The sequence below is a fragment of the Roseomonas gilardii subsp. gilardii genome (assembly GCF_023078375.1).
GTDB classification, from domain to species: Bacteria; Pseudomonadota; Alphaproteobacteria; order Acetobacterales; family Acetobacteraceae; genus Roseomonas; species Roseomonas gilardii.
On sequence record NZ_CP095554.1, the window covers coordinates 2690001 to 2745594 of the forward strand.

52 protein-coding genes, 2 tRNA genes, 2 rRNA genes and 4 pseudogenes (2 of these 60 only partly in view) are annotated in these 55594 nt (G+C 69.5%); 30 read left to right on the forward strand and 30 right to left on the reverse strand.

Annotated features, from left to right (window positions below; genetic code table 11):
* From MVG78_RS12210 to MVG78_RS12220, 3 genes are all read left to right on the forward strand, one after another.
* Window positions 1–1662, forward strand: a 23S ribosomal RNA gene (locus tag MVG78_RS12210) (it extends 1081 nt beyond the left edge of the window).
* Between the two features lie 196 nt (window positions 1663–1858).
* Window positions 1859–1973 (forward strand): 5S ribosomal RNA (gene rrf, locus MVG78_RS12215).
* A 56-nt stretch (window positions 1974–2029) separates the two neighbouring features.
* Window positions 2030–2106, forward strand: a tRNA-Met gene (locus tag MVG78_RS12220).
* 102 nt (window positions 2107–2208) lie between these two features.
* Here MVG78_RS12220 and MVG78_RS12225 read toward each other — a convergent pair.
* A complete protein-coding gene (locus tag MVG78_RS12225; protein ID WP_247551830.1) occupies window positions 2209–3003 on the reverse strand; it encodes a phytanoyl-CoA dioxygenase family protein in 795 nt (264 codons plus the stop codon).
* On the reverse strand, window positions 3000–3779 hold the full coding sequence (locus tag MVG78_RS12230) for a phosphocholine cytidylyltransferase family protein (protein WP_247551832.1): 780 nt from the start codon (window positions 3777–3779) through the stop codon (window positions 3000–3002). Before MVG78_RS12230 ends, MVG78_RS12225 begins: the two co-directional genes overlap by 4 nt.
* Window positions 3780–3909: 130 nt before the next feature.
* Here MVG78_RS12230 and aepX point away from each other — a divergent pair, with 130 nt between their 5' ends.
* The 4 genes from aepX to MVG78_RS12250 are packed head-to-tail and all read left to right on the forward strand — an operon-like array spanning window position 3910 to window position 8818.
* Window positions 3910–5562 carry a phosphoenolpyruvate mutase gene (aepX, locus tag MVG78_RS12235; protein ID WP_247551834.1) on the forward strand — a complete coding sequence of 551 codons (1653 nt, stop codon included), beginning with the start codon at window positions 3910–3912 and terminating at the stop codon, window positions 5560–5562.
* Between the two features lie 4 nt (window positions 5563–5566).
* Window positions 5567–6727 (forward strand): phosphonopyruvate decarboxylase, encoded by a 1161-nt coding sequence (aepY, locus tag MVG78_RS12240; RefSeq protein WP_247551836.1) that lies wholly within the window; start codon window positions 5567–5569, stop codon window positions 6725–6727.
* Complete coding sequence (locus MVG78_RS12245; protein ID WP_247551838.1) at window positions 6724–7725, forward strand: lysylphosphatidylglycerol synthase domain-containing protein; 1002 nt, start codon at window positions 6724–6726, stop codon at window positions 7723–7725. The genes aepY and MVG78_RS12245 overlap by 4 nt, the downstream gene beginning before the upstream one ends.
* A gap of 1 nt (window position 7726) precedes the next feature.
* Window positions 7727–8818, forward strand: a complete 1092-nt coding sequence (locus tag MVG78_RS12250; protein ID WP_247551840.1) for a 2-aminoethylphosphonate--pyruvate transaminase — start codon at window positions 7727–7729, stop codon at window positions 8816–8818.
* A gap of 127 nt (window positions 8819–8945) precedes the next feature.
* On the opposite strand, the gene MVG78_RS12255 is transcribed toward MVG78_RS12250, so the two are convergent.
* The 4 genes from MVG78_RS12255 to MVG78_RS12270 are packed head-to-tail and all read right to left on the reverse strand — an operon-like array spanning window position 8946 to window position 11491.
* Entirely contained in the window at window positions 8946–9275 is a 330-nt protein-coding gene (locus MVG78_RS12255; protein WP_247551842.1) for a hypothetical protein, read from the reverse strand.
* A 47-nt stretch (window positions 9276–9322) separates the two neighbouring features.
* On the reverse strand, window positions 9323–9856 hold the full coding sequence (locus MVG78_RS12260; protein WP_247551844.1) for a hypothetical protein: 534 nt from the start codon (window positions 9854–9856) through the stop codon (window positions 9323–9325).
* A 44-nt stretch (window positions 9857–9900) separates the two neighbouring features.
* A complete protein-coding gene (locus MVG78_RS12265) occupies window positions 9901–10494 on the reverse strand; it encodes a CDP-alcohol phosphatidyltransferase family protein (RefSeq protein WP_247551846.1) in 594 nt (197 codons plus the stop codon).
* 10 nt (window positions 10495–10504) lie between these two features.
* Window positions 10505–11491 carry a ferritin-like domain-containing protein gene (locus MVG78_RS12270; RefSeq protein ID WP_247551848.1) on the reverse strand — a complete coding sequence of 329 codons (987 nt, stop codon included), beginning with the start codon at window positions 11489–11491 and terminating at the stop codon, window positions 10505–10507.
* Between the two features lie 183 nt (window positions 11492–11674).
* Between MVG78_RS12270 and MVG78_RS12275 the strand changes: the two genes are divergently transcribed.
* Complete coding sequence (locus MVG78_RS12275; RefSeq protein WP_247551850.1) at window positions 11675–13363, forward strand: MMPL family transporter; 1689 nt, start codon at window positions 11675–11677, stop codon at window positions 13361–13363.
* Between the two features lie 274 nt (window positions 13364–13637).
* Window positions 13638–14339, forward strand: a complete 702-nt coding sequence (locus MVG78_RS12280; protein ID WP_247560423.1) for an MMPL family transporter — start codon at window positions 13638–13640, stop codon at window positions 14337–14339.
* 7 nt (window positions 14340–14346) lie between these two features.
* Here the strand turns inward: MVG78_RS12280 and MVG78_RS12285 are convergent, their stop codons facing one another.
* A complete protein-coding gene (locus tag MVG78_RS12285) occupies window positions 14347–14970 on the reverse strand; it encodes an ABC transporter substrate-binding protein (protein ID WP_247551852.1) in 624 nt (207 codons plus the stop codon).
* A gap of 493 nt (window positions 14971–15463) precedes the next feature.
* Between MVG78_RS12285 and hpnH the strand changes: the two genes are divergently transcribed.
* A complete protein-coding gene (gene hpnH, locus MVG78_RS12290; protein ID WP_247551854.1) occupies window positions 15464–16639 on the forward strand; it encodes an adenosyl-hopene transferase HpnH in 1176 nt (391 codons plus the stop codon).
* Here the strand turns inward: hpnH and MVG78_RS12295 are convergent.
* The 7 genes from MVG78_RS12295 to hpnA form a co-directional block, all read right to left on the reverse strand.
* The gene (locus tag MVG78_RS12295; RefSeq protein WP_247551856.1) at window positions 16556–17263 is read right to left on the reverse strand and encodes a phosphorylase family protein; all 708 of its coding nucleotides are present in this window, start codon (window positions 17261–17263) and stop codon (window positions 16556–16558) included. The two genes, hpnH and MVG78_RS12295, sit on opposite strands and share 84 nt — an antisense overlap.
* A gap of 7 nt (window positions 17264–17270) precedes the next feature.
* A complete protein-coding gene (shc, locus tag MVG78_RS12300; RefSeq protein ID WP_428480649.1) occupies window positions 17271–19226 on the reverse strand; it encodes a squalene--hopene cyclase in 1956 nt (651 codons plus the stop codon).
* Between the two features lie 72 nt (window positions 19227–19298).
* The gene (hpnE, locus tag MVG78_RS12305) at window positions 19299–20564 is read right to left on the reverse strand and encodes a hydroxysqualene dehydroxylase HpnE (RefSeq protein ID WP_247551860.1); all 1266 of its coding nucleotides are present in this window, start codon (window positions 20562–20564) and stop codon (window positions 19299–19301) included.
* Entirely contained in the window at window positions 20561–21409 is an 849-nt protein-coding gene (gene hpnD / locus MVG78_RS12310) for a presqualene diphosphate synthase HpnD (RefSeq protein ID WP_247551862.1), read from the reverse strand. The genes hpnE and hpnD overlap by 4 nt, the downstream gene beginning before the upstream one ends.
* A 16-nt stretch (window positions 21410–21425) precedes the next feature.
* A complete protein-coding gene (hpnC, locus tag MVG78_RS12315; RefSeq protein WP_247551864.1) occupies window positions 21426–22382 on the reverse strand; it encodes a squalene synthase HpnC in 957 nt (318 codons plus the stop codon).
* Entirely contained in the window at window positions 22379–23590 is a 1212-nt protein-coding gene (locus tag MVG78_RS12320) for a glycosyltransferase (protein WP_247551866.1), read from the reverse strand. Before MVG78_RS12320 ends, hpnC begins: the two co-directional genes overlap by 4 nt.
* Entirely contained in the window at window positions 23591–24598 is a 1008-nt protein-coding gene (hpnA, locus tag MVG78_RS12325) for a hopanoid-associated sugar epimerase (protein WP_247551868.1), read from the reverse strand.
* A 395-nt stretch (window positions 24599–24993) separates the two neighbouring features.
* On the opposite strand from hpnA, the gene MVG78_RS12330 reads away from it, so the two are divergent.
* The gene (locus MVG78_RS12330; RefSeq protein WP_247551870.1) at window positions 24994–25326 is read left to right on the forward strand and encodes a hypothetical protein; all 333 of its coding nucleotides are present in this window, start codon (window positions 24994–24996) and stop codon (window positions 25324–25326) included.
* Between the two features lie 31 nt (window positions 25327–25357).
* On the opposite strand, the gene MVG78_RS12335 is transcribed toward MVG78_RS12330, so the two are convergent.
* Together MVG78_RS12335 and MVG78_RS12340 are read right to left on the reverse strand one after the other, a co-directional pair.
* Window positions 25358–25777, reverse strand: coding sequence for a hypothetical protein (locus MVG78_RS12335; RefSeq protein ID WP_247551872.1), 420 nt, complete (start codon window positions 25775–25777; stop codon window positions 25358–25360).
* Window positions 25778–25943: 166 nt separating this feature from the next.
* A tRNA-Gln gene (locus MVG78_RS12340) sits at window positions 25944–26017 on the reverse strand.
* A gap of 126 nt (window positions 26018–26143) precedes the next feature.
* Between MVG78_RS12340 and MVG78_RS12345 the strand changes: the two genes are divergently transcribed.
* The 8 genes from MVG78_RS12345 (at window position 26144) to MVG78_RS12380 (ending at window position 34927) form a co-directional block, all read left to right on the forward strand.
* Window positions 26144–27133: a Ppx/GppA phosphatase family protein gene (locus MVG78_RS12345; protein WP_247551874.1), complete on the forward strand. Its 990-nt coding sequence runs from the start codon at window positions 26144–26146 to the stop codon at window positions 27131–27133.
* Window positions 27109–27507 carry a Ppx/GppA phosphatase family protein gene (locus tag MVG78_RS12350; RefSeq protein ID WP_247551875.1) on the forward strand — a complete coding sequence of 133 codons (399 nt, stop codon included), beginning with the start codon at window positions 27109–27111 and terminating at the stop codon, window positions 27505–27507. The genes MVG78_RS12345 and MVG78_RS12350 overlap by 25 nt, the downstream gene beginning before the upstream one ends.
* 233 nt (window positions 27508–27740) lie before the next feature.
* Window positions 27741–28415 carry an RlmE family RNA methyltransferase gene (locus tag MVG78_RS12355; protein ID WP_247551877.1) on the forward strand — a complete coding sequence of 225 codons (675 nt, stop codon included), beginning with the start codon at window positions 27741–27743 and terminating at the stop codon, window positions 28413–28415.
* Window positions 28416–28600: 185 nt separating this feature from the next.
* Entirely contained in the window at window positions 28601–30100 is a 1500-nt protein-coding gene (guaB, locus tag MVG78_RS12360) for an IMP dehydrogenase (protein WP_247551878.1), read from the forward strand.
* A 126-nt stretch (window positions 30101–30226) separates the two neighbouring features.
* A complete protein-coding gene (locus MVG78_RS12365) occupies window positions 30227–31576 on the forward strand; it encodes an RsmB/NOP family class I SAM-dependent RNA methyltransferase (RefSeq protein ID WP_247551880.1) in 1350 nt (449 codons plus the stop codon).
* On the forward strand, window positions 31573–32136 hold the full coding sequence (locus tag MVG78_RS12370) for a GNAT family N-acetyltransferase (protein ID WP_247551883.1): 564 nt from the start codon (window positions 31573–31575) through the stop codon (window positions 32134–32136). Before MVG78_RS12365 ends, MVG78_RS12370 begins: the two co-directional genes overlap by 4 nt.
* A gap of 41 nt (window positions 32137–32177) precedes the next feature.
* Window positions 32178–33806 (forward strand): glutamine-hydrolyzing GMP synthase, encoded by a 1629-nt coding sequence (gene guaA / locus MVG78_RS12375; RefSeq protein WP_247551885.1) that lies wholly within the window; start codon window positions 32178–32180, stop codon window positions 33804–33806.
* 89 nt (window positions 33807–33895) lie between these two features.
* Window positions 33896–34927 carry an amino acid ABC transporter substrate-binding protein gene (locus tag MVG78_RS12380; protein ID WP_247551887.1) on the forward strand — a complete coding sequence of 344 codons (1032 nt, stop codon included), beginning with the start codon at window positions 33896–33898 and terminating at the stop codon, window positions 34925–34927.
* Between the two features lie 44 nt (window positions 34928–34971).
* Here the strand turns inward: MVG78_RS12380 and MVG78_RS12385 are convergent, their stop codons facing one another.
* Window positions 34972–35955, reverse strand: a complete 984-nt coding sequence (locus MVG78_RS12385) for an endonuclease/exonuclease/phosphatase family protein (protein ID WP_247551889.1) — start codon at window positions 35953–35955, stop codon at window positions 34972–34974.
* Window positions 35956–36313: 358 nt separating this feature from the next.
* On the opposite strand from MVG78_RS12385, the pseudogene MVG78_RS12390 reads away from it, so the two are divergent.
* The 3 genes and pseudogenes from MVG78_RS12390 (at window position 36314) to MVG78_RS12400 (ending at window position 39882) form a co-directional block, all read left to right on the forward strand.
* A pseudogene (locus MVG78_RS12390) lies at window positions 36314–38184 on the forward strand (ribonucleoside-diphosphate reductase subunit alpha).
* Window positions 38185–38351: 167 nt separating this feature from the next.
* Window positions 38352–39419, forward strand: a complete 1068-nt coding sequence (locus MVG78_RS12395; RefSeq protein ID WP_247551891.1) for a ribonucleotide-diphosphate reductase subunit beta — start codon at window positions 38352–38354, stop codon at window positions 39417–39419.
* A 184-nt stretch (window positions 39420–39603) separates the two neighbouring features.
* Window positions 39604–39882 (forward strand): hypothetical protein, encoded by a 279-nt coding sequence (locus MVG78_RS12400; protein ID WP_027281462.1) that lies wholly within the window; start codon window positions 39604–39606, stop codon window positions 39880–39882.
* Between the two features lie 14 nt (window positions 39883–39896).
* Here MVG78_RS12400 and MVG78_RS12405 read toward each other — a convergent pair whose 3' ends face one another.
* Both MVG78_RS12405 and MVG78_RS12410 read right to left on the reverse strand, forming a co-directional pair.
* A complete protein-coding gene (locus tag MVG78_RS12405) occupies window positions 39897–40658 on the reverse strand; it encodes a tRNA1(Val) (adenine(37)-N6)-methyltransferase (protein WP_247551893.1) in 762 nt (253 codons plus the stop codon).
* Window positions 40655–40867, reverse strand: coding sequence for a putative signal transducing protein (locus tag MVG78_RS12410; protein WP_247551895.1), 213 nt, complete (start codon window positions 40865–40867; stop codon window positions 40655–40657). The genes MVG78_RS12405 and MVG78_RS12410 overlap by 4 nt, the downstream gene beginning before the upstream one ends.
* A 91-nt stretch (window positions 40868–40958) precedes the next feature.
* Between MVG78_RS12410 and MVG78_RS12415 the strand changes: the two genes are divergently transcribed.
* A complete protein-coding gene (locus MVG78_RS12415; RefSeq protein ID WP_428480650.1) occupies window positions 40959–41978 on the forward strand; it encodes a polyprenyl synthetase family protein in 1020 nt (339 codons plus the stop codon).
* A 48-nt stretch (window positions 41979–42026) separates the two neighbouring features.
* On the opposite strand, the gene MVG78_RS12420 is transcribed toward MVG78_RS12415, so the two are convergent.
* The 5 genes and pseudogenes from MVG78_RS12420 to MVG78_RS12430 all read right to left on the reverse strand — a co-directional run bounded on the left by MVG78_RS12420 (window position 42027) and on the right by MVG78_RS12430 (window position 46191).
* Complete coding sequence (locus MVG78_RS12420; RefSeq protein ID WP_247551897.1) at window positions 42027–42782, reverse strand: SDR family oxidoreductase; 756 nt, start codon at window positions 42780–42782, stop codon at window positions 42027–42029.
* A gap of 88 nt (window positions 42783–42870) precedes the next feature.
* Window positions 42871–43323 (reverse strand): transglutaminase-like domain-containing protein, encoded by a 453-nt coding sequence (locus MVG78_RS21755; RefSeq protein WP_345892825.1) that lies wholly within the window; start codon window positions 43321–43323, stop codon window positions 42871–42873.
* The gene (locus tag MVG78_RS21760) at window positions 43299–43433 is read right to left on the reverse strand and encodes a hypothetical protein (RefSeq protein ID WP_345892826.1); all 135 of its coding nucleotides are present in this window, start codon (window positions 43431–43433) and stop codon (window positions 43299–43301) included. Before MVG78_RS21760 ends, MVG78_RS21755 begins: the two co-directional genes overlap by 25 nt.
* A gap of 119 nt (window positions 43434–43552) precedes the next feature.
* Window positions 43553–43738 (reverse strand): annotated as a pseudogene (locus MVG78_RS21765) (transglutaminase N-terminal domain-containing protein); the annotation flags it as partial.
* Entirely contained in the window at window positions 43735–46191 is a 2457-nt protein-coding gene (locus MVG78_RS12430) for a circularly permuted type 2 ATP-grasp protein (protein WP_247551899.1), read from the reverse strand. The pseudogene MVG78_RS21765 and the gene MVG78_RS12430, both read right to left, overlap by 4 nt.
* Before the next feature lie 195 nt (window positions 46192–46386).
* On the opposite strand from MVG78_RS12430, the gene MVG78_RS12435 reads away from it, so the two are divergent.
* The gene (locus tag MVG78_RS12435; protein WP_247551901.1) at window positions 46387–47019 is read left to right on the forward strand and encodes an HAD family hydrolase; all 633 of its coding nucleotides are present in this window, start codon (window positions 46387–46389) and stop codon (window positions 47017–47019) included.
* A gap of 36 nt (window positions 47020–47055) precedes the next feature.
* Here MVG78_RS12435 and MVG78_RS12440 read toward each other — a convergent pair whose 3' ends face one another.
* The 3 genes from MVG78_RS12440 to MVG78_RS12450 all read right to left on the reverse strand — a co-directional run bounded on the left by MVG78_RS12440 (window position 47056) and on the right by MVG78_RS12450 (window position 51341).
* Window positions 47056–47868: a creatininase family protein gene (locus tag MVG78_RS12440; protein ID WP_247551903.1), complete on the reverse strand. Its 813-nt coding sequence runs from the start codon at window positions 47866–47868 to the stop codon at window positions 47056–47058.
* 66 nt (window positions 47869–47934) lie between these two features.
* Complete coding sequence (locus tag MVG78_RS12445; RefSeq protein ID WP_247551905.1) at window positions 47935–49746, reverse strand: adenine deaminase; 1812 nt, start codon at window positions 49744–49746, stop codon at window positions 47935–47937.
* The gene (locus MVG78_RS12450; protein WP_247551907.1) at window positions 49743–51341 is read right to left on the reverse strand and encodes an ABC transporter substrate-binding protein; all 1599 of its coding nucleotides are present in this window, start codon (window positions 51339–51341) and stop codon (window positions 49743–49745) included. The genes MVG78_RS12445 and MVG78_RS12450 overlap by 4 nt, the downstream gene beginning before the upstream one ends.
* Window positions 51342–51435: 94 nt before the next feature.
* On the opposite strand from MVG78_RS12450, the gene MVG78_RS21770 reads away from it, so the two are divergent.
* The 4 genes and pseudogenes from MVG78_RS21770 (at window position 51436) to MVG78_RS12460 (ending at window position 53562) form a co-directional block, all read left to right on the forward strand.
* Window positions 51436–51702: a hypothetical protein gene (locus tag MVG78_RS21770; RefSeq protein ID WP_345892827.1), complete on the forward strand. Its 267-nt coding sequence runs from the start codon at window positions 51436–51438 to the stop codon at window positions 51700–51702.
* Window positions 51690–51995: pseudogene (locus tag MVG78_RS21775) on the forward strand (M20/M25/M40 family metallo-hydrolase); the annotation flags it as partial. The gene MVG78_RS21770 and the pseudogene MVG78_RS21775, both read left to right, overlap by 13 nt.
* A gap of 74 nt (window positions 51996–52069) precedes the next feature.
* Window positions 52070–52621, forward strand: a complete 552-nt coding sequence (locus MVG78_RS21780) for a M20/M25/M40 family metallo-hydrolase (protein ID WP_345892886.1) — start codon at window positions 52070–52072, stop codon at window positions 52619–52621.
* Complete coding sequence (locus tag MVG78_RS12460; RefSeq protein WP_247551909.1) at window positions 52618–53562, forward strand: nucleoside hydrolase; 945 nt, start codon at window positions 52618–52620, stop codon at window positions 53560–53562. The genes MVG78_RS21780 and MVG78_RS12460 overlap by 4 nt, the downstream gene beginning before the upstream one ends.
* 41 nt (window positions 53563–53603) lie before the next feature.
* Here the strand turns inward: MVG78_RS12460 and MVG78_RS12465 are convergent, their stop codons facing one another.
* Window positions 53604–53912, reverse strand: coding sequence for a hypothetical protein (locus MVG78_RS12465; protein WP_247551911.1), 309 nt, complete (start codon window positions 53910–53912; stop codon window positions 53604–53606).
* A gap of 97 nt (window positions 53913–54009) precedes the next feature.
* Here MVG78_RS12465 and MVG78_RS12470 point away from each other — a divergent pair.
* Both MVG78_RS12470 and MVG78_RS12475 read left to right on the forward strand, forming a co-directional pair.
* Window positions 54010–54264 (forward strand): annotated as a pseudogene (locus tag MVG78_RS12470) (glycerophosphodiester phosphodiesterase); the annotation flags it as partial.
* A gap of 130 nt (window positions 54265–54394) precedes the next feature.
* A complete protein-coding gene (locus MVG78_RS12475; protein ID WP_247551912.1) occupies window positions 54395–54745 on the forward strand; it encodes a glycerophosphodiester phosphodiesterase family protein in 351 nt (116 codons plus the stop codon).
* Window positions 54746–54810: 65 nt separating this feature from the next.
* Here MVG78_RS12475 and MVG78_RS12480 read toward each other — a convergent pair whose 3' ends face one another.
* Together MVG78_RS12480 and MVG78_RS12485 are read right to left on the reverse strand one after the other, a co-directional pair.
* Entirely contained in the window at window positions 54811–55122 is a 312-nt protein-coding gene (locus MVG78_RS12480; RefSeq protein WP_247551914.1) for a hypothetical protein, read from the reverse strand.
* On the reverse strand, window positions 55112–55594 hold the final stretch of the coding sequence (locus MVG78_RS12485; RefSeq protein ID WP_247551916.1) for an HlyD family type I secretion periplasmic adaptor subunit. Its footprint extends 777 nt past the window's final position; the window shows 483 of its 1260 coding nt (coding positions 778–1260); its start codon lies beyond the right edge, outside the window; it ends in the stop codon at window positions 55112–55114. The genes MVG78_RS12480 and MVG78_RS12485 overlap by 11 nt, the downstream gene beginning before the upstream one ends.

Sequence of the window (55594 nt, forward strand, 5' to 3'; positions counted from 1 at the left end):
GCTCACTGGTCTAATAGCTGTCTTGCGGCGAAAATGTAACGGGGCTCAAGCCACGTGCCGAAGCTGTGGATGCATGCGCAAGCATGCGTGGTAGCGGAGCGTTCCGTAGGCCTGCGAAGGCAGACCCGTGAGGGCTGCTGGAGGTATCGGAAGTGCGAATGCGGACATGAGTAGCGATAAACAGGGTGAGAACCCCTGTCGCCGAAAGTCCAAGGGTTCCTGCGCAAGGTCAATCCGCGCAGGGTGAGCCGGCCCCTAAGGCGAGGGCGAAAGCCGTAGTCGATGGGAACCAGGTGAATAGTCCTGGGCCTGACAGACGTGACGGCTGCGAAATTCCGTCATCCCTTATCGGATTGGGATGGCGGCTGGAGCAGCCCAGGAAATAGCGCTGTCGATAAGACCGTACCCGAAACCGACACAGGTGGACTGGTTGAGAATACCGAGGCGCTTGAGAGAACCATGCTGAAGGAACTAGGCAAATTACTCGCGTAACTTCGGGATAAGCGAGACCCGCCGCTGGGCAACCAGAGGCGGGTGGCACAGACCAGGGGGTAGCGACTGTTTAGTAAAAACACAGGGCTCTGCGAAATCGAGAGATGACGTATAGGGTCTGACACCTGCCCGGTGCCGGAAGGTCAAGGGGAGATGTGCAAGCATCGAACCGAAGCCCCGGTAAACGGCGGCCGTAACTATAACGGTCCTAAGGTAGCGAAATTCCTTGTCGGGTAAGTTCCGACCTGCACGAATGGTGTAACGACTTCCCCACTGTCTCCAGCATGGACTCAGCGAAATTGAATTCCCCGTGAAGATGCGGGGTACCCGTGGTCAGACGGAAAGACCCTATGAACCTTTACTGCAGCTTCGCAGTGGTGCCAGGAAGGAACTGTGTAGGATAGGTGGGAGCCATCGAAACCCGGGCGCCAGCTCAGGTGGAGGCAACCTTGAAATACCACCCTGTTTCTTTCTGGCATCTCACTGAGCCCGGTCAGCCCGGGCCAGGACCCTGCGTGGTGGGCAGTTTGACTGGGGCGGTCGCCTCCCAAAGTGTAACGGAGGCGCGCGATGGTGGGCTCAGGCCGGTCGGACATCGGCTGTTGAGTGCAAAGGCATAAGCCCGCCTGACTGCGAGCGCGACAGCGCGAGCAGAGACGAAAGTCGGCCTTAGTGATCCGGTGGTCCCGCGTGGAAGGGCCATCGCTCAACGGATAAAAGGTACTCTAGGGATAACAGGCTGATCTCCCCCAAGAGTCCACATCGACGGGGAGGTTTGGCACCTCGATGTCGGCTCATCGCATCCCGGGGCTGGAGCAGGTCCCAAGGGTTCGGCTGTTCGCCGATTAAAGCGGTACGTGAGCTGGGTTTAGAACGTCGTGAGACAGTTCGGTCCCTATCTGCCATGGGTGTTGGAGACTTGCGAGGATCTGTCCCTAGTACGAGAGGACCGGGATGGACGCACCTCTGGTGCACCGGTTGTGGCGCCAGCCGCATCGCCGGGTAGCTAAGTGCGGAACGGATAACCGCTGAAGGCATCTAAGCGGGAAACCAGCCTCAAAACCAGGTCTCCCCAAGGGCCGTGGAAGACCACCACGTCGATAGGTCGCAGGTGGAAGTGCAGCAATGCATGCAGCCGAGCGATCCTAATCGCCCGATCGAACTCCATCTCCCCCACACCGCAGCCCCCCTCAACAAGGGGACACCGCGCGCAGCACCAAAGCGCACCCGCTCACCACACACACTCACACACCCACCCAACACGCCCCCTCAGAGCAGCCCGCACGCCACAACAGCAGCCTGCCCCAGATCCCCCCATCACCCCAGCATCTGGTCGTACACACTACACCCGGTTCCCATCCGGTGGCCTGGTGGCCCTAGCGAGGCTGCCACACCCGATCCCATCCCGAACTCGGCCGTGAAACGCCTCAGCGCCCATGGTACTGCGTCTCAAGACGCGGGAGAGTCGGTCGCCGCCAGGCCGCCCGATGGGAACCCAATCACAACTTACGACCAGTTCAGCACACTCAGATCCCAACGCGGGGTGGAGCAGCCCGGTAGCTCGTCAGGCTCATAACCTGAAGGTCACAGGTTCAAATCCTGTCCCCGCATCCAAAATCATTTCCCAAAAAATATGCGTCGCACCAGAATCTGCTCGTAAACCGATGCCGATGTTCGTGGTTCCGAAGCGTTTCTCCAGAACCACGAACCCGCCCATCAGACCCGGAACTTGTAGTCCTTGCCCGGCTTCCGCTCGACATCCGGCGGAAAGCTCGCGCGCTTGTCCGCGAAATACTGCGCGCAATGGTCGCCGTCCGAGAGCAGGTTGTACGTCAGGTACAGGATCCGCCTCGCCGCATCCGTCATGTTCGCTTCCGAGGCGTGAGGGGCGTAGCTGTCGAAGAACAGCACGTCACCCGGCTCCGTCGGCACGGCAATAAGCTTGAATTTCGCCATCTGCTCGGTGCTCAACGGCTTCCATTCATCGCCGATCAATCCGGCCAGACGCGGCGCATCGGTCATCTGCAGGCAACCATTCTCTTCCGTGGCACGATCGATGCAGACCAGCGCCGTGACGAAGATCGGCGCATAGACGGACCAGCCGGCCTGCTGATCCTGATGCGGCTCGAAGCCTGCGCCGCCGGGCATCTTGAAGTTGATCTTGTCCTTGAAGAGCGTCACGGGTCCGCCCATCAGCTGCGCCACGGCCGCTTCCAGCCGGCTGTCGCGAACGAGATCCTTGAAGCCCTGATGAAAGGGGCAGAAGTTCTCGATGCGCTGGATCACACGCTCGCCGCTGCGCAGCAGGCTGTCCTCGCGATAGACCATGTGGCGCCCTGGCACCTCAGGAGCGGCCACCAGCTCATCTGTCCAGCGCGAGATCGCCCGCGCTTCCTCCGGACTGTAGAAGCCGCGCGCCGCGACCCATCCGGTCCTCGCGTAATGCGCCACGTCATCAGCGGAGAGGGGGGCTGCCTTTGTCGGGACGGAAAGCTTCAGAGTCTCGTTCATGCCGGGCTCGCAACCTGAAGATGTGGAAGGATGACGTTCTCCGCACGGAGAACGTCCTCGGGAAAGTCGATCTCGGTCCAGGGCAGGTCGCTGATATCCACGGCCTGGAAACGGGCCGGCTCGGCCAGGATCAGGTCGCGGATCGCCTCCTCGTATTCGACCTTCTTTTCGCCGCGCTGGACATAATCCTCGCACCGCGCCGCCAGAAGCCCCGCCATCTCTGGCGAGAAGCGGAAGAAGCCCACAGATTCGCCATGCCAGTCATGCATACGCTCCGGCCTCTTCCGGAAATCCACGATCAGCCCATCCCGGAAACAGATCTTCACCGGTTCGTCCCCCGGCTCGATTTCCAGGTCCACCAGCAGGAGATTCTCGCCCGGCGCATGCAGGAGCCGGCCCAGCATGGCAGGATCGTAGAGAACATCGCCGTCCATCAGGAGCACCGGCCCACCCCACCGCAGCGTGTCCGCCTGCACGGCCAGTGACACGAGGCTACCCTGGCGGAAATCCGGGTTCTCCACGAAATGCACGCGATCCTGCCAGCCAAGACGCTCGACCTCTGCCCGGATCAGTTCTCCGTGATAGCCGATGGTGATGGCCACCTGGCGGATGCCATGCGCCTCCAGCGCGGCGAGGTGCCGGGCCAGGAGCGTGTGGCCGCCGAATTCCAGCAGGATCTTGGGCCTGTCATCGGAACGGCCCAGGCGCTGTCCGACGCCAGCGGCCAGGATGATCGCGACCGCCTCACATTGCGGCACGGCAAGATATGACGACAAATCAAGGTTTCCGTTTCTGGCTTCCGGCCCATTGAACGATAAGGATGACAGTTCGATGTAGGCAAGACCGGCCGACGGTGTCCTCGTGCACCTGTCCCGGTTGTTGGGGAACCAAGCTTTGAGAAGTGATGTGGATCAGCTCGCCGCGCCGCGCCCGGACCAGTCGCGGCGGAAGGAGAGCCGCTTTGCCGCTCTGCGCCGGGAAATCACCTCGCCGACCCTTTCCTTCCTGATGGAGGCTCATGACGGCCTCTCCGCGAAGATCGTGGAAGAGGCGGGCTTCCGTGGTGTCTGGGCCTCCGGACTCACGACCTCCGCCGCGCTGGGCCTGCGTGACAGCAACGAGGCATCCTGGACCCAGGTGCTGGACGTGCTGGAATACATGTCCGATGCGACGACGCTGCCGATCCTGGTGGATGGCGATACGGGCCACGGCAACTTCAACAATGTCCGCCGCTTCGTGCGCAAGCTCTGCGAACGTGGCATTGCTGGCGTGTGCATCGAGGACAAGCTCTTCCCAAAGACCAACTCCTTCATCGGGGAGGCGCAGCCGCTCGCCGACATCGATGAGTTCTGCGGCCGCATCAAGGCCGGCAAGGACAGCCAGACGGATGATGACTTTGTCCTTGTCGCGCGTGTCGAGGCGCTGATCTCCGGTCACAGCATGGAGGAGGCGCTGCACCGGGCCGAGCGCTATCACGCGGCTGGCGCCGACGCGATCCTGATCCACTCCAAGAAGTCGAAGGCCGACGAGATCTTCACCTTCGCGGAACGCTGGGGCCATCGCTGCCCGCTCGTGATCGTGCCGACGATGTACTATGCGACGCCGACGGATCTGTTCCGCCAGGCGGGCATTTCCACCATCATCTGGGCCAACCACCTGCTGCGCGCCTCGATCACGGCGATGCGCGAGACGGCGGCGCGCATCCACGAGGATGAGTCGCTGATGCGCGTGGAAGGCAGCGTCGCCTCGGTGAAGGACATCTTCCGCCTTGCCGGCAATGCCGAGCTGGAGGAGGCCGAGAAGCGCTACCTCCCGGCCCGCGCCGCGGCAGGGGCGGTGGTCCTGGCCGCTTCCGCCGGCGAACTTGGCGGCCTCACCGCGGACCAGCCGAAATGCATGGTCGATGTGCGCGGCCAGTCGCTGCTGCAGCGCCTGGTCGGCACGCTGCGCGAGAGTGGTGTCCGCGACGTGTCGGTGGTGCGTGGCTACCGCAAGGAAGCGGTCGCCATGTCCGGCGTGCGGATGATCGACAACGACCGGTACGCGGAAACGGGCGAGATCTGGTCGCTGGCCCAGGCCCGCGAGGCGATCAAGGGCGAGACGGTGATCGCCTATGGCGATGTGCTGTTCCGTCGCTACATCCTGGACAGCCTGCTCTCCTCCTCCGCCGACATTGTCGTGGCGGTGGATGCGCTGGACAAGACGCAGGACGGCACCCGCCCGAACAAGCGCGATGGTGTGGTGGCCGACAAGCGCTTCTCCGGCGACTATCTCGACGACGCGCCGGCGCATCTCGTCTCCATGACGCATGGCGGCTCGGCCTCCGAGGAAAGCTGCGGCGAATGGATCGGCCTTGCCCGCTTCAGCGCCCGCGGGGCCCTGTGGCTGCAGGAGGAACTCGACGCCATGGCGGCCGAGGGTCTATTGGAGGGCGGTGACATGCCGCTGCTGCTGACGCGCCTCGCCGCGAAGCATCCGGTGCGGGTGAAGTACTTCACTGGGCACTGGCTCGACGTGGACACGCTGACCGACCTCGCCGAGGCCCGAAAATTCACCTGAGACCATGATCACAGCATTGGAGTTTCTCCACGAAGCCGGCAAAGCCGGCTTCGACTTCTATACGGGCGTGCCCTGTTCCTTCCTGACCCCGCTGATCAACGGCGTCCTGTCCGCGCCGGGCCTCGCCTATGTCGGCGCAGCCAGCGAGGGGGAGGCCGTGGCCATCGCCGCCGGCGCCTGGCTGGCGGGGCGGCGGACCGTGGTGATGTGCCAGAATTCGGGGCTGGGGAATGCGGTGAACCCGCTGACCTCGTTGAGCCACCCCTTCCGCATCCCGACCCTCTTCGTCACCACCTGGCGGGGAGAGCCGGGCATTCCGGACGAGCCGCAACACGAGCTGATGGGGGAGATCACCCAGGACCTGATCGCCCTGATGCGGCTGGAACAGGCGCCTTTCCCGGCCGGGCCCGCAGCCCTGGCACCGGCCCTGGCGCAGGCCGTCACCCGGATGGAGGCGACCGGGCTTCCCTATGCCTTCGTCATGCGCAAGGGCGACGTGGCCGACAGTCCGCTGGACCAGGCGTCGCGGCCCCTGCCGCCGCCAGGCCGGCGTTCGGATCACCCGGGGGAGGGCGAGCGCCCCACCCGTGCCGCCGTGCTGGAGCGCTTCCTCTCCATCGTGCCGGAGGAGGCGGCGGTGGTCGCCACCACCGGCAAATGCGGGCGGGAACTCTTCACCCTCGCGGACCGGGAGCAGCATCTCTATCAGGTCGGCTCCATGGGCGGGGCCAGTGGCATGGGTCTGGGCATCGCCCTGAACAGCTCGCGCCTCGTGGTGGTGCTGGATGGTGACGGGGCGGCGCTGATGAAGCTCGGCAGCCTCGCCACGATCGGCGCCCATGCGCCGGAGCGGCTGGTCCATGTGATCCTGGACAATGGCGTGCACGACTCGACGGGCGGGCAGGCGACGGTCTCCGCCTCGGTGGATTTCGCCGGTGTCGCGCTGGCCTGCGGCTATCGCACCGCCGCCTCCTGCGCTTCCCTGGGCGGGTTCGAGGCCGCGTTCCGGCAGGCTCTGGCCACGGGCGGCCCGGCGCTGATCCATGCCCGGATCGCCCCCGGCTCCATGGCGAAGCTCGGCCGCCCGACCGTCAAGCCGCCGGAGGTGGCGCGGCGTTTCCGGGCCTTCCTCGCCCGGCCGCTCGCGGAGGCGGCTTCCGCGTGATCTGGTCCACCGCCCTCAGCCTCGTCATCGGCCTCGCCGCCTTCCTCACGCTGATCCTCACCAGCGACCCGGCCCAGATCCTGGCGCTGCTGCTCCAGACGGGCTGGGGCCTGCTGCTGGTGGCGGCGCTGCATGTGCCGCAGATCTTCTGCTCCGCCCTGGGCTGGCAGCCGCTGATCGAGGACCCGCGCAAGCCGGGGCTGCTGGCGCTCACCAAGCTGCGCTGGGTGCGGGAATCCGCCAATGCCATGCTGCCCTTCGTGCAGGTGGCAGGAGAGCTGGCGCGGGCGCAGCTCCTGCTCCGCCGCGGGGTCGGACGCATCCGCGTGGTGGCCAGCATCGCCGTCGATCTCGCCACGGAGATGGCCTCGCAGATCGTCTTCTCCCTGATGGGCGTGGCCGTGCTGCTGCTGATCCCGCATGAGGGCGGCGACACGGTGACGCACTGGCTGATCGCGGCCACGCTGCTCGGCGGTGGGCTGACTGTGGCCTTCATGCTGGCGCAGCGCTTCGGCCTGTTCCGGCTGGTTGAGAAGATGCTGCCGCGCTTCGCCGCCCGGGCGGGCTGGGCCTCGCTGGGGGACATGACCGGGCTGAACGAGGCCGTGCTGCGCCTCTACCGCCAGCCGTCGCATCTCTGGCGCAGCGGCGCGGGGCACCTGGCCTCCTGGCTGATCGGCGTCGTGGAAACCTGGGCGGCGATGTGGCTGCTGGGCATCGAGGCCGGCTTCGCCGAGGCCATGGTGATCGAGAGCCTGGGCCAGGCGGTGCGCAGCGCCGGCTTCTTCATCCCTGGCGCGCTGGGGGTGCAGGAGGGCGGCTATGTCCTGCTTTGCGGCCTGTTCGGCATTCCGGCCGACCAGGCCCTGGCCCTGGCGCTGATCCGGCGGCTGCGCGACATGGCCCTGGGCCTGCCGGGGCTGATCGTCTGGCGCTGGGATGCCTCGGGGCCGGGCTTCGGCGGCCCCGCTTTGGCCGGTGGAATGGGAAAGCACTGAGATGACGGCCGAACCGACCCCCATCCTCCTGACGCCGGGCCCGCTGACCACGCGGATCGAGACGCGGCGGGCCATGCTGCGCGACTGGGGCTCGCGCGATCCGGGCTTCATCGCCCTGACCGCGGAGCTGCGGCAGCGGCTGCTGGATGTCGCGAAGGGGCAGGGGAGCCATGTGGCGGTGCCCCTCCAGGGCTCCGGCACCTTCATCGTCGAGGCCGCGATCGCCACGCTGATCGCGCCGGAGGACAAGCTGCTGGTCCTCTGCAACGGCGCCTATGGCGAGCGCATGGTGACCATCGCCCGCCGCCTGGGGCGGCAGGTGGAGGCGCTGCGCTGGCCGGAGGACCGGGTGGCGGAGCCCGCCCGCGTCGCCGGGGCGCTGCGGGCCGACCCCGCCATCACCCATGTCGCCCTGGTCCATTGCGAGACGACCACCGGCATCCTGAACCCTCTGCCGGAGATCGCCGCCGCCGTGGCGGAGGCGGGGCGGCACCTGCTGCTGGATGCGATGAGCAGCTTCGGCGCCCTGCCGATCGACCTTTCCGCCCAGCCGGTGGCGGCGGTGCTGGCCTCCTCGAACAAATGCCTGGAGGGCGTGCCGGGGATCGGTTTCGCCCTGGTGCGCGAGGAGGTCCTGGCGGCGCGCAAGGGCAACAGCCCTTCCGTCAGCCTTGACCTGGAGGCGCAGTGGCGCGGTTTCGAGGGCAATGGCCAGTGGCGCTTCACCCCGCCGGTGCAGGTGGTGGCCGCGCTGGTCGAGGCGCTGCGCCTGCTGGAGGCCGAGGGCGGGCCGGAGGCGCGCCGGGCGCGCTACGGCAACAATCTCCGCACCCTGCTGGCGGGGATGCGGCGCCTGGGCTTCGAACTCTACCTCGATGAGGCAGTGCAGGCGCCCATCATCGCCACCTTCCGCTCACCGGAGGGATTCGACTTCCGGCGCTTCTACGACGCGCTGGCGGAGCGGGGCTTCCTGATCTACCCGGGCAAGCTGACCCAGGCGGAGAGCTTCCGCATCGGCTGCATCGGCGCGCTGGGGCAGGGGGAGTTCGAGCGGCTCCTCATCGCCGTGGAAGAGGTCCGGGCCTCCGCCTGAAGCGGAGGCACCGGGGGTTATTGCAGGGCACCCCAGCGCGCCGTCGCGGGCTCCGCATTGGCCCATTTCCAGCCCGTTGCCTGCCGGCAGATCATGCCCAGGAAGGTCTGCGTCTCTCCTTCCACGGTCAGTGCCAGCTCACGGCAATGCGCCAGGGGGAGTCGATCTCCCGCACCACCTCGACCTGTCCCTTGGCGTCGCTATAGCCGAAGGGCAGGTCGTGCTCGATCTTCCAGTCCACCCGCGTGCCGGGCGGCGCCGCTCCGGCCGCCGCGCTGATCGCGTCCTGCTCGCCCTGGTGCAGCTTGCGGGTCACGTATTTCACGGTCGCGTTGGTACCGGCCTCGACCCCCACCGCCACGGCATAGCCCACCGCCGGGTTCGTGGTCGCCGCCCCGGTCGCGATGCCGGCGATGCCGCCGACGACACCACCCGCGGAACTGCATCCCGCGAGCATCCCAGCGGACAGCAGAGCCAGCCAGCCCCCGGCTCTCCCTCCAGCCCTCACTGCAGCGCGCCCCAGCGCTCGGTGGCGGGTTCGGCGCTGGCCCAGGACCAGCCCTCCTTGTTGCGGCAGATCGCGGCGGTGAAGAATTCCTGCTTCACGCCCTGCTTCGCCTCCTCCTCCACGGAGAAGATGATCTCGCGGCATTGCAGGTCCTTGCCGCCGATTTCGCGGACCACGGTGACCTTGCCGTGCTGGTCGGGGAGGATGGCGGTGTCGTGGACGACCTTCCAGCTCGCCACCTGGCCCAGGGGCACAGGGCCGGCGGCATCGGCGATGGCCTGCTGCTCGGTGTGCTGGGCCTTGCGGAAGGCGTATTGCAGCCCGGCCTGGGCGACCGCGCGGACGCCGAAGCCGATGCCGGTCGCCACGGCGCCGTTATCCGTCACCGCCGTCGCCAGGGCAGCGCCGCCGATACCGGCGACATCCGCCGTGCCTTCCTGCAGCAGGGACTGGCAGGCGCCGAGACCCAGCAGGGGCGTGAGAAGAAGCAGCCGGACAAGCCGGGGGTGGGAGCGACCGGAGGCTTCCATGCCGTGCCTGGGTATCCTTGGAGAAAGAAGAAGGTATGTGCTGGTCAGGAGGCGATCCGGTTCCGCCGCCGCCCGGTCAGCCCCAGCCAGAGCGCGGCCAGCGGCGTGATGACCGCGGCGGCCCAGAGCATCGGCACGGAGAGGCCGAGCCAGACCAGGACGGGCACGAAGACCATGGCATCGTCGGGATCGACGGTCAGGCCCGGCGCGATCTGGTAGCCGCGCAGCTCGCCCAGCTTCAGCACGTTGAGCTGCCAGAACAGCGCCCCGATGCCGAGGCCGGCGACCACGCCCAGGAGTGGTCCGGTGAGGTTCAGGATGGGGATCAGCCCCACGCCGATGCCGATGAAGGCGATGATGTTCGAGGAGCAGTCGCTGATCAGGTCGTAGCGGTGCCCCATCGCGCTGAACTGCCGGGTCTGCCGCGCCAGTTCGCCATCCGCCCGGTCGAGCAGCATGGAGAACAGGAAGATCCCGCCTCCGATGGCGGGCCAGGGGGCCGGGCCGGCGAAGGCCAGGGCGGCGGCGATGCCGCCCAGCAGGCGTAGGGTGGTGATCTGATTGGGAGTCACGCCGGTCGGCGCAACCCGCCGCACCGCCGGCCGGACGATGCGATGAATGATGGTGTCGTGACTCACGGGGAGGGTCTCAGGCGGCCTGGGCCGCTTCCCTGGGCTTCGGATCGCGCATGAAGCGGCGCGCGATCCGGATGAAGAAGGGCACCGTCACCGGCCGCAGCAGGCGCGGATCGTAGCCGCCCAGCCGCCGGTCGTTCTCGGCGAGGCAGATGTCGATCAGCTCCGCCGCGCTCATGCTGACGCCGATGGACTGGGAATTGGCGGTGAAGTTCGTGTCCTTCGAGGCGCCGCTCATGTCGCGCGCCATCACCAGGCGGTCCCAGACCAGCACCGCCCAGACGGCGGCGGTCTTGGCCAGGAAATACGGCTTGCGCCACCAGGGCTGCTGCTTGCGCTTCCAGGCCGCCCAGTTGGCGAAGAAGAGGATGTGCCGGCTTTCCTCCTGGATCACCGGTTCGAAGGTCTCCACCAGATCGGGCGGGAAGAAGCCGGAGCGCCGCGCCGCCTCGAACAGGCCGAAGGCGAAGAAGCTGTCGATGCACTCGCTGTAGCCCGTGCGCATCCAGCCCCATTCGGTGTCCTTGAAGCCGGTGTATTCCGGCTCCGGCTCCAGCACCACGCCATAGGCCTCGACAAGGTTGGACAGCACCACCTTGTGCCGCGCCTCCTCGTTGCCATCCATGACCATCGCTTCCTTGAGCAGCGGGTCCTCGATGGTGGCGGCGTAGTCGAGCACGCGCAGCGAGGCCCGGCCCTCGGTCTGCACGGCGATGTCCCAGATCGGCAGGCCGGTGAGGCGGGCATGCGCCTCCGGGTCCAGCTTCGGCCAGTCCAGCACGCGGGGCTTGTAGGGGTTGTGCGTCTCCAGCAGCATCCGTGCGAACATCACCATGTGGTCATGGCTGCCGATGCGGATGCGGCCTGGCTTGTCGAAGGTCCAGTACCGTGCCGTCCTGTCGGCGGCGGCCACGATCATGCTGTTGAGCGGGACATCCCATTCGGCCGGGTGTTCGGCATTGCCATCGAACGCTCCGGGCGGCACGGGTCTTGACGACATGGACAACACCGATGATAGCGCCGGGCAACCCCCGACCGGCCTTCCTGCTTAGCCACCGTCCGGCCGGGATGCAACGTCACGCGCCATCCCCCGGGCTTCTGCCCCGCCCGCCGGGGCCGGACAACGCGACACCGGCTCTCATGCGTCACGCCGGAGGGGGCCATGCCAGAGGACCCGGACCGCATGGTTCATGCCCCCCACGACCTGCCCGCCGCCACGCCGGCCTCTCTCACGGGGCGGATCGTCGGCGCCTGCTGCCGCCATGCCTGGTGGGTCGTGCTGCTGGCCCTGTTGCTGACCGGGGCCGCCGGCCTGTACAGCACCCGGCACTTCGCCATGACGACCGACACGGCGGAGCTGATCTCCCCGGACCTGCCCTACCGGCAGCGGGAGATCGCGCTCAACGCCGCCTTCCCGCAATACCAGGACATGACCGTGGTGGTGCTGGACGGGGCCACGCCGGAACTGGCGGAACTCGGCGCGGCGCGGCTCTATGACCGGCTGAAAGGGAGGGAGGACCTGTTCCGCAGCGTCCGCCGCCCCGATGGCGGCCCCTTCTTCGCCCGCTACGGCCTGATGCTGCTGCCGCTGGCGGAGGTGCAGGCCAATACCGACCAGCTCATCCAGGCGCAGCCCTTCCTCGGGCCGCTGGCCGCCGATCCCAGCCTGCGCGGGGTGATGGGGGCGCTGGATACGGTGCTGCTCGGCGTGGAGCGCGGGCAGGCGACGCTGGAGGACATCCGCCGCCCGCTGGAGGCCCTGGCCACCAGCTTCGATGCCGTGGCAGCGGGCAGGCCGGGCTTCTTCTCCTGGCGCAACCTCTTCTCCGACCAGCCGGCCGGCGTGCGGGAGACCCGCAAGTTCATCCTGGTCCAGGCGAAGCTCGACTACGGCTCGCTGGAGCCCGGCGCCCGGGCCAGCACCGCGATCCGCGAGGCGGCGCGCGAGCTGGGGCTGGACGCGGCGCGGGGCGTGACCGTGCGCCTGACGGGCAGCGTGCCGCTTTCGGATGAGGAATTCGCCACCCTGGCGGAAGGTGCCTCGCTGATGGGCATCGCCATGGTCGTCTGCCTCGTCGCCATGGTCTGGCTCGCCGTGCGCTCCTGGCGCTTCACCCTGGCGATCCTGCTCAGCACCATCCTCGGCCTAGTGCTGACGGCCGGGGCGGGGCTGCTGGTGATCGGGCGCTTCAACCTGATCTCGGTGGCCTTCATCCCGCTCTTCGTCGGGCTGGGGGTGGATTTCGGCATCCAGGTTTCCGTCCGCGCCCGGGCGGAGCGCCTGCGCCACCCGGCGCTGGGCGATGCGCTGGTGGCGGCGGGAAACGCCGTGGGCGGCTCGCTGGCCCTGGCGGCGGCGGCCATCGCGGCGGGGTTCTTCGCTTTCCTGCCCACCAGCTATATCGGCGTCTCGGAGCTCGGGGCCATCGCCGGGGTGGGGATGGTGGTGGCCTTCGTGCTCAGCATCACGCTGCTGCCGGCGCTCCTGACCCTGCTGCGCCCGGCGGGCGAGGCGAGGGAGGTCGGCTTCGCTGCCCTGGCCCCGCTCGAGACCTGGCTGCACCGCCGCCACCGGGGTGATCGCCGCCGCGGTGCTGCTGGTCGTCGGATCGGTGGCGCTGATGCCGCGGCTGACCTTCGACTTCAACCCGTTGCACCTGCGCAGCGAGAAGGTGGAATCGGTCTCGACGATCGAGGACCTGATGAAGGACCCCGACCGCTCCCCCTATACGATCGACGTGCTGACCCCCTCGCTGGCCGAGGCCGATGCGCTGGCGAAGCGCATCGCGCCGCTGCCGGAGGTGGCCCAGGTCGTCACCCTGGACAGCTTCGTGCCGGGCCAGCAGGAGGAGAAGCTGGCCGCCATCCATGACGCCGCCGACCTCCTTTCCCTGACGCTGGACCCGGTGAGCGTCCGCCCGCCGCCCACCGACGCCGAGCTGGTGGAGAGCTTCCGCGCCACGGGTGCCGGGCTGCGCCGCGCGGCGGGGGAGGCGAAGGATGCCAAAGCCGGGGCTGGGGCCGAGGCCGCGCGGAGCCTCGCCACGGCGCTGGAGCATCTGGTGGCCGCCTCGCCGGATGTGCGGGCGCGGGCCTCGGAGGCGGTGATCACCCCGCTGCGCGTGCTGCTCGCCCAGATCCGCGACATGCTCTCGGCCGGGCCGGTGACGGTGGAGACGCTGCCGCCGGAGCTGCGCGCCGACTGGGTCGCAGCCGACGGGCAGGCACGGGTGCAGGTCTTCCCCCAGGGCGGCACCAGCAGCAACGAGGCGCTGCGCCGCTTCGCCGCGGCGGTGCAGGCGGTGGCGCCCCAGGCCACCGGCGCCCCCATCTCGCTGCAGGAGGCGGGGGACAGCATCGTCCATGCTTTCCTCCAGGCCGGGGTGCTCTCGGCCATCGTCATCACCCTGCTCCTGGCCCTGGTGCTGCGGCGGGTGCGGGACGTGCTGCTGACGATTCTGCCGGTGATCGCCAGCGGGCTGCTGACCCTGGGCGCCTGCGTGCTGCTGAGGGAGCCGCTGAACTTCGCCAACATCATCGCTCTGCCGCTGCTCTTCGGCATCGGCGTGGCCTTCAACATCTACTACGTGATGGCCTGGCGGCAGGGGGAGGCGGCGCTGCTGTCCAGCAGCCTGACCCGGGCCATCGTCTTCAGCGCCCTGACCACCGCCACGGGCTTCGGCAGCCTCTGGCTCTCCACCCATCCGGGCACGGCGAGCATGGGGCGGCTGCTGATGATCTCGCTCGCCTGCGTGCTGCTGGTGATCCTGCTGCTGCAGCCGGCGCTGCTGGCGAAGCCGGCAGCCGGGAAGCGTGGCCCTGGGAAGCCTGGCCCCGGGAGGCGCTGACCCGCCCTCAGGCGGGCTTCATCAGCCGGTCGCTGAGCTCGTTCAGCCGCTGCACCAGGGTCGCCGCGCCCTGGCGGACAGAGGCCGCGAATTCCGACCGGCGGATGCTCAGCTCGCTGATCGAATCGTGCAGCACGTCGGTGATGCGCCAGGCCCCGTCCGCCTGATGCATGCGGTAGGTGAGGTCCACCGGCTTGCCGGCGGGGTTCAGCAGCCGGCTCACCACGATCTTCTCGTCGCCCCGGTTCTCGACCCGCTGGGTCTCGAAGCTCTGGCCGCTGTAGCCGTCGAAATTGCTGGCGTAGCTGGCGATGGTCATCCGGGTGAAGGCCTGGATGACCGCTTGCTGCTCCTGCGGGGTGAAGGAGGGCCAGCGGGCCCCCACGGCGAAGCGGGACATGGCCGGGATGTCGAAGACCGCCTGCACCACCGGGGCGAGCTGCTGGTAGCGGCCCTGGATGCCCAGCGCCTGTGCCCGCTTCATCACGTCGAGCAACGCGGCGTGCAGCCGCTCGATCTGCGCCGCCGCGGGGTCGGCAGGCTGGGCCATGGCGGGCCGGTGCATGGCGACCGGGGCGAGGGCGGAGAGCAGGACGGCCGCAAGGAGCCCCTGCCGGCGGGAGATGGGCATGCCTGTGTTTCCCCGGCGGGCGGTGCCTTGGCAAGTCCGGCCAGGAAGCGAGCGCGGCGGCTCTGCACACAGCTTCGTGGGCAAACCCATGTTCCGGCAGTCGGGCGGTCCGGACTGTGGCTCGTGGGCCACAATCCCGACGGAAGAATGTGCTCACCGGGTTGTTGCCCTGCATCAACAGCCCCAATCAGGAAAGGATGAACCCGACTGGCACGGTCTGGAACCCGGGAACTGCCCTCGCTGCCTGGAAAGACGGTCTGCCCGGGGAAGCCCCGGCAAGCCTTGGTGCGGAGGGCAGGGCCGGTGTGCGGCCTGTGCGGGCGTGAAGTCCGGCCATGCGTGCTAGGAGCGCGGGCGAGGCTCGCAGAATCCCGGCCGGGCACCGGACAGCGCGTCGGGACGATGGAACCCTGGCTGCCCGTCGTGGCAGCCGTGAGAGACAGCCCTGGCTGCCCCACCGGGCAGCCGCAGAGAGACAGCAAGGAGCGCGGCTTTGGGCATTCCCATGCTGCAGGCGGCCCGGATCGGGTCCTATATTTTCAGGCAGCACCTTTCGGGGCGGAAGCGCTATCCGCTCGTGCTCATGCTGGAGCCCCTGTTCCGCTGCAACCTCGCCTGCGCGGGCTGCGGCAAGATCGACTATCCGGCGGAAATCCTGAACCAGCGGCTTTCCTATGACGAGTGCATGGAGGCGATCGACGAATGCGGCGCCCCCGTCGTCTCGATCGCGGGCGGCGAGCCGCTGCTGCACAAGGAGATGCCGAAGATCGTCGAGGGTTATCTGGCGAAGAAGAAGTTCGTGATCCTCTGCACGAACGCTCTCCTGCTGGAAAAGAAGATCGACGACTACAAGCCGCATCCCGCCTTCACCTGGTCCATCCACCTGGATGGCAACGAGGCGATGCACGACAAGTCGGTCTGCCAGCGGGGCGTCTACGAGAAGGCCGTCGCGGCCATTAGGCTCGCGAAGAGCAAGGGCTTCCGCGTCAGCATCAACTGCACGCTGTTCAACGACGCGGACCCGCAGCAGACCGCCGATTTCTTCGACGACATGAAGGCGATCGGGCTGGACGGCATCACCGTCTCCCCGGGCTATGCCTATGAGCGCGCGCCGGACCAGCAGCACTTCCTGAACCGCACCAAGACCAAGGAGCTGTTCCGCGGCATCCTGGCACGCGGCAAGGGCGGCAAGAAGTGGCCCTTCAGCCAGTCCACCATGTTCCTGAACTTCCTGGCCGGCAACGAAGCCTATGCCTGCACGCCCTGGGGCAACCCGACGCGCACGGTCTTCGGCTGGCAGAAGCCCTGCTACCTGCTCGGCGAAGGCTATGCGAAGACCTTCAAGGAGCTGATGGACGACACGGAGTGGGACAAGTACGGCGTCGGCAACTATGAGAAGTGCGCCGACTGCATGGTCCATTCCGGCTTCGAGGCATCCGCGGTGAAGCACACGGTGCAGAACCCGGTGAAGGCGGCGATGGTCTTCCTGCGCGGCGTGCGGACGGATGGGCCGATGGCGCCGGACATCCCGATCGACAACCAGCGCCCGGCGCAGTTCGTCTTCTCCGGCCATGTGGAGAAGAAGCTAGTGGAGATCCGCCGCACGAAGAGCGCCAAGCACGGCGGGGGCACCAAGCCCGGCGCCGAGGCGACGATTGCCGCGGAGTAGGGTGCGGAACGCCCTCTCCGCCTCGATCCCGGTGCGGACCAGCGCCGGGATCTGAAGCGGGTCCCGCAGCAGCGAGCCGAGCACGGCGAGTGGCGCCATGCGCCCGTCCGGCCGCATGCCCACCATGGCGGCCGGGGGCAGGTTGCGCCGGGCGGAATCGGAGATCACGCGCGCCACGGCGAAGGGCAGCCCGTACCGCTGTGCCACCCGGCCCGCGATATGGGATTCCATGTCCACCGCCACGGCGCCGGAGGCCTTGCGCAGATTGGCCTTCCAGCGCGCTCCGGTGACCATTTCGTCCGACCCCGCCACCAGCCCCGGCATGGCGCCGGGCAGGTAGTGCAGCAGCCATTCCGCCCATTCCGGATGGGTGGGGATGCGGCTGTACCCGTCCAGCACCGCCCCGGCCACCACCCAGTCGCCCGGTTCCAGCCCCGGGGCGAGGGCGCCGGCCAGGCCGGTGCTCAGGATGCCGCGCACCTGAGGCGCCAGGCGCTCCAGCTCCGCCTCCAGCCGCGCGGCATCGCCGCCGCCGGTGACGGCGAGAATGCCGGGACCGGACACGATCCGGGCTTCCCGCCGCAAGCCCGTCGCGGCGAGGAGTATCGGGGGGATCGGGGTCACGGGTGGCTCAGAGGCCCCAGGAAGGCTGGGTCGCGTTGCCCTTGCGCAGGTTGCGGTAGCGCGCCACGGCCCAGAGCGGGAAGAAGCGCGCATAGCCGTGGTAGCGGAGGTAGAAGACGCGCGGGAAGCCGCCGCCCGTATAGGCTTCCTGGTTCCACAGGCCGTTCTCGTCCTGCTGCGCCTGGAGATAGGCGACGCCGCGCGCCACGGCGGGATCATCCACATAGCCCGCCGCCATCAGTCCGAGCAGCGCCCAGGCGGTTTGGCAGGGATTGGACGGCGCCTTCTCATAGCCGCGGTAGTCGAGCTTGTAGCTCTCGCAATCCTCGCCCCAGCCACCATCCTCGTTCTGGATGCGCCGCAGCCATTCCGCGCCGCGCCGCACGGTCGGATGCTCCGACGTCCAGCCCGCGGCGTTCAGCCCGCAAAGGGCCGACCAGGTGCCGTAGATGTAGTTGACGCCCCAGCGGCCGAACCAGCTTCCATCGGCTTCCTGCTCGCGCACGATATAGTCCAGCGCGGCGCGCATCCGGGGGTTCGCCTCGGTCTCGCCGAGCTGCGCCAGCATCGCCACGCAGCGCGCGCTGACATCCACCGTCGGCGGGTCGAGCAGGGCGCCGTGATCGGCGAAGGGGATGTTGTTCAGGTAGTGGTAGCTGTTGTCCGCATCGAAGGCGCCCCAGCCGCCGTTGCGGCTCTGCAGCCCGATCGTCCATTCCGCGCCGCGCGCGATGGATTCGTCGAAATTCTCGCCCGGCTCCAGCCTGCGGCGGGCGCGGTCCATCGCCATCACCACCACGGCGGTGTCGTCGAGATCCGGGTAATGCGCGTTGCGGTACTGGAAGGCCCAGCCGCCGGGGCGCACATCGGGGCGGATCTCGGCCCAGTCGCCGCGCACCTCCAGCTCCTGCAAGGGCTTCAGCCAGGCCAGGCCCTTCTCCACCGCCTCGCCATGCTCCAGCTCGCCTGCCTCCATCAGCGCGTGGCAGGTCAGCGCCGTGTCCCAGACGGGGGAGACGCAAGGCTGGCAATAGGCCTCGTCCTCGCCGACGATCAGCAGCTTCTCCACCGAGGCGCGGGCGATGGCGCGATCCGGATGATCCTCCGGATAGCCGAGCACGTCGTACATCATCACGCTGTTGGCCATGGCCGGGTAGATCGCGCCCAGCCCGTCCTCGCCATTCAGCCGCTCGCGCACGAAATCCACGCACCAGTCGATGGCGCGCTGGCGCGAGCCCTTGGGCCAGAGCGGCTCGGCGGCCTTGAGGCCGAGATCGAGGCTGTTGAAGAACAGCGCCCAGCCCGGCTTGCGATGCGTCTTCGCCCGTCGCAGCCGCAGGCGGTCGCGGGGCAGGAAGAGCTCGGGGATATGGACGCCGCGCGCGTTGCGGGCACGCGCCTTCTTGGCCTGCAATACCAGTAGCGGCACGATCACCGTGCGGGCCCAATAGGCCATCTTGCTCAGATGAATCGGGAACCAGCGCGGCAGCAGCACCATCTCCACCGGCATGGAGGGCACGCGGCTCCAGGAAATCTCGCCATACATGGCAAGGAGGATGCGCGTGAAGACATTGGCGGCGCCCGCTCCGCCACGGGCCAGCAGCGCCTCGCGCGCCCGCACCATATGCGGCGCGTCGGGGCTGTCGCCGATCATCTTCAGGCAGAAATACGCCTTCACCGTCGCGCTGATATCGAAGGCGCCGCCATGGAAGAGCGGCCAGCCGCCATGATCGCCCTGGATGCGGCGCAGGTAGTTGCCGATGCGCCGCTCCAGCTCCAGGTCCTCGGGCTCGCCCAGATGGTGACGCAGCAGGACGTACTCGGCGGGGATGGTGGCGTCGGCCTCCAGCTCGAAGACCCAGTGCCCGTCCTCGCGCTGCAGGCTCTTCAGCGCCTGCGCCGCGCTCTTCACCATGGCATCGAGCGCCGCGGGACTCACGGTCCCGGGGATTCCGGATGTCATGGCAGGGGAAAGATCGTCGGGGGTGTTGTCCTGCGGTACACCAGCCGGTGCGTCGAACATTTCGCAGCAGCCTCAGTTCATGATGGAGAGGGCCAGAGCGGCAGCCCTCTCTCCGGAGCGCAAGGCGCCCTCGATGGTGGAAGGAAGTCCGGTATCCGTCCAATCACCCGCCAGGAACAGGTTGGTCCAGCGGGTGCGGGCGGATGGCCGCCTTGCGTCCTGCGCGGGCGTGGCGGCGAAGGTGGCGCGTTTCTCCTTCACGATGCGCCAAGGGGGCAGGGGCGCGGTGAGTCCATGCACGCGTGCGATGTCGCTCCAGATGCGCCGGGCCAGCGCCTCCGGATCGGCCTCCAGCAGCGCGTCGGCATTGCTGACGGTGACGGAGAAGCGGTCGGGGAAAGCGAAGATCCATTCCGCCGTGCCGCAGACCACGCCGACCATCGGCTCCGTGCCTTCCGGCGGCGCCAGCCGGAAATGCGCGTTCAGGATGGCGCGGAAATCATCCGGTGCCTCCAGCCCCGGCACCATTTCCGAGGCCACCCAGGGCGGCACGGCCAGCACCACGGCCTCATTCCGTCCGACCGGTACGAGGCCATCGGCGAAGGCCAGGGCGGAAACCCGCTCGCCGTCGAATTCCAGCCCGCGCAGACGGCGGGACAGGCGGATCTCGGTCCCCTCGCGCCGCAGATGCGCCAGGGCCGGGTCCACGAAGGCGGCCGCCAGGGTCGGCTCGGCGATGCGCGGGCGGCAGGCGGCGCCGCCTTTGGCCAGGCTGTCCCGCACCACCGCGCCGGCGAGGTCCGCGGAGCCTTCCTCCGGGCGGGTGTTCAGGGCGGCGACCAGGAAGGGCCGGAGCAGGCGTTCCCAGAGCGGGCCGGAGCAGTCCAGCACCTCGTCGATCCGCTTGCCAGGATGCGGGCGCAGCAGCCTGCCGAGGGCGAGGTAGCCCGCCGCCGTGGTGCCGGGCACGCGGCGGGAGGGGCTGAGGATCCACCAGGGCAAGGGGCCGTCATTCGGCCGCAGCCGCCAGGAATCCCCGTCGCGCAGGTCGGTGAAGGCGAAATCCGCCGTCTCCGGCCCGGCCAGCCGGTCCTCCGCCCCGATCGCGGCGAGGTAACGGGCCACGGCCTCGTTGCCGGACAGGACGAGGTGGTTGCCGTTGTCGATCACCAGATCAAGCTGGCTGTCGCGATAGGAACGGCAGCGCCCCCCGGCCTGGGAGGCCGATTCCGACAGCGCCACCGGCTGCCCATGTCCGGCCAGCGCCACCGCCGCCGAGAGCCCGGCCAGCCCGGCCCCCACCACATGGGCCCGCCTCTGCATGTCAGGTCCGCTCATCCGAACAGCCCGTGGCGCGCCACGATCCAGAGCAGGTGCGGCTTGCCGATCCGCACCCTCCGGCGCGGCGCCCGCCAGCCCTGGGCCAGCATCCCATCCAGGATGCGGCGGTACACCGCCCCCATCAGGCGCGGGGCCATGAGCCGGCCACGGGGCCGGGACCGCATGACCCGGTCCGCCCCGGCGAAATGCGCCAGGGCTTCGCTGGCCAGGGCATGGCAGGCGATGTCCACGCGCGGGTCGGCGACCACCGCCTCCGGGTCGTCCATGAGGGCGGCCGGAATGCCGGCGGCCGCCAGTTCCTCGCGCGGCAGATAGAGCCGCCCGATCGCGGCATCCTCGTCCAGGTCGCGCAGGATGTTGGTCAGTTGCAGCGCCATGCCGAGGCTGTGCGACAGGGCGAGGCCGGGCGCTTCCTCCATGCCGAAGACGCGGCAGGACAGGCGGCCCACCGCGCAGGCCACGCGGTCGCAATAGAGATTCAGGGTGGCGCGGTCGGGGGCGCGGATATCGCTCTCGACATCCATCGCCATTCCCTCGACGACGGCCAGGAAATCCTCCAGCCGCAGCCCGTAGCGGCGCACCGCCTCCTGCAGGAAGGCCGCGCGCCCGGCGGGCCGTCCGGAGAAGAGCGCGGCGAGATCGCGCCGCCACTCCTCCAGTTCGGCGGCCCGGACGGGGCGGGGGCGCGTGCCGTCATCGGCGATGTCGTCCACCTGCCGGCAGAAGGCATAGATGGCGAACATGCCCGCCCGTTCCGGCTTGGGCAGCAGGCGCATGGCGGCATAGAAGGAACTGCCGGAAACCTGCCGCTCCAGCGCGGCCAGGTCGTCGGATGTGCTCACGGCGGCTGTCACCTTGTCATTCCCGCCGTCGCGGCTCCTTTTCCGTCCCGCCGGCATCCGCCCCCTCGGGCGATGACGCGGGTGGCCATGTGTCTCTCCGCGAGGACCAGCCCCACCGGATGCCCCAACGGGCGCCCAGCGTTCCCACCGCCCCCAGCAGGGCGAGGCCCAGCGCCTCGGACCGCCGGTGATGCACCCGCTCCGCCAGCGGATCGCGCCGGAGCAGCCGAATCGTCAGGCTTTCCGCCAGTTTCTGGATCACTCCTACTTCCACAGAGAGATGCAGATCCTGGATCTGTGTCGAAAAAGCGCGTGAGGCATCCAGCAATCCGGCCGTTTTCTCCGCCAGCGTGGCGATCACGCCACGCAGGGCCGGGCTGGCGGCGGGGGCATCCAGGGCCTCCACCCCGATCCCGGCCTGTTCCAGCAGGTCCTGCGGAAGATAGACCCGGTCCAGCTTCCGGCGGTCCTTGGCGCAGTCCTGCAGGTGGTTGATCACCTGCAGGGCGCTGCACAGCGCATCGTTGCGGGGCCAGAGCGCCCGGCTTTCGCCATGCACATCCAGCACGAAGCGCCCGACCGGGGAGGCGGAATAGCGGCAGTAGTCCATCAGCTCCGCCCAGTCGGCGTAGCGGAGCCTGGTCACGTCCCGGCGGAAGGCTTCCAGCAGGTCCAGCGGGTGCTGCTCGTCCAGTCCGCGCTCGCGCAGCACCCGGTGGAGCGCCTCGCCCTCCGGATTGGCGCCCGCCTCGCCCCGCAGCCCGCGCTCCATGCGGGCGAGCTGTTCCAGCTTCTCCGCGGGAGAGGCGGTGGGGTGGTCGGCCACGTCATCGGCGATCCGGGCGAAGCGGTAGAAGGCCAGGATGGCCGGGCGGTGCCGGGCGCTGACGAGATGCGAGGCGACGGGGAAGTTCTCGTCCCCGGACCCCTTGCCGGAAGCGAGATCGGCGGCCTGGGCCGTGGCGGAGGTCATGGCCGGGCCTTCCCGGTGCCGGTGTGGGGGCCGGTGTGGGTGCCCTGGCCGGCCTGCGCCTGGGCGCGGCCCTTCCACATGCCGCCCCGGCCCAGCCGGACATCGAGCGCGGAGCGCAGGGTGAAGACCGTGTAGGCGAGGCCGATGGCGGGCAGGGCGAGGCCCCAGAGCACCGCGCCCGGCGGTGAGATCCGGTAGAAGCGGAGCATTGGGTGGAAGGCCAGGGCCATCAGCCCCCAGGCCAGGAAGCCCAGGACCTGCGCCCAGCCGCCAGCGAAGAGGGCCAGCAGCACCGGCAGCATATAGGTCACGACCATACCCAGCACCGTCCCGGCCAGGAGCCGGGGCGAGTAGCCGAGCTGGGCATAGGCGGAGCGGGACACCATGCGCCCGATCTCCGCCACGCTGCGATAGGGGCGCAGGCTGGTGGCGCGGTAGGTCAGGCTGAGGCGGATCGGCCCCTGCGCCTTCAGCCGGCGGCCCAGGGCGCAGTCGTCGATGATCTCATGCCGGATGGAATCGATGCCCCCCGCCGCCTCCAGCGCCGTGCGGCGGACCAGCATGCAGCCCCCGGCGGCGGCGGCCATCGGGTTGCGGTCGTCGGACACCCAGCGGAAGGGGTAGAGCATCTGGAAGAAGAAGACGAAGGCGGGGATCAGGAAGCGCTCCGCCGCATTGGCGCAGGACAGTTCCGCCATCAGCGAGACCAGGGCACAGCGGTCGCGCTCCGCCCGCGCCACCAGGGCGCGCAGGTTGGTCGGCGTATGGCCGATATCGGCATCGGTCAGCAGCAGGTATTCCGGCGGCGCTTCGTCGCCGCTGTCGCAGGCATGGGCCACGCCCTGGCGCACCGCCCAGAGCTTGCCGGTCCAGCCCTGGGGGAGCGGGGTACCGGGCAGCACCTCCAGCCGCTCCGCGGCGCCGGGGATGGCGCGGGCGGCATCGGCCGTGCCGTCGGTGCTGCCATCATCCACCAGGATGACGCGGAAGGGGCCGGGATAGCGCTGCGCCAGCAGGCTGCCGACCGAGCGGGCGATGACATCGGCCTCGTTGCGGGCGGGGACCACGGCGGTGACGGCGGGCCAGGAGGCGGGGTCGGGGGCCTCGTCCCGGTCGTCGCGGTCGCGGGCCAGCCAGAAGCCCCCACGTGCCAGCAGCATGACGAGCCAGATCGCCACGGGCACCAGGCCAAGCAGAAAGAGAAGCATTCAGTGCAGGTAGCCTGCCTCGCGGAACCAGGCCAGGGCATCGGCCACGCCCTGCTGGTAGGGGCGGGCGCTGTAGCCCAGTTCCCGTTCCGCCTTCGCCGAGGAAAAGAACATCCGGTAGCGCGACATCCGCAGCCCATCGACAGTGAGCAGCGGCTCCTTTCCGGTGATCTGCGCCATCGCCTCGAAACCATAGGCGAGGGGGTAGAGTGGGCCACGCGGCAGGCTGATCTGCGGCGGTTTCCGCCCGGTCAGCCCGGCGATCACAGCCAGGAGCTCCTTCAGCGAGACATTCTCGCCACCCAGGATGTAGCGCTCCCCGATCCGCCCGCGCTCGAAGGCCAGGAGATGGCCGGCGGCGATGTCGTCCACATGCGCGAAGTTCAGGCCGGTATCGACGAAGGCGGGCATCTTGCCGCGCGCCGCGTCCAGGATCATGCGCCCGGTGGGCGTCGGGCGGATGTCGCGCGGTCCGATCGGAGTGGAGGGGTTCACGATGACGGCCGGGAGCTTCTCCTTCGCCACCATCTCCTCGACCACCCTTTCGGCCCAGGTCTTGGACCGCTTGTAGACGCCGATCGCCTCCTGCGGCGCGGCGGGGGAGGTCTCGTCCACAGGGCCGGTGGCCCCGGCGAGCCTGAGCGTGGCCACGCTGCTCGTATAGACGATGCGCTCCACACCCTCCTTCAGAGCGGCGCGCATCAGGTTGCGCGTGCCCTCGACATTGGCGCGGGTCATCACCGAGGGGTCGGGCGCCCAGAGCCGGTAATCCGCCGCCACATGGAAAAGATGGCGCATGCCCTTGAGCGCCGCGGCGAGCGAGGCGGGGTCGGTGAGATCGCCCTGCACCACCTCGAAGCCCAGGCCGGACAGGTTGCCGCGCGGGCTGGTCGGGCGGATCAGGGCCCGCACCTCCAGCCCGCGGGCATGAAGGCTGCGTGCCACGGCGGAGCCGAGAAAGCCGGACGCTCCGGTGACCAGGACCTTGTCGCCGGGGCGAAGAGGCACCGGGGCCGGGAGATCAGTCCGGTTGCCAGCCTGTTCCATCGATTCGGGGTGCTCCGGATGGGTCTGTCCCGCGGCGGACCATGGCGGCCCGGGCTTCCCTCCGGTTGGCCGGGCGCGAGGCGGGGTTCCGGCGGAAGCTAGCGCAAGCGGGCTGGGGGTGAAATGCCCCTGGCGCAATTATGACGGAAAAACAGGTCGATAGGTCCTGGCATGGCGGGAAAGGGGTGCCATGCACGGTATGTTTGTGCATCTGGGCGGCGACAGGGCCTCCGGTGGAGAAAGTGCCGGCACGGGAGGTCTGTCACGAAAATTGACGCTTCACGCAACCTTTCAGCGTTCAGGGAGATTTTTATCTATTATGAGGATGTGTCTCCTGATATGAGACATTCCATAAGATGCTTCGCCGCTTGCAGCGTTCACCGTTCCTGAACGCTTTCCATGCGGAACTGATGCCCGGACACCGAACGGAAGGTTTGCCTGCGATGGACATGAACTGGATCGGACAGCCCCTCGGCCAGGACACCCTGCCCCCGCGCGTGAACGAGGATCCAACCCTGCTGGCCTCCATCGATGAGGATCTGCGCCAGGCTTCCGCCGCCATCGACGCGGCGCTGGTGTCCCCGATGCGTGCGATCAAGGCGCAGCACATCGCGCGGGCCATGGCGCATATGGCCGAAGCCCAGCGCGTCCAGCGCATGCTGGAAGTCGCCGCGCAGCGCGGGGGCTGAGAGCACCTCGCCCAAGCGAGACGGCCGGGGATCAGCCGAAGGGGCGCAAACCGCCCTGCCATCCCGGCGAATATAACGAGACCATGGCCCGAAGCGGATCCTCCCCGGATTCCGCTTCTGCCATCTCTTCCGGCAGAGCCGGCTTGGCCAGGCGCAACAGAAGTTGCCGCGGCGGAAGCTTCCGCTCCTGCCGACCCGTCCCGCAACGCTCGACCCGTTCTTCATGCCGGGCGGCCTGCAACGCCGCCAAAGGCGTGGTCAGCCGGCGCATTTCCCGTTGCACCACATCCGGCGACCAATCCCGGTGCGCCGCTTCGAAGGTGGCGGAGGCTGCGGCCCAGGCTTCGCCATCGGAATAGCCCGATCGCCGCAGTTCCTCGTACCGCCGGGCGGCCTCGCGGGCTACGAGAAGGTCGAGTGTCGCAGGGGGAGGGGTGGATTCGTGCGCCATGGGCGAAGGTTAGCGAACAAAGAACAAATAGCGAACAAAAACCTCATGCGAAGAGCCGCCCGGTGTGGGCAGTGTGACGTTCTGGGATCAGGCATGATGCGCCATAGGGCCAAGGGGCTGGTGGAGGCCAGTCCCGCGAACCAGATCACGGCTATGATGAGGAAATTGGCTGGGGAACCTGGATTCGAACCAAGACTGCCCGAGTCAGAGTCGGGAGTTCTACCGTTAAACTATTCCCCAGAGGCCGGTCCGTATGTCCCGGTCGCTGACGAGGCGCGAGATAGCATCGGTCCCCGTGGCCTGCAACCACCCCAGCGCATGAAAGCTCTTGCCCAGGCGCATAGGCTCCCGGATCATGACACTCCCATGGCGACGATGAGCCACCTTCCGACCTGTCGCCCTGGCCCGGCCCTTGCTGCGCCGGTCCATGCGGCGATCGATCTCGGGACGAACAACTGCCGTCTCCTGCTGGCCGCGCCCGGCGGTCCGGAAGGTTTTCGTGTCGTCGACAGCTTCAGCCGTATCGTGCGCCTGGGGGAGGGGCTGGGCCGGACCGGCAGCCTGACCAGCAGTGCCGTGGACCGTGCCCTGGGGGCGCTGGCCGCCTGTCGGGACAAGCTGGCGCGGCGCCCGATCCATGCGGCGCGCGCCGTCGCCACGGAAGCCTGCCGCCGGGCCGCCAATGGCGCGGATTTCCTGCGGCGCGCGGAATCGGCCCTGGGCCTGCCGATCGAGGTGATCTCGCCGCGCGAGGAAGCGGTCCTGGCCATGGAATCCTGTGCCCCCCTGATGGCTCAGGCGGACCGGCGAATCCTGCTCTTCGACATCGGCGGCGGCTCGACCGAGATCGCCTGGATCCGCACGCCGCGCGAGCCGGGCGATCAGCCATCGCTGATCGGCTATGTCTCCGTCCCGGTGGGGGTGGTGACAGTGGCGGAGCAGGCGGGCGCGCTCTGCGACAGCCGCCAGGGCTTCGCCGCCCTGGTGGAGGAGATCGCCTCCAGGCTCGAACCCTTCAACGCCGTCCATTGCATCCGGCAGGAGATGCGCGCCGGCGGGGTCAGCCTGATGGGCACCAGCGGCACGGTCACCACCCTGGCCGGCATCGCCCTGGACCTTCCGCGCTATTCGCGCCCGCTGGTGGATGGGCAGGTGCTGGGCATCGACACCGCGGATGCGGCCCTGCACCGGCTGCTGTCCCTGGGGCGGGAGGGCATGGCGGCGCATCCCTGCATCGGCCCGGAGCGGATGGACTTCGTCCTGCCGGCCTGGTGGAGGAGATCGCCTCCAGGCTCGAACCCTTCAACGCCGTCCATTGCATCCGGCAGGAGATGCGCGCCGGCGGGGTCAGCCTGATGGGCACCAGCGGCACGGTCACCACCCTGGCCGGCATCGCCCTGGACCTTCCGCGCTATTCGCGCCCGCTGGTGGATGGGCAGGTGCTGGGCATCGACACCGCGGATGCGGCCCTGCACCGGCTGCTGTCCCTGGGGCGGGAGGGCATGGCGGCGCATCCCTGCATCGGCCCGGAGCGGATGGACTTCGTCCTGCCGGGCTGCGCCATCTATGCCGCCATTCGCCGCACCTGGCCGGCCCCGCGCCTCACCGTCTGCGACCGTGGGCTGCGGGAGGGCATGCTGTTGCGGATGATGCGCCATGGCCGCCCCGCCATCGGGCGGCGCGGGCGGGACTGGCCGGCGGCACGCGGGTTCAGCGCCGCGACGCACTGAGAGCCCGATTGAGAATGGCCGCGGGTCGGTCTGGCGGGTCTTTTCCGCGCCGGGGGCGTCAGGCTCTTGCCCCGATGCCCCGCATCGGGGCGGCGGACCTTCCTGCCCGGCACGAAAAATCCCTCGCCAGCCCTCCGCCGCCCCATTCTCAATCGGGCTCTGAGCGCCGGGCCCGCGCTTTCGGGCCTGGCCGCCCCTGCTCCATCCGGGGCGACCTGCTCTATAAGGGTGGCATGAAACCTCCCGCCGATCGCGGCCTCACCGCGCGCCTGCGCACCGCCAAGGGCCGGACGACCGCCTCCCAGCGCTGGCTGGAGCGGCAGATCAACGACCCCTATGTCCGCGCCGCCAAGGCTGCCGGATGGCGCTCGCGTGCCGCCTTCAAGCTGCTGGAACTGGATGAGCGCTTCAAGCTGCTGAAGCCCGGGCAGCGCGTGGTGGATCTGGGCGCCGCGCCCGGGGGCTGGACCCAGGTCGCGCTGAAGGCGATCGGCGACCATGGCCGGGTGGTCGGGCTGGACCTGCTGCCGATCGACCCCATCCCCGGCGCGATCCTGCTGGAAGGCGACTTCACCGAGCAGGCGGGCGAGGATGCGGTGCTGGCGGCGCTGGACGGGCAGGCGGATCTGGTGCTCTCCGACATGGCACCCAACACCACCGGGCACAACGCGACCGACCATCTGCGGATCATGGGGTTGGTGGAGCTGGCCGCGGATTTCGCGCGCCGTGTCCTGGCGCCGGGCGGCGGCTTCGTGGCGAAGGTCTTCCAGGGCGGCACGGAGAAGGAACTGCTGGCCGCCCTCAAGCGGGACTATGCCCAGGTGCGCCATGCCAAGCCGCCGGCCAGCCGCAAGGACAGTGCCGAGGCCTATGTCGTGGCCCAGGGGTTCCGCGGCTCAAACGATTGAGAAACGATTGAGATCTGGGGCCATCGCGCCGCCGCGTCCAGGCCGGCGGCCCTGCGGCGGGCGCGACCCTGCCAGGATCGCGCGGGACAACCCGCAGGGGCGGAGAAGCTTGCCATCGACCGCCCCGGCAGCGTAGGAGGGGCCGCCAAGGTCGCGCAGCGCCATCCCCCGAGAGGCCCCCGCCCATGGCACCCGATATGCTCCCCCGAATCGACAGCCGCATCACCTTCGAGGAGGCCTTCGCCTTCGACGACGTGCTGCTGGTCCCTGGCTATTCCACCGTCCTGCCTTCCCAGACGGACACCCGCACCCGGCTGACGCGGGAAATCCGGCTGAACATCCCCCTCGTCGCCGCGGCGATGGACACGGTGACCGAGGCCCCCATGGCCATCGCCATGGCCCAGGCCGGCGGCATCGGCGTGATCCACAAGAACCTCTCCATCGAGGAGCAGGCCGCCCAGGTCCGCCGCGTGAAGAAGTTCGAGAGCGGCATGGTGGTGAACCCCGTCACCATCCACCCCGACCAGACCCTGGCCGATGTCCGCGCCCTGCAGGAACAGCACCACATCAGCGGCATCCCGGTGGTGGAGCGGGAGAGCAAGCGCCTCGTCGGCATCGTCACCAGCCGTGACGTGCGCTTCGCGACCGACCCCAATCTCCGCGTCTATGAGCTGATGACGCGCGAGAACCTCGTCACCGTGCTGAACGACGCCACGCCGGAACAGGCGCGGTCGCTGCTGCACAAGCACCGCATCGAGAAGCTGCTGGTGGTGGACGACCAGTACCGCTGCATCGGGCTGATCACCGTCAAGGACATGGACAAGGCCCAGGCCAACCCCTCCGCCGTGAAGGACGCGATGGGCCGCCTGCGCGCCGCCGCCGCGACTGGCACGGGCGAGGACGGCCTGCGCCGCGCCGAGGCGCTGGTGGAGGCCGATGTGGACGTGATCGTGGTGGACACCGCCCATGGCCATTCCGCTGGCGTGCTGAAGGCGGTGGAGCGGGTGAAGCAGCTCTCCAACAGCGTGCAGGTCATCGCCGGCAATGTGGCGACGCCGGAAGCGGTGCTGGCGCTGATCGAGGCGGGCGCGGATGCGGTGAAGATCGGCATCGGCCCGGGCTCCATCTGCACCACCCGCATCGTGGCCGGCGTCGGCGTGCCGCAGCTCACGGCGGTGCTGGAATGCTCCGCCGCGGCGCGGGAAAAGGACGTGCCGGCCATCGCCGATGGCGGCATCCGCACCTCGGGCGACATCGCCAAGGCCATCGCCGCCGGCGCCGACTGCGTGATGATGGGCAGCCTCTTCGCCGGCACGGACGAGGCGCCGGGCGAGGTGTTCCTCTACCAGGGCCGGTCCTTCAAGTCCTATCGCGGCATGGGCTCGCTGGGCGCCATGGCCCGCGGCTCGGCCGACCGCTACTTCCAGGCCGAGGTGCAGGACAGCCTGAAATTCGTCCCCGAGGGGATCGAGGGCCGCATCGGCTACAAAGGTCCGGTCGGCGCGGTGATCCACCAGCTCGTGGGTGGGCTGCGCTCCGCCATGGGCTACACCGGCAACGGCACGATGGCGGAGATGCAGCGCAACTGCCGCTTCCGCCGCATCACCAATGCCGGGCTGCGGGAAAGCCATGTCCATGACGTGGCGATCACGCGTGAGGCGCCGAACTACCGCGCCGACGGCTGAAACCCCTCCCGGCCCGGCGGCAAGCCGGGCCCGGAAGCATCCCTTTTCATGCAACCCGCCCCGGGCCGAGGCGCTGCCATCCAGGCGCCTCCCCGGGGCGTCGCTCGTTCAGGCAGAATCCTTGAGATGACCCCCGCCGCCCGTATCGCCGCCGCCATCGCCCTGCTGGAGCAACTGGAGGCCCAGCCCCGCCGCCCGGCGGATGCGGTGGCCAACGAGTTCTTCCGGGCACGCCGCTATATCGGGGGCGGCGACCGCCGCGCGGTGGCGGAGCGTGCCTGGGGCGTGGTGCGGGAGAGGCTGCGCCTCGACTGGCATCTGGCGCGCGTCGGTGGCCAGCCGACGCCGCGCCTGCTGGTCGCGACCCATATGCTCCTGGTCTCGGAGGAATCCCTCCAGTCCGTGCTCGCCACCTTCCATGGCGAGCGCCATGCCGAGGCCCCCCTGGAGGCCGGCGAGCGCCGCGTCCTGTCCGCCCTGCGGCCGCCCCTCCTGCGTCCGGAGATGCCTGAGGAGGTCCGCCTCAACATCCCCGGCTGGGCCCTGCCGGGCTTCCGTGAGCGTTTCGGCCCGGAACTGCCGCAGGCGGCGAAGGCCATGATGGAAACGGCCCCGCTGGACCTGCGGGCGAACCTGCTGAAGGGCACGCGCGAGGGGGCGATCGCCGCCCTGGCGGCGGAGGGCATCGCAGCGCGGCCCACGGCCCTGTCCCCCTGGGGCCTGCGGCTGGCGGAGCGGCAGCCGATCCTGGCCACCCGCGCTTTCCGGGAAGGGCTGGTGGAGATCCAGGACGAGGGCTCGCAGCTCATCGCCCTGCTGGCCGATGCGCGGCCCGGCATGCGGGTCGCCGATTACTGCGCCGGGGCGGCAGGCAAGACCCTCGCCATGGCGGCGGCCATGGGCAATCGCGGGCGGATCGTGGCCTGTGACGTCTCCGTGCCGCGCCTCTCCGGGGCCGCCCAGCGCCTGCGCCGGGCCGGGGTGGACAATGCCGAGACACATCTGCTGGTGCTCGGCGACCGTTGGGCCAAGCGCCGGGCGGGACAGTTCGACCGCGTCCTGGTGGATGCGCCCTGCACCGGCACCGGCACCTGGCGGCGCAATCCCGATGCCCGGCTGCGCACCGGGGCGGAGGATCTGGCCGAGCTCCAGGTGAAGCAGGGCGAGATATTGCGGCGCGCGGCTTCCCTGGTGCGCCCCGGGGGAAAGCTGGTCTACGCTACCTGCTCGGTCCTGCCCGAGGAGGATGAGGTGCAGGTGCGGGAGTTTCTGAGCGGCCATCCGGAGTTCCGGACGGTGCCGTTGGCGGAGGCCTGGGCACAGGGCTTCGCCGGATGGGAAGGGGAGGCGGCTCCGGCCAGCCCCGGTGACGGCCTGGGTGCCGGGGGGGATTTCCTGGCCCTGGCGCCCCACCGGCAGGACACGGACGGCTTCTTCTGTGCCGTGCTGGAGCGGCGGGAGGCCGGGGGGTCATGACCGCCATCCGCCGCGCCCGGCCGCAGGATGCCTTCGCCATCGGTGCCGTGCATGTCGCGGCCTGGCGGGATTCCTATGCGGGGCTGCTGCCGGATGCCTATCTGGCCAACCTCTCGCCGCAAAGGATCGGCGCTGGCTACGGCCAGGGGCTGATCGCCCGGCGGGAGGGCGAGGCGATCTTCGTCGCCGAGACGCCGGAGCCCGCCCGGCGGGTGGTGGGCTTCGCCTCCGCCGGCCATGCCCGGCGTGCCGGGATGGGAACCCGTTGGGGTGAGGGGGAGATCGCCACCCTCTATGTCCTCAGCGACTACCGGGACCAGGGGATCGGCCGCCGGCTGCTGCGCGCTTCCGCCGCGCATCTGGCGGCCATCGGATGCGCCTCGGCCATGCTCTGGGTGCTGTCCGACAACCATGCCCGCTTCTTCTACCGCCATCTCGGCGGCCGTCCGGTGGCGCGGGAGGTCATCCAGGTCGGCGGCCGGGCGGTGGAGCAGACCGCCATCGCCTGGGACCCGATCGAGACCCTGCTCGACGCCACCGCCGTTTCATCCCGCGGCTGACCTGCCCTGCGCAGGAAGAGGTTGACGCGGAGGCATCCGGCGTGCTTCGCGCCGCCATGGCCGACCCCATCGCGACGACTCACGTCACCCCCGCTCCCGCCTCGGCGCAAGAGGCCGCCGGCGGGCATGACCGCATCCTGATCCTCGACTTCGGCAGCCAGGTGACGCAGCTCATCGCGCGCCGGCTGCGCGAGAGCGGGGTGTATTGCGAGATCTGGCCCTTCACCGCCAGCGATGACCGCATCCGCGACTTCCAGCCGCGCGGCATCATCCTGTCCGGCGGCCCGGCCAGCGTGACCGAGGGCGAAAGCCCCCGCGCGCCGAAGGTGGTCTTCGAGCTCGGCCTGCCGGTGCTCGGCATCTGCTACGGGCAGCAGACCATGTGCGCCCAGCTCGGCGGGCTGGTGGAAAGCGGCCATCACCGCGAGTTCGGCCGCGCCTTCGTCGAGATCACCGATGCCTGCGCCCTGACGCAGGGGGTCTGGGAGAAGGGAGCGCGCGAGCAAGTCTGGATGAGCCATGGCGACCGCGTGACGCGCCTGCCGGAAGGCTTCCGCCCGGTGGGCGTGAGCGAGGGCGCGCCGCTGGCCATCATCGCCGATGACAGCCGCCGCTATTACGGTGTGCAGTTCCATCCGGAGGTGGTCCACACGCCGCATGGCGCCGCGCTGCTGCGGAATTTCACGCACACGGTCTGCGGCTGCAAGGGCGACTGGACCATGGGCGCCTTCCGCGCCGAGGAGATCGCCCGCATCCGCGCCCAGGTCGGCTCCGGCCGGGTGATCTGCGGCCTGTCCGGCGGCGTGGATTCCTCCGTCGCCGCGGTGCTGATCCACGAGGCGATCGGCGACCAGCTCACCTGCATTTATGTCGATCACGGGCTGATGCGTGGTGGAGAGACGGAGCAGGTGCTCGCGACCTTCCGCGACCGCTTCAACATCAAGCTGGTGCATCGCGACGCCTCCGAACTCTTCCTCGGCGCGCTGAAGGGCGTCACCGACCCGGAGGTGAAGCGCAAGACCATCGGGCGGCTGTTCATCGAGGTCTTCGAGGAGGAGCAGGCCAAGATCGGCGGCGCCGACTTCCTGGCCCAGGGCACGCTTTATCCCGACGTGATCGAGAGCGTCTCCGCCACCGGCGGCCCCTCCGTCACCATCAAGTCGCACCACAATGTCGGCGGCCTGCCCGAGAACATGCGCATGAAGCTCGTGGAGCCGCTGCGCGAGCTGTTCAAGGATGAGGTCCGCGCCCTGGGGCGCGAGCTGGGCATGCCCGAGGCCATCGTCGGCCGCCACCCCTTCCCGGGGCCGGGCCTGGCCATCCGGATCCCGGGCGAGGTGACGCGCGAGAAGGTGCGGATCCTGCAGCAGGCGGATGCCGTCTTCCTGGAGGAGATCCGCAATGCCGGCCTCTATGACGCGATCTGGCAGGCCTTCGCCGTGCTGCTGCCTGTCCGCACCGTCGGCGTGATGGGCGATGGACGGACCTACGACCAGGCCTGCGCGCTGCGCGCCGTCACCAGCACGGACGGCATGACGGCGGATGTCTATCCCTTCGAGATCGCCTTCCTGAGCCGGGTTGCCAACCGGATCGTCAACGAGGTGCGCGGGATCAACCGTGTTGCCTATGACGTGACCAGCAAGCCGCCTGGAACCATCGAATGGGAGTAAACCGGCGCTTGTTCGCCGGGCGGTAGCACGGCGACGCTCGACCCACCGGCCTCCGACGGGACGGAGGCCCCTGGGAAGGGTAAGACACGATGCGCATGACGAGCGTCGCGGCGGCCGCCCTGGCCTCCGCCTTTTTCGCGTTTCCGGCCTCTCAGCAGGCTGCGGCCCAGCCGGCCGCCGATACCATGGGGGCCATCAAGCAGCGCGGCTACCTGCTTTGCGGCACCGCCGGCAACAATGTGGGATTCAGCCTGCCGGACAGCCAGGGCGTGATGCGCGGCATCGATTCCGACACCTGCAAGGCGGTGGCTGCCGCCGTGCTGGGCGATGCCAACAAGGTCCGCTTCATCCCGACCACCGCGCAGAACCGCTTCACGGCGTTGCAATCGGGCGAGGTGGACATGCTGGTGCGCTCCACCACCTGGACGCTGGGGCGGGAGGCGGCGCTGGGCCTCGAATTCGCCGCGGTGAACTTCTACGATGGCACCGGCTTCGCGGTGAAGACGGCCTCCGGCGTGAAATCGGTCAAGGATCTGGATGGCGCCTCGGTCTGCGTGCAGCCGGGCTCGACCACCGAGTTGAACCTCACCGACTATTTCCGCAGCAACAACATGAAGTTCACCCCGGTGGTGATCGAGAATGTGGAGGAGATCCGCAATGCCTTCATCAGCGGCCGCTGCGACGCCTTCACCACCGACGCCTCCTCGCTCGCCTCCTTCCGCTTCAGCCAGGGCGCCAATGCGGACCAGTACACGATCCTGCCGGAAATCATCTCCAAGGAGCCGCTGGGCTCCATGGTCCGCAAGGGCGACTGGAAGTTCTTCGACATCGTGAAGTGGACGCATTTCGCCCAGCTCACCGCGGAGGAGCTCGGCATGACCTCGAAGAACATCGACAGCTTCGTGGACAACAGCAACCCCGAGATCCAGCGCTTCATGGGCAAGAGCGGCGACCTGGGCAAGATGCTCGGCGTGGCGCCGGACTGGGCCGTGCAGGTGGTCAAACAGGTCGGCAACTATGGCGAGGTCTGGGACCGCAACATCACCCCGATGGGCGTGCAGCGCGGGCCGAACAACCTCTGGAACAAGGGCGGTCTCCAGTACCCGCCGCCGATGCGCTGAGCCGGCTGGCCGGGAAGAGGTCCCTTCCTCCCGGCCCTCTATCCTCAGAAGCGCAGCGTCAGCAGGACCGCGTCGTGGTCGGACAGGACCTTGCCGACCTCGTCCACCGAGGACATCATCGCGGGCGCCTCGGCGGTCAGGCCGCGCGTGCAGAACCAATCGAGCTGCCGCGGGTTCAGGCCGTTGCTCCAGGTGCTGCGGCGGGTGGTGACGCCGGCCAGGTTGCAGCCGGACCAGTCATAGCCCCGCGCCACCGACTCGGCGAACAGCATCTCCTCCGGATCGTCATGACCGCCCGGCGCCACTTTCGTGTTGAGGTCGCCGCCGATCAGCACCGGCAATGAGCCGGCATAGGCATCCAGCGCATCCAACAGCCCGCGCATCTGCCTGGCGCGCCCGGCGAAGTCGGCACGGCTTTCCAGATGCACCGAGCAGCCGACGAACTCCCGGCCGCCGTATTGGAAGGTCGCCGCCACCGCCATGCGCGCGCCGATGCGTTTCTGCCCGCCGGGCGGGTCGATGAACCAGTCCGCGGCCTCCGCCAGCCGGATCACCACCGGGTCGCGGAAGGGCAGGGCACTGGTGAAGCCGTTGCCATGGAAGCCAAGCCGGTTGTCGGCCGCGGGGTCGTCATAGGCGATGGGCGCCGGCATCGGCGCCAGTTCCAGGAATTCCAGCGCATAGGCATAGCCATGGCCGAGGAGGCCGGCGAGGTCGCGCGTGGTGTGGCGCTGCCCCGTGCGCAGCATGCCAGAATCCATCTCGGACAGGAGGACCAGCGCCACCCCCTGCTGTCGCAGCAGGCGGGCTGCCGCATCCGGATAGAGGCAGCGCTCCAGGTTCCAGGCCGCCACGCGCAGCAGGGCCTGCTCCGCCGGCCGCGGCGCGGCGACGGATTCGATCTCGCCGAAGGCCTGGACCGAGGCCATGGCGCCGTCATGCGCCTCGCGCCGGGGCGGCAGGGCCGCGAATTCCGCGCGCCGTTCCAGCGGCACGGGGGACAGGTTCTGGACGGGTTTGCTGGACATGGCGGCGGTCCGGATTCCACAGGCTGCGGGGAGCGTCCCGCTAATCACCGGATGGTGAGGTGGCCAGTGAAGCTTTGGCGTCGATGCCCGCGGGGAAGCGCCTCATCGCCTGTGGAAAACGGGGAAAGAGGGGATAAGGCGGTGCCCGTCACGCGTCCGGCGACAGGCCGAGAAGCGGGGAAAGCCAGGATTGCCGCGGGCTTTCGTGCTTTCCAGCTGCTGGCCCGGGCCACAAAACCTAGATGCCTTTCCCTGGAGCCTTACCAGATGTGGTGTTAAGAATGTCGCCCCGACTCCTTGGTCGGGTTCCGCTTCCATGTTTCACCGTCCCCCGGACCTGCCTAAGGAGAGGACCGCCATGTTCGATGCCGTTCAGCTTGAGGGGCATGGCCAGGTCACGATCGACCGTTCCCGCGACGCGCTGCTCACCGATTTCGGCAAGGCGACGCTCGACGACCGCTACCTGTTGCCTGGCGAATCCTATCAGGACCTCTTCGCCCGCGTCGCCAGCGCCTATGGCGACGACGCCGCGCATGCGCAGCGCATCTACGACTACATCTCGAAGCTCTGGTTCATGCCGGCGACGCCGGTGCTGTCCAATGGCGGCACGACGCGCGGGCTGCCGATCTCCTGCTTCCTGAACGAGGCGGATGACAGCCTCGACGGCATCGTCGGCCTCTGGAACGAGAATGTCTGGCTGGCCTCCAAGGGCGGCGGCATCGGCTCCTACTGGGGCAATCTGCGCTCGATCGGCGAGAAGGTCGGCCAGAACGGCAAGACCTCCGGCATCGTGCCCTTCATCCGCGTGATGGACAGCCTGACCCTGGCGATCTCCCAGGGCTCGCTGCGCCGCGGCTCGGCCGCCGTGTACCTGCCGGTCTCGCATCCCGAGATCGAGGAGTTCATCGACATCCGCCGCCCGACCGGCGGTGACCCGAACCGAAAGGCGCTGAACCTCCACCACGGCATCCTGATCCCCGATGCCTTCATGCGCGCGGTGGAGGCCGACGAGGAATGGGCGCTGACCAGCCCCAAGGACGGCGCGGTCATCCGCAAGATCTCGGCGCGCGGCCTCTGGATCCGCATCCTGCTGGCGCGGATCGAGCAGGGCGAGCCCTACATCATCTACAGCGACGCGGTGAACAACGCGCGGCCGGAATACCACAAGCTGGCCGGGCTGGAGGTGAAGACCTCCAACCTCTGTTCCGAGATCACCCTGCCCACGGGCCGCGACCAGCATGGGCAGCAGCGCACGTCTGCACGGCCGTCTGCTGCCTCTCCTCGCTGAACTTCGAGACCTGGTTCGAGTGGAAGGACCATCCGACCTTCATCGAGGACGTGATGCGCTTCCTCGACAACGTGCTGCAGAGCTTCATCGACACCGCGCCCGACAGCATGGCCCGCGCGCGCTACAGCGCCATGCGCGAGCGTTCGGTGGGCCTTGGCGTGATGGGATTCCACTCCTTCCTCCAGGCGCAGAACGTGCCTTTCGAGAGCGTGGTGGCGAAGGTCTGGAACAAGCGGATGTTCAAGCATATCCGCGCCCAGGCCGATGCCGCCAGCATCAAGCTCGCCAATGAGCGTGGCCCTTGCCCCGATGCGGCGGAGTATGGCTTCAACGAGCGCTTCTCGAACAAGATGGCGATCGCGCCCACCGCCTCGATCAGCGTCATCTGCGGCGGCGCCTCGGCCGGCATCGAGCCCATCGCGGCGAATGTCTATAACCACAAGACGCTGTCCGGTTCCTTCATCGTGCGCAACGCGCATCTGAAGAAGGTGCTGGCGAAGCATGGCCGCGACGACGACGACACCTGGACCAGCATCACCGTCAACAAGGGCTCGGTGCAACACCTGGATTTCCTGAGCGAGCAGGAGAAGGCGGTGTTCAAGACCGCCTTCGAACTGGACCAGCGCTGGGTGATCGAGCACGCCGCCGACCGCACGCCCTTCATCTGCCAGGCACAGTCGGTGAACCTCTTCCTGCCCGCCAACGTGCACAAGCGCGACCTGCACCAGATCCACTTCCAGGCCTGGAAGAAGGGCATGAAGTCGCTCTACTACTGCCGCTCGCTCTCCATCCAGCGCGCCGACACGATCAGCGAGAAGGTGGCGGTACAGCCCTCGCTGGGCGCGGCCGCCGTGCCGGATGACGTGCAGATCCCGCTGCCGCTGGTGGCGCAGCCGGCGGGCGGGACCACCAATTACGAGGAATGCCTGGCCTGTCAGTAGGCAGCGCCGGAGCCATCCTCGGCGAGGGCGGCCAGCGGGCCGCCCGGACCATCGGCGGTGGGGAAGGGAGTGCCCGGCCTGGACGGCGCCGGCCCGCAGCCCGCAACCCCGCGCCGGAGGCAACGAACCGACGTCCAGACGGACCAGAACAGACAGCGAGACGCCCCATGCCCGACGGCCACAGCCCCACCGACGAGATCCCGACGCATTTCGACCTGCTGACCGCCAACCCGGTCTACAAGCCCTTCCGCTACCCCTGGGCCTATGACGCTTGGCTGACGCAGCAGCGCGTCCACTGGCTGCCGGAAGAGGTGCCGATGGCCGATGACGTGAAGGACTGGCAGAAGAACCTGTCCGAGGTGGAGCGCAACCTCGTGACGCAGATCTTCCGCTTCTTCACGCAGTCGGACGTGGAGGTGAACAACTGCTACATGAAGCACTACTCCCAGGTGTTCAAGCCGACGGAGGTGCTCATGATGCTGTCGGCCTTCTCGAACATCGAGACGGTGCATATCGCGGCCTACAGCCATCTCCTCGACACGATCGGCATGCCCGAGATCGAGTACCAGGCCTTCCTCAAGTACAAGGAGATGAAGGACAAGTACGACTACATGCAGAGCTTCTCGGTCGAGAACAAGACCGAGATCGCCAAGACCCTGGCCGCCTTCGGCGCCTTCACCGAAGGGCTGCAGCTCTTCGCCTCCTTCGCGATCCTGCTGAACTTCCCCCGCTTCAACAAGATGAAGGGAATGGGGCAGATCGTCACCTGGTCGGTGCGCGACGAGACTCTGCACTGCCTCTCCGTGATCAAGCTCTTCCGCACCTTCGTGCAGGAGAATCCGGAGATCTGGACGGCCGAGCTGCGCCGCGAGATCACCCAGATCTGCGAGACGATCGTGGAGCACGAGGACTCCTTCATCGACCTCGCCTTCGAACTGGGCGACGTGCAGGGGCTGACCGCGCCGGAGGTGAAGCAGTACATCCGCTTCATCGCCGATCGCCGGTTGCAGCAGCTCGGCCTGGAGCCGGTCTACCGGATCGAGCGCAACCCGCTGCCCTGGCTCGACGAGATGCTGAACGCGATCGAGCACACGAATTTCTTCGAGAACCGGGCCACGGAGTATTCGAAGGCTTCCACAACCGGAAGTTGGGAAGAGGCTTTCGAGGACAGCGTTTTCAACGCGCCCGGCCAGGAAGCGGGAGACGCCGCTGGTTCCGAACGCCCTCGCCACTGAGAGGAACGGATGGGACACCGCCCAATGATTGCAGGCGGTGTCTCAAAATATGCGTTTCTTTGATTGAAAATGACGGTACAGTGGCGGGGTTTCGTGGCACGCTGGCAATGGATAGATTGGGCTGCGTGTATTCGGCGAAATCGCGTCAATCTGTCCGATCATAGGGTGGGGTGCCGGCCTCGACATGGCTGAGAACGATAGCAGCGAGACGACGAAGCCGGGCACGCGCCCAGGCTCGGCCCCGAGGCAGACACGCCGCCTCTCGGACAAGATTCTGATTGCCTTCCATCACGCCTGCGACCAGGAGGATTTCGAGGTCGCGGAAGACCTGCTGCGGCTCCTTGAGGTCATGCTGACCCGCAAGCCGGTGCATCCGGACGTCAATCGCCGGAAGAACATGGAAAGCCTCGTCGCCGCGCATGAGCGGCTCTGGCTGCTGCGGCACCCGGAAGCGCAGGGCTGAACCGGGCAGGCGGCTCAGCCGGGCAGGGCCGTGCCCTGCCGCAGCACCGCCTCCGCCCCGGCGGACCAGCCCTGGCCTTCATGCAGCACCAGCCCCGGCAGCACCCGGTCCGGTCCCCGCCGCCCCCGCCAGCCCTGAAGCAGCACGCGCTTCGCCTCCCGTCCCGCCCTGGGCCAGAGCGGAAAGAGCGACACCGCCCCGAAGCCGGCCTCGCGTAAGGCCGCCCAGCCCTCGCCATGCCGGTGCGCCGGCAGGATCAGCGTCGCCGATCCGCCCATGCGCACGCCCCGGGCCAGGACCTGGGCCCAGAGCCGCAGCGGCGCCGGCTCCGCCTCATGCACCGCCGCCGCCCGGCGCGGGTCGGGGGAGGCGGTGCCGCCGGTCCAGTAGGGCGGGTTGGCCAGCCCATGCGCCGCGAATCCCTGGCCGGGCAGGGCATCCGGCTCCGCGATATCCGCCGTCCGGATCGTGGCGCGCCCCTCCCAGCCGTTCCGGCGCAGGTTCTCCGCCGCCAGCGTGGCGAGTCCGGGGTCACGCTCGACCCCGATGCCGGTGAGGTCCGGAACGCGGGCCAGCAGGCAGAGCAGCGCGGCGCCGCTGCCGCAGCCGAGCTCCAGCACCGCCTCGCCGGGCCTGGCCGGCACATGCGCGGCCAGCATCACCGCATCCAGCCCCGCCCGCAGTCCGTCGGACGGCTGATGGAGCAGGACCCGGCCATCGAGCAGCCGGTCCTCGGTGATCCCAGGGGTGATTCCGGGGGAGGGGACGGGCGTCACGCTCCCGCCTCTCCCGCCTCCCGCAGCACGGCCTCGGCGGCCCGCGCATCCTCCTGCCGGACCGCGAGACGGCGCGGGAAGGCGCCGATCCCGCCCTCCACGGCACTGACATGGGCGTCGAGGACGAAGGAGGGGATGCCCGCATCCCGCAGCAGGGCCTGCAGGAAGCTCAGGCGGACGGGGTCGAGGCCAGTGGCCAGGATGTGCATGCGTGCTCCGGCAGTGTTGTGGGCCGCGCGCCTTGGCGTGGCTGCCTGTCATGGTTATGTTGCCGGCCGGTCTTCTAAGGTCATTTTCTGCTTGAGCGTAGCCGTCACGCCGACGCCCGACGACGAGAATCCCGAGGCTGCGCTCGTGGTTCTGACCGAGCTGGTCCGCGACGACCTGGAGCTGTGCAACCGGCTCATCGTCGAGCACATGGACAGCCCGGTGTCCCTGATCCCGCAGCTCGCCGCGCATATCGTCGCGGCCGGGGGCAAGCGGCTGCGGCCGCTGCTCACCCTGGCCGCCGCGCGCATGTGCGGCTACCGGGGGGAGCGCCATGCCGCCCTGGCCGCCTGTGTGGAGTTCCTGCACACCGCCACGCTGCTGCATGACGACGTGGTGGACGAAAGCTCCCTGCGCCGCGGCCAGGCCAGCGCCAATGCGCTGTTCGGCAACAAGCCCTCGGTGCTGGTGGGGGATTTCCTCTTCGCCCGCGCCTTCCAGTTGATGGTGCGCGACGGCTCGCTGCGCGTGCTCGCGATCCTGAGCCAGGCCGCCGCCACGATCGTGGAGGGCGAGGTGCTGCAACTCGTCATCCAGAACGACACTGCCACGACCGAGGAGCAGTACCTCCAGGTCATCGCCGGCAAGACCGCCGCGCTCTTCGCCGCCGCCACCGAGATCGGCGCCGTGGTGGCCGACCGGCCGGAGGCCGAGGCCCAGGCGCTGCATGCCTATGGCCGCGACCTCGGCATGGCCTTCCAGCTCGTGGACGACGCTCTGGACTATTCGGCGCGGCAGGCCGAGCTGGGCAAGACGGTCGGCGACGATTTCCGCGAGGGCAAGATCACCCTCCCGGTCCTGCTGGCCTTCCAGCGCGGCGACGAGGAAGAGCGCGTCTTCTGGCGCCGGGTGCTGGAGGAGCGGGAGCAGGACGAGGGCGACCTGGAACATGCCCTGCACCTGATGCGCCGGCACGATACCCTGGGCGCCACCCTGGCACTGGCCGAGACCTATGGCCGCTCGGCGCAACAGGCGCTGGAACTCTTCCCTCCGGGGCCGGAGCGGCAGGCCCTGTCCGACATCATCCGCTTCTGCATCGCCCGCGCCCGCTGAGGCGCGAGGCGATGGGCGGGGAGGGCGGTACCCTCCCCATCCGCCGCGTCAGCCGCGCCCGACGAAGGGCATGGCGGTGGCCATGATGGTCATGTTCTGCACATTCGCATCGAGCGGCAGGGCGGCCATATGGGCGACGGCGCGCCCGACATGCATCACGTCCATCCGCGGCTCCACCATCATCCGCCCATCCGCCTGCGGCACGCCCCGGGTCATGCGCTCGGTCATCTCGGTCGCGGCATTGCCCACGTCGATCTGGCCACAGGCGATGTTGTGCTTGCGCCCGTCCAGGCTGATCGACTTGGTCAGGCCGCTGACGGCGTGCTTGGTGGCGGTATAGGGCGCGCTGCCCGGCCGGGGGGCATAGGCGCTGATCGAGCCGTTGTTGATGATGCGGCCGCCCTTCGGGTCCTGCGCCTTCATCATCGCATAGGCGGCGCGGGCGCAGAGGAAGGCGCCGTTCAGATTGGCCGCCACCACGCCGAACCAGTCGTCGTCGCTGATTTCGTCGAAATCCACGGCGGGGCTGCCGCGCCCGGCATTGTTGAACAGCAGGTCCAGCCGTCCCCAGCGCCGCTTCACCGCGTCGAAGAGCGCCGCCACCGAGGCCGGGTCGCTGATGTCGCCGGGCACCGGCAGGCAGCGGCCGCCATGCTCGCCTGCGCGCGCCACCGTCTCCTCCAGCGCATCGCGCCGCCGCCCGGCCAGGGCCACCGACCAGCCATCGGCCAGCAGCGCCAGCGTGGCGGCGCGCCCGATTCCCGAGCCGGCGCCCGTCACCACCGCGATCCGTGATTCCGTCATGTCATTCCACTCCCTTGGAGGTCAGGTGCAGCCTGCGTCGCCCGCCATGGGGCGGCAAGACAAGGGCGTGCATGCCTGGGGGAAGGTGTCAGCCCTCCTCGACCGGCGCCAGATCCACGCCGACCTCCAGCTTGTGCCGCCCGCCGCCCAGGATGATGCCGCGCAGCGGCGAGACATCGCCGAAATCGCGCCCCCAGCCGAGCAGCACATGCTCCTCCGAGAGCAGGATGTCGTTGGTCGGGTCCAGGTCCAGCCAGCCGAGCTCCGGCCCCAGCCAGGCGCCGACCCAGGCATGCGACATGTCGGCGCCGACCCGCCGCGGCTGCCCCGGCGGCGGATAGGTGCGGATATAGCCGGAGGTGTAGCGCGCCGGCAGGCCGAGGGCGCGCAGCCCGGCGATCATCACATGGGAGAAGTCCTGGCAGACGCCCTCGCGGCGGCGCAGCACCTCCTCCACCGGGGTGGCGATGCCGGTGACGCCGGAGCGGAAGCGGAACTCCTTCCTGAAGCGGGAATTCAGGTCCAGCAGCCCCTCCAGCACCGGCCGCCCGGGGGGAAGGAGGCGGCGGCGAAGTCCCGGGCCGCCTCGCCCACCCGGACCATGGGGCTGGGGAAGGTGAACTCCGCCGCCTCCGGATCGCGCCGCGCCATGGCCGCCACCTCCTCCCAGGGCAGGGTCGAGCCGGCGGGGGAGGAGGCGGGAAGCGCACATCCACCACCGCCTCGGTCACCACCTCGAACCTCTCATGCGGGCTGTCGAGGAAGAGCCAGGTGACGTGGTTGCCGAAATGGTCCCGCCCGGTGGTGATCCGGGCGGCCTCCGGCGTGCTGGTCAGCTTCGTGCTCAGCACGCGCTGCGCGGGCAGTTCGCGCGGCGTCAGGCAGAGCATGTGCGTCGCCATCTCCACCGGGTGGCCATAGGCATAGCTGGTGACGTGCCGGACACGCAGGATCATGCCAATCCCCGCCCGATGACCGGGACGAGCGCCCGCGCCTGCGGCAGCAGGGTGAAGTACCGTCGCGAGATCCCCTCGGCCAGATTGCCCGCGCGCTCCTCCACCCCCCGCAACCGGCCGGGTACGTCGCCCGCCGGGCCCTCGGCGATGGCGAAGGCCTCCTGCGACAGGGCCTCCGCCTCCCTGGCCAGGCCATCATCCTGGCCGCCCAGGTTCTCCAGCAGCTCGCGGGCCCGGGCGAACTGGAAGCCCAGCCCGCGGGGATTGCCGGGATCGGCCAGGACCAGCCGCAGCACGGGTTCCGCCTGCGGTGCGGCCAGATAGCGGGTGCGGTAGGTGATCACGGAATCGCACAACTCCAGGGCGAGGCGCAGCCCGGCCTCCAGCCGCGCCGGCGGCTGGTCGAGCGCCATGGACAGGGCGGAGGCGACGGACTGGGCGCGCTCCACCCGGCGCCCGAGGTCCAGGAAGGTATGGGCGCCGCCGCGCACCATGTTCTCCGCGGCCACCCCGGCCACCCCGGCGGCGTAGCGCATGGCGGCACGGTGGAGCTGGGACAGGGATTGCAGGTCGCGCACCCGGGGCAGCTTGTCCCGCATCTCCCGCAAAGGCTGCAGGAAGGCGTCGTGCATATCGCCGGTCTGCCGGTCGCGCGTGGCCTCGACCAGCCGGGCGATGCGCCCGAAGGCGCGTGACAGGGCCTCGTCGGGCCGGGCGGCGCGCAGCAGGGCCCGGCGCAGCGGCCCGGCATCCCCGGCGACGGGGAAGTCCTCCACCTTCACCAGCCCGGCGGGGACCAGGCAGCGGGCCAGGGTGTGCAGCTCCGCCAACTCGTGCGGCAGCAGGGCGTCGCGCTCCAGCCGCACCAGGGCCGCGCGCGACAGGCGGGCGGCGGTGTCCAGCCGCTCCACGTAGCGGCCCAGCCAGAACAGGTTGTCCCCCGCCCGCGACGGCATGCCGGCCGCCATCCGGCGCAGCGCCAGTGGCGGCGACTGGAGGGTGGGGGGCAGCCCGGCCTCCGCCTCGTCCTCCAGCACCCAGACATCCTTCGACAGCCCGCCCTCCGGCACCCGCGTGAAGGCATGGGCGCCGTCCTCGATGACATGGGCGAAGCCGCCAGGCAGCACCCGCCAGCCGGGCGCGCCGCCCATCTCATCGCTGGCCACAAACATGCGGAGCCGCACCGGAAGAGGCACCTTGGCGCCGGTCCCGTCCTCCCCGGCATCGCTCACCCAGCAAGGCGCCTGCGAGGGCGGGGAGATTTCCGTGGCTGCCCAGCTCTCCGGCCGGGCCTCCAGCCGCGCGAGAAGGGCCTCGTTCGAAAGATCGAGATGCAGGGCCGGGACGCGTGGATCGGTGGCGGAGCGCAGCATCCAGCGTCCCGGCGCGGCGCGAACCTCCTCCAGCGCGGCCGGATCGCCCAGCCAGAGGGTGCGCAGCCCCGGCAGCCGCAGAGCCTCGCCCAGCAGCGCCTCGCAGAGACACGGCAGGAAGGCAGCCAGGGCGGGGGCTTCCGCCATGTCGGCGCCCGGGTCGTTGATGATCCGCACCGCGCCGTTGCGGGCGGCATCCATCAGCCCGACCACGCCACCGGCGGCGGGGGCATCGGATTCCAGCGGGTCCAGCAGATGACCCTGCATCCGCCGGAGCAGCGCGCCGATCGGCTGCAGCCCGCGCAGCGTCTTCAGGTAGAGCCGGCCCCGCCGCACCGTGAGGTCTCCCGGCTCCACCGGGATGCAGTCCAGCGCCTGGGTCAGCACCACGTTCTCCGCCCAGTTCGGATCGCCCACGGCGGGGGTGAGCAGGGCCATGGCGTCTTCCTCATGCCCGGGTGGCAGGGCATGGCGGAGCGAGAGCTGCCAGGCCTCCAGGAAGGGCCGCACCGGTCGCAGCGGTACCCGGCGGAAGAGCTCCGGCATGGTGCGGGCGAGCAGGCGGCGGTTCTCCAGCGCCTGCGCCAGCCCGGCCATGCGGGCGATGGAATCCCCGGCCACGCGCCACTGCCCGTCCTGCCCCCGTTGCAGGTCCGTCGCCAGCATGCTGAGCATGGGCGGGCGCGGCACCGGGCCGGTGGTGCGGCAGGCGCGCAGGAAGCCGGTATTGTTGAAGACCAGCTCGGCCGGCAGCAGCCCCTCGGCCAGCAGCCGCTGGGGGCCGTAGATATCCTCCAGCACCCGCTCCAGCAGCCGGGCCCGTTGCGCCAGCCCCTGCTCCAGACGGGCGAATTCCCCCGCCGGGATGGGCATGGGCAACAGGTCGCAGCGCCAGGCCGTCACCCGCTCCTCGGAGGGCAGGAGGGAGGCGATCCCGTCCTCCTCCAGGACCCGGTGCAGGCTGAGGGCGCGATCCGACAGGTCGCCGCCGGACAGGCCCGACAGCGCGCCCAGGATGCCGCGCCAGTGCGGGCGGATCCGGCCCTGGCCATCCACCATCTCGTCGGCGGCGACGCTCATCCCGGACAGGGTCCGGCGGGCATGGGTGTGGTGGGCAGGGCGGCGCTCATCCCGTCATCTAACCGGGCTGGCCCCCGATACGCCAGCCGGTGCCCGGGCCGGGGAGGACAGATTCCGGACGTGGTGGCTGACTTCCGGGGTGGAAGCGGGCAGTCTGCCGCCCGATCCATCCCCCCGACCGCGAGGAATCCCGGCATGGCCGCCGAACAGCGCAGCATCGTCATCTTCGACCTCGGCGGCGTGCTGGTGGACTGGGACCCGCGCCATCTCTACCGTCGGCTCTTTCCCGGGGACGAGGCGGGGATGGAGCGGTTCCTGGCCGAGGTCTGCACCAACGAATGGAACCTGCAACAGGATGCCGGGCGAAGCTGGGCCGAGGCCACCGCCCTGCTGCGCGCCCAGCATCCGGGGCAGGAGGCGCTGATCGACGCCTTCCACCACCGCTGGCCGGAGATGATCCGGGGTGCGATCGACGGCACGGTGGCGATCCTGCGCGAACTGCACGAGGCCAGGGTGCCCCTCTACGCCCTGACCAACTGGTCCGCCGAGACCTATCCGGTGGCGGAGGAACGCTTCGACTTCCTGGGCTGGTTCCGGGGCGTGGTGGTGTCGGGACAGGAAAAGCTGATCAAGCCCGATCCACGGATCTACCGCCTGCTGCTGGAGCGCTTCGGGGTGGACCCGCGACAGGCTGTCTATATCGACGACAATCCCCGAAACGCGCAGGCGGCCAGCGATCTCGGGATGCATGGCATCCATTTCATCTCGCCCGAACATCTGCGGGCGGATCTGGTGGCGCTGGGCCTGCCGGTGGCGCCGCTCGCCTGACACTTCCGGGGCGGCGCCCCGGTCAGGACACCCTGGTCAGGGCGCCTCCGGCATGTCGCGCAGCCAGGCGTCGAGATCCACCGCCGCCACCTGCTGCCAGAGTTCCGCCATGCGCCGGGCGGCGAAGTCCAGCAGCGCTTCGCCCATCTCCGCCGTGGCCTTCGCGGCATCGCCCACGGCCCCGGCCGGGTTCAGGTCCTGCGCCTGCCAGGCCAGGCTGGCGCCCAGGGCGGAGGCGATGGCGGGAGCGCCTTCCTCCAGCCGCTGCTTCGCGCTGGGGAAATCGGCCATGGCGGCGCGATCCACATCCTGGGGCGAGAGGCGCAGCATCAGGGCCGTCTCGTCCCGCCCGGCATGGATGCCGTAGCGCGCCTCCACCGGATCGGCGAGGCCCTCCGGCCGGCCCATCCGGTCCCAGTGGCTGCCGATCGCCAGGATGCGGTTCCCGGCGCGGAGGCGGCGGCAGGCGACCTCCAGCATCGCGCCGTTGCCGCCATGGGCGTTCATCACCACCAGCCGCCGCACCCCGGCGCGCGCCACGCTGGCGCCGATCCCGGTGACGAGGCGGAGGAAGCCTTCCTCATCCAGCGTCAGCGTGCCGGGAAAGGCCAGATGCTCCACCGAGAGCCCCACCGCCTGATGGGGCAGCACCAGCAACGGCAGCTCCGGCGGGCAATGGATCAGCGCCCGGGCCAGGATGCCGGCATTGATGGTCTGGTCGGTGGAAACGGGCAGATGCGGCCCGTGCTGCTCCGTGGCGGCGATGGGCAGGACCGCCACCGTGTTCTCCGGCAGGTCCCGGAACTCCGGCCAGCGCAGCTCGGCCCAGAAACGCGTGCGGATCGGCATGGCGGCAGCCTCCTTTTCCCCGGTGATGGCAACGCCGGAAACCTGGTTCCGGCGTCGCGTCAGCCTTCAGGACGGAACCGGCTCTCCCCCGACCGGCAGGGCCGGGTCGCGTACCTCCCCGGTGCCGCCATCGGTGATGCCGAGATCGGTCGGATGCGGCCCGGGATTGCAGGCCAGCGAGATGCCGGTCACGCCACGGAAGACCCGGAAGGGCGGCTTCCACGGCATCACCGCATCCGCCGCCGCGCGCAGGCGGGCGAAGCTGGCGGCGGTCTCCTCCGGCGGCGTCTCGGCCAGCAGCCCGGCGATGGGCAGGGGCATCACCCCCGTCACCCGCCCGCCCGCCGCCACGGCCATGCCGCCGCCGCAGGCGATCAGCGCATTGGCGGCGGCCGCCATATCCGCCGGGTCGCGGCCCAGCACCAGCAGGTTGTGGTTGTCATGGCTGATCGTGGTGGCCACGGCGCCTTCCGGCTCGCCCCAGCCATCGGCGAGGCAGAGCATCGGCGCCGGATCGCGCCGCCCATGCCGGTGGAGGATGGCGATCAGCGCATGGCCCGGCGGCAGCTCGGCGATGCCATCGCGCACGGTGACCTTGGCCTCGGCCCAGTGGACCACGCGGGCGCCGCCGACCACGGGCAGGCGTGCCTTGCCGTTGCCGATGCCCTTCACCCGCAGGCGGAAGGCATCCGGCACCTGGGGCGCCAGCTTCACCGTGTCGCGCGGCGCGCCGGACAGGTCGCGGGGCAGGGCTTCGAGCATCCGGCCGCCCTGCGCCACGAGGCGCCCGGCGACATAGACCCGCTCCACCACCATGCCGGGCAGGTCGGAGAGCACGGCGATCTCCGCCCGCCGCCCGGGGGCGATCAGGCCGATATCGTCGCGCTTCAGCCGCAGCGCCGAGTTCAGCGTCGCCATGCGGATCGCCAGCACCGGGTTCAGCCCGCGCGCCACCAGCCGCGCCAGCGTGTCGCGCAGCCCTCCCTTGGCCACCAGCTCGTCCGGGAAGATATCGTCCGTGCAGGCCACCAGATTGGCCGGGAAAACCGGCAGGGACAGGATCGCCGCCACGGCGCCGGGCAGGACGTTGTCGTGGCTGCCGCGCAGCTCCACCGTCAGCCCTGCCCGCAACTTGGCCAGCAGGTCCTCGCCGGAGGTGATCTCGTGGTCCGAGGTCACGCCGGAGGCGGCATAGGCCTGGAGCGCGGCGCCCGTCAGGTCCCGCCCATGGCCGTTGACATTCTTGCCCGCCGCCATGCCGGCCGCGACGATGCCCTCCATCCGTGCGCTGCCGGAGAGCACGCCGGCCATGTCCATGACCTCGGCCACGCCCGCGACCTCGGGCCAGGACAGCATCTCCCGCATCTCCTCCGGCCCGATCTCGGCGCCCGCCACCTCCAGCCCGGGGGCGGAAGGGACGCAGGACGGGGCGGCGACCAGCACGCGCAGCGGCAGGCCGCGCGCCGCCTCCACCGCCCATCGCACGCCCGGAACGCCCAGCACATTGGCCAACTCGTGCGGGTCCCAGACCGTGGTGGTGACCCCGTGCGGCACGACGGTGCTGGCATAGTCCACGGGGGCCATGAAGGAGGATTCGAAATGCAGGTGGTTGTCCACGAAGCCGGGCGCCAGGAAGCGTCCCGCCAGGTCGTGAACCTCCGCCGCATCGGCGCGCGTGCCGGGCGGGTGCACGGAGGCGATCAGCCCGCCGACCAGCCCGACATCCGCCGCGCGCAGCTCGCCGGTCGCGACATCGACCACCGTGCCGCCGGTGAGCAGCAGGTCGAAGGGCGCCTTGCCATCTTCCCCACCCTGGGCCGCCTGAACGGCGCGGCGGCGGGTCTCCGCGGCGATGGGGGCTTCGGGGGCGAAGTTCATGGTGCCTTGCTCACGCTGGTGGCGAGCGTCATCTCGTCGGTGCGGGCCTCGTAGCGCAGCCCCTTCCGCATCGCCCAGGTGTTGGTCTGGAAATAGAGCGGGATCAGCGCCTGCTGATCGACGATCGCCATGCGCGTGGCCTCGCGGCTGATGCGCTCGCGCTCCTTGTCATCCATGGTGGTGCGGGCCTGCTCGATCAGCCGATCGATCGCGGCATTGCTGAAGCGCCCGCGATTGGCCGGGCCGAAGCCGCGCGACGGGTCCACCGTGTGGATCAGAGCCTCCAGCATCCCCAGCACCTCCGGATTGGGCGAGAAGCCGGACAGGTTCACCGAGTATTTGAGCTGCGCCGCCTCGCTCAGCCAGGTGCCACGCGGCTTCGTCTCCACCGTGGCGGCGAGGCCGGCGCGGCTCCACATCTGCCCGATCGCCTGCACCACCTGCTCGTCATTCACATAGCGGTCGTTCGGCCCGTTGATCTGCACCGCGAAGCCTTCCGGATAGCCCGCCTCGGCCAGCAGCTTCTTCGCACCCGCGAGGTCGAAGGGCTGCGGCTTCGCCAGTTCCGGGGAGGCGCCGAAATAGCCCGGCGGCGCGAGGTCGTTGCTCGGCAGGCCCTGGCCCTGCATGACGCGGGAGACGATAGCCTCCCGGTTGATCGCCATGGACAGCGCCTTGCGCACCCGCACGTCGCGCAGCGGATTGGGAATCGGCTTGCCGTCGCGGCCGGCGATATGCGGCGTCACCTCGCGGTCGCTGTCCAGCACCAGGAACATCAGCCGGTTGGAGGGGCTGACGGCGGTGGCGAAATTCGCATCCTTGGCGAAGCGGTCGAACTGGTCCGTCGGCACGATCTCGATCAGATCGACATCGCCCGCGCGCAGCGCGGCGGTGCGGGCGCCGGCATTGGCGATGGGGCGGAACTCGACCCGCCGGAAGGCGGGCTTCGGCCCGGCGAACTCCTCATAGCGCTCCATCACCGCCACGCCGCCGGGCGTCCAGGAGACGTAGCGATAGGGGCCCGTGCCGACCATGCCCTTGCCGGCATTGAAATCGGCGGTGGAAAGCCCCTCGGCCGCATGCCTGGCCAGGATCATCACCATGGACAGGTAGTTCGCCATCAGCGGCGTCGGCGTGTGGGTGTGGATGCGCAGCGTCTGCGCGTCCACCTGCTCCACCGACTTCACCGGCCGGGTGTAGGTGTTGAGCGAGGAGGGCGAGTTCGGCACGTCGCCGGCGCGGGCGAGGGTGAAGGCCACGTCGTCCACCGTCACCGGCGTGCCGTCCTGGAAGCGCGCCGCCGGGTTCAGCCTGATCTCCCAGGTCAGGTCGTCCACCACGCGCCATTCGGTCGCCAGCGCCGGGCGCAGCACCTGCCGCGCATCCTGCTCCATCAGCGGCTGGAAGTAGTGGCGGCCATAGGCGTAGTTGGTGATCAGGCTGGCGAAATGCGGGTCGATGCTGGTCGGCCCCGCCTCCATGCCGATGCGCAGCGTGTTGGAATCCTGGGCTGCGGCCGGTGCCGCGACCGCCAGCGCCCCGCCGGCCAGGAGAGTGGAGGCGAGCAGGGCGTCGCGAAGGCGGGGGAGGCGCATGGCGGGGGGGGTCCGGTGGCAGTGATTTCTGGCGCGTGGCATGATACCGCCCGGCGCCGGAAAGCAAGCCCGCAGACCGGCCTGGAGACGAATTATGCCCTCACCGGAGGATCTCGCCCCTCTCGCCCCGGCCATGACCGCCTGGCGCCGCGACATCCACGCCCATCCGGAACTCGGCTTCGAGGAGACACGCACCGCCGCGCTGGTGGCGAAGGAACTGCGCGAGGCCGGGATCGAGGTGACGGAGGGGCTGGGCGGGACCGGCGTGGTCGGCACGCTGCGCGGCAAGGGGGGAGCGGCGGGGGCAACCGTGCCATCGGCCTGCGCGCGGACATGGACGCCCTGGCGATGGGCGAGGTGACGGGGCTTCCCTATGCCAGCACCAGGCCCGGCACGATGCATGCCTGCGGCCATGACGGACACACCGCCATGCTGCTTGGCGCGGCGAAGTGGCTGGCGCGGAATCCGGACCGCTTCTCCGGCACGGTGCATTTCATCTTCCAGCCCGCCGAGGAAGGGCTCGGCGGCGCCGACCGCATGATCCGGGAGGGCCTCTTCGAGACCTTCCCCGTCGATGCGGTCTACGGCCTGCACAACATGCTCGACATGCCGGTGGGCAGCATCGCCGTGCCGCGCAGCCGCGCCCTGGCCAGCGCCGATACCTGGGAGGCGGTCTTCACCGGCAAGGGGGGCATGGCGCGCGGCCGCATCTGGCGGCGGATGCGACGCTGGCGGCGGCGCAGTTCATCACCGCCCTGCACAGCATCGTCGCCCGCAACATCGACCCGTTGCAGAGCGGCGTCGTCAGCGTCGGCCATATCGCGGCGGGCGATGCCAAGGCGCCGAACGTGATCCCGGCCACCGTCACGGTACGCGGCACCGCCCGTGCCTTCCGCAACGAGGAACGCGAGCTGCTGGAACGCCGCATCCTGGCCATCGCGGAGAATACCGCCGCGACGCATGAGGTGACGGTGGAGGCCCGCTACATCCACGGCACGCCGCCGACGGTGAACCATGCGGAGCAGGTGCAGGTCGCCCTGCGTGCCGCCCGCGCCACGGTGGGCGAGGCCCTGGTGGATGACGATCCGGAGCCGATCACCCCGGGCGAGGATTTCTCCTTCATGCTGCTGCAGCGCCCGGGGGCCTTCGCCTTCATCGGCATGGGCGCGCCGCGCCACCCCGAGGGCTACCAGCACAACCCGCATTACGATTTCAACGACGAGATCGTCGCGCACGGCGCCGCCTACTGGTGCAGCCTCGTCGAGACCGAGCTGGGATGACCGCGCCGCGCACCACCGTCATCGACTGCGACCCGGGGACGGATGACGCGCTGGCGCTCTGGCTGGCCCTGGCCTCGCCGGAGCTGGATGTCGCGCTGGTGACGGTCTGCGGCGGCAATGTCGGGCTGGAACGGACCCTCGCCAATGCCCGCGCCATCACCGGGCTGACCGGACGGGCCGTGCCGGTGGTGGGCGGGGCGAGCCGCCCGCTGCTGGGCGAGTTCCGCTCCGAGACGGCGGTGCATGCGGCGGATGGGCTGGCGGGAGTCCGCCTGCCGGAAGGGCCGCCTGCCGTGCCCGGCCGGGCGGCGGATGCCATCCGGGACCTGCTGCGCCGTTCGGCCCCGGGCGCGGTGACGCTGATCGGCCTGGCACCGGCCACGAACCTCGCCCTGGCCCTGGCCGCCGAACCCGAACTGCATGACCGCGTGCGCGAGATCGTGCTGATGACGGGCGCCTGGGGCGAAGGGAACTGGACCCCCTCGGCCGAGTTCAACGCCGCCTCCGACCCCGAGGCGCTGGCCGCCGTGGTCGCCACCGGCCTACCGGTCAGCTTCGTGACCCTGGACCTCACCGCCCAGGCCCTCGTCACCCCCGCCGTGGTGGAACGGCTGGCCAGCACACGAGAGGGGGCGGGGCAGGGAGCCTGCCTGGAAGCCGCCTGCGCCATCCTGCGCAACGTGCCGGCCTCCCGCCGCTTCGGGCAGCGCGGCTTTCCGCTGCACGACCCCTGTGCCGTCGCGCTGGCACTCTGGCCGGATCTGTTCGTGGTCCGGGAAGCCTGGGTGGAGGTGGAATGCGGCACCGGCATCGGCCGGGGGCGCACGCATATCGACCGGTGGAACCGGATGCGCCGGACGCCGAACATCCGCATCGCGGAAAGGCTGGAACCGGAACGGTTCTTCGCGGCCCTGGCCGGGCGGCTGGCCTCGTTGCCATGAAGCATCGCGGCCCCGTCGCGCGGGACAGGCGGAGCCTGGGCTCAGCTCGCCCGGGCGCTCCGTGGCGTGGGGAGTTCCACCTGCTGTTGCAGCCACGAGGCGGCATCCGGCGGCAGGCCGTCCGTGGCGATGTCCTCCGCCATGCGCATCACCAGGATCGGCCCGGTGATCCCGTTTCGTCGCAGGGCGCCACGGAGGTGCTGGGAAAGGTAGTTCACCGACATGTCGCTTGAGACGAAGAGGGCGTTTGCGTTGGCGATCCAGTGGCTCTCGGAGACTTCCCAGATCGCCTGCTCCAGCACCTCGGTCGCGCCGTGTGGCAAGTCGTACAAGACCAGAATGAGCGACATCTCACCACGTTCCACGCTTCAGGGCAGGTGAGGATACGAATAGGCCCAACGCGTATCCAGTTCCACACTTTCAAGAAGACGGGAGAAAATGCCGCCTATGACAAAAATCATCGGCCATCGCGGCGGTGCATTTTTGTGGCCCGAGAACAGTATTGATGGGTTCCGTCACGCCACTCAGCTTAAAGTTGAGTTTTGTGAATGCGACATACATCTTTCGGTTGATAAGCAGCCGATTGTGCATCACGACGCCAGGCTGGAGCGAACTTCCGAGGGGCAGGGCCTCCTGGCCGACCATCGAGCCGAGGAACTGACCCGGCTCCGCCTGCGCGGGGCGGGCGGCGAGCGCATCCCGCATCTGAGGGATGTCGTCGAACTGGTCGCGGCCTCCGTCTCCGGCCTGCAGGTCGAGATCAAGGCCGATACGGGGGAAGCCCTATCCGGGCCTCCTGGAAGCGGCGCTTCCGATCCTGGACCGGCTTGGGATGCGGGGGCGCTGCGGCATCATCGCCTTCCACGCGCCCACCGCCGCCGCGGCTCAGGCAGCGGGCGGCTTCGATCACGTCGCCTGGCTCTTCGAGCCGGCCATGTTGGAAAGCCTCGGCCTGCCGGGAGTTGTCGGCGTGGCGAGGGCGTATGGGCTTTCCATGGTGGAAACCCATGCCAGCGTGATGGATGCGGAGCTTGCGGCCGGGTTGCGGGCGGCCGGGCTGCGGATCGCCGTCTGGGGCGGCAACCATGCGGACAGCATCGCCCGCATGCTGGATCTGGGCGTGGATGCGATGGCCAGCGACGACCCTGTGCTGGCCATGCGGATGCGGCAGGAGCGGGAATAGGCGCCCCTTCCCGGGCAGGCGGAAGGAACCGCCCGCCCAGCCCAGGGGCCGGAGCACCCGGAAGCTTATTCCGTGGAGAAGCGGAAGGCCCCGCCCGCCGGCGGTGCCGGTTCGGCGGGGGCCGCCGCACCCTGTTGCTGCTGCTGCGCCTGCCGGGCACGCGCCTCCAGCTCCTGCAACAGCCGGGTGATGCTGCCGATCAGCCCAGGAAGCTGGGTCAGCGGCAGGACGAGCTGGCCCGCCGGGGCGGGCTGGCCGTCCGTTCCGGTCTGGCCCAGGGTGAAGCGCGCCACGCCATGGCGCACCTGGGCATCGATGACCCCGTCACTGAAGATGCAGGGGAGTGCGGCCGGGGCCGGCTTGCTGTTACTGCTCACGGAAGGCCCTGTGGAAGCTGTCGATCAGAGGCTGCATCATGTAGCGGAAGAAACTCCGCTCGCCGATCTTGATCTGTGCCTCCACCGGCATGCCGGCCTTCAGCGAGACATTCTCCAGCTTGGCCAACTGGTCCGGCTCGATCACGATCTGCGCGCGGTAGTACTCCGTGCCGCGCTGCGGTTCCTGGTTCACGTCGCCACCCACGAAGGTGACATGCCCGTGCAGATAGGGCACCAGCCGCTGCTTGAAGGCCGGCAGCCGCACCTCGGCTTCCAGCCCGTTATGGACCACGTCGATATCGGTGGGGGAGACCTTCACCTCCGCCACCAGGCGGTCGCGGTCGGGCACGATCTCCAGCACCGTGTCGCCGGGCTTCACCACGGCGCCGGGGTTGAAGAAATGGCTGTTGAGCACGACGCCATCCACCGGCGCCACGATCTCGCGCCGTGTGGAGACATCCTGCGCGGCGCG

Coding starts and splice junctions, on each gene's coding strand:
- MVG78_RS12350 (WP_247551875.1), top strand. CDS start 27,109: ATGCGCGCCGGCGGGGTCAGCCTGATGGGCACCAGCGGCACGGTCACC.
- MVG78_RS12395 (WP_247551891.1), top strand. CDS start 38,352: ATGCCCGACGGCCACAGCCCCACCGACGAGATCCCGACGCATTTCGAC.
- MVG78_RS12435 (WP_247551901.1), top strand. CDS start 46,387: ATGGCCGCCGAACAGCGCAGCATCGTCATCTTCGACCTCGGCGGCGTG.
- MVG78_RS12345 (WP_247551874.1), top strand. CDS start 26,144: ATGGCGACGATGAGCCACCTTCCGACCTGTCGCCCTGGCCCGGCCCTT.
- MVG78_RS12430 (WP_247551899.1), bottom strand. CDS start 46,191: ATGAGCGTCGCCGCCGACGAGATGGTGGATGGCCAGGGCCGGATCCGC.
- guaB (WP_247551878.1), top strand. CDS start 28,601: ATGGCACCCGATATGCTCCCCCGAATCGACAGCCGCATCACCTTCGAG.
- MVG78_RS12440 (WP_247551903.1), bottom strand. CDS start 47,868: ATGCCGATCCGCACGCGTTTCTGGGCCGAGCTGCGCTGGCCGGAGTTC.
- MVG78_RS21770 (WP_345892827.1), top strand. CDS start 51,436: ATGCCCTCACCGGAGGATCTCGCCCCTCTCGCCCCGGCCATGACCGCC.
- hpnC (WP_247551864.1), bottom strand. CDS start 22,382: ATGACCTCCGCCACGGCCCAGGCCGCCGATCTCGCTTCCGGCAAGGGG.
- MVG78_RS12450 (WP_247551907.1), bottom strand. CDS start 51,341: ATGCGCCTCCCCCGCCTTCGCGACGCCCTGCTCGCCTCCACTCTCCTG.
- MVG78_RS12255 (WP_247551842.1), bottom strand. CDS start 9,275: ATGCTCGCGGGATGCAGTTCCGCGGGTGGTGTCGTCGGCGGCATCGCC.
- MVG78_RS12370 (WP_247551883.1), top strand. CDS start 31,573: ATGACCGCCATCCGCCGCGCCCGGCCGCAGGATGCCTTCGCCATCGGT.
- aepY (WP_247551836.1), top strand. CDS start 5,567: ATGATCACAGCATTGGAGTTTCTCCACGAAGCCGGCAAAGCCGGCTTC.
- MVG78_RS12385 (WP_247551889.1), bottom strand. CDS start 35,955: ATGTCCAGCAAACCCGTCCAGAACCTGTCCCCCGTGCCGCTGGAACGG.
- MVG78_RS12250 (WP_247551840.1), top strand. CDS start 7,727: ATGACGGCCGAACCGACCCCCATCCTCCTGACGCCGGGCCCGCTGACC.
- MVG78_RS12355 (WP_247551877.1), top strand. CDS start 27,741: ATGAAACCTCCCGCCGATCGCGGCCTCACCGCGCGCCTGCGCACCGCC.
- MVG78_RS21760 (WP_345892826.1), bottom strand. CDS start 43,433: ATGGCGCGGCGCGATCCGGAGGCGGCGGAGTTCACCTTCCCCAGCCCC.
- MVG78_RS12400 (WP_027281462.1), top strand. CDS start 39,604: ATGGCTGAGAACGATAGCAGCGAGACGACGAAGCCGGGCACGCGCCCA.
- MVG78_RS12270 (WP_247551848.1), bottom strand. CDS start 11,491: ATGTCGTCAAGACCCGTGCCGCCCGGAGCGTTCGATGGCAATGCCGAA.
- MVG78_RS12365 (WP_247551880.1), top strand. CDS start 30,227: ATGACCCCCGCCGCCCGTATCGCCGCCGCCATCGCCCTGCTGGAGCAA.
- MVG78_RS12280 (WP_247560423.1), top strand. CDS start 13,638: ATGCTCTCGGCCGGGCCGGTGACGGTGGAGACGCTGCCGCCGGAGCTG.
- MVG78_RS12285 (WP_247551852.1), bottom strand. CDS start 14,970: ATGCCCATCTCCCGCCGGCAGGGGCTCCTTGCGGCCGTCCTGCTCTCC.
- MVG78_RS12460 (WP_247551909.1), top strand. CDS start 52,618: ATGACCGCGCCGCGCACCACCGTCATCGACTGCGACCCGGGGACGGAT.
- MVG78_RS12420 (WP_247551897.1), bottom strand. CDS start 42,782: ATGACGGAATCACGGATCGCGGTGGTGACGGGCGCCGGCTCGGGAATC.
- MVG78_RS12475 (WP_247551912.1), top strand. CDS start 54,395: ATGCGGGGGCGCTGCGGCATCATCGCCTTCCACGCGCCCACCGCCGCC.
- MVG78_RS12380 (WP_247551887.1), top strand. CDS start 33,896: ATGCGCATGACGAGCGTCGCGGCGGCCGCCCTGGCCTCCGCCTTTTTC.
- MVG78_RS12275 (WP_247551850.1), top strand. CDS start 11,675: ATGGTTCATGCCCCCCACGACCTGCCCGCCGCCACGCCGGCCTCTCTC.
- MVG78_RS12260 (WP_247551844.1), bottom strand. CDS start 9,856: ATGGAAGCCTCCGGTCGCTCCCACCCCCGGCTTGTCCGGCTGCTTCTT.
- MVG78_RS12465 (WP_247551911.1), bottom strand. CDS start 53,912: ATGTCGCTCATTCTGGTCTTGTACGACTTGCCACACGGCGCGACCGAG.
- MVG78_RS12445 (WP_247551905.1), bottom strand. CDS start 49,746: ATGAACTTCGCCCCCGAAGCCCCCATCGCCGCGGAGACCCGCCGCCGC.
- shc (WP_428480649.1), bottom strand. CDS start 19,226: ATGACATCCGGAATCCCCGGGACCGTGAGTCCCGCGGCGCTCGATGCC.
- MVG78_RS12410 (WP_247551895.1), bottom strand. CDS start 40,867: ATGCACATCCTGGCCACTGGCCTCGACCCCGTCCGCCTGAGCTTCCTG.
- MVG78_RS12225 (WP_247551830.1), bottom strand. CDS start 3,003: ATGAACGAGACTCTGAAGCTTTCCGTCCCGACAAAGGCAGCCCCCCTC.
- MVG78_RS12320 (WP_247551866.1), bottom strand. CDS start 23,590: ATGCTTCTCTTTCTGCTTGGCCTGGTGCCCGTGGCGATCTGGCTCGTC.
- MVG78_RS12330 (WP_247551870.1), top strand. CDS start 24,994: ATGCTTCGCCGCTTGCAGCGTTCACCGTTCCTGAACGCTTTCCATGCG.
- MVG78_RS12335 (WP_247551872.1), bottom strand. CDS start 25,777: ATGGCGCACGAATCCACCCCTCCCCCTGCGACACTCGACCTTCTCGTA.
- hpnE (WP_247551860.1), bottom strand. CDS start 20,564: ATGAGCGGACCTGACATGCAGAGGCGGGCCCATGTGGTGGGGGCCGGG.